Here is a 57,671-nt window from a genome sequence, read left to right on the forward strand (position 1 = left end):
AAACATGATCTCATTGAGGCCATCGAACTCTTGCAGAAAATAACTAAGGATAGTCTTAATAATACAGATAGTAAAAAGCTAGCAAGCTAACAAAAAACCTTTCAAGTGAAGGTTCCCTTGCTAGCACTTACCCACTTCAAACAAGGTCATTTGCGCACCCAAATTGCTAAATACCTTTAAGTCAGTCGAACTAGTGTAAACAAATCGGTCTCGGTATTTCTTGAATAAGGATTGGAAGGACTTCAAGATAAACCTCGCACAGGCAGACCAGCCTATCTCAATGATGAACAACGAAAACAACTCAGCTCGTTCATAAAGAAAGAAGCAGAGTCCCCTTCTGGCGGACGCCTTGTCGGGAGTGATATACATGACTACATCGTGAAACACTTCGATAAATACTACCACCCTAATTCTATCTATTATCTTCTCGACCACATGGGCTTCTCTTGGATAACTTCTCGCTCCAAACACCCTAAACAATCACAGCAAATCCAAGACGATTTTAAAAAAATTCAAAATAGAAACGATCCTTAAGATCCCCGGCCATATTGGGCTAGAGAGTGTTGATGTCTGGTTTCAAGACGAAGCTAGGTTTGGCCAACAGAACACAACGACACGTCTTTGGGCGACTCGTGGAACGAAGCCTCGCGTGGTTGCATATTTCGGAGCATTCCGATCAGTCATTTCGGGATTATCCGATCACCCATTTCGGTTTAAACCGATCACTGATTCCGCGATTATCCGATCACTTTTAGCCTAACTCCGAAATCGGTGATCGGAATAGCGAAAACCGCGATCGTAATGGCCGAAATCCTTCCTTTTTCTCTTTTAAATCAATAGCTCGCTATTCTTTACTTCTTAAACAAGAAAGAAAGGAAGCGACAATGGCCAAAAAGAGAACTCCAATGAACAAAATCAAAGAGGTATTACGCCTTAAATACGACTGCGGTCTCTCAAATCGTGGTATCGCTTCTTGCCTTAAACTCGGCCCGTCCACCGTATCAGAACTCCTTACTCGCTTTAAACAAAGCCAACTTGGTTGGCCTCTACCCGACAGTTGCAGCGATGCAGATCTCACACAGGCGCTGTATCACGGCAAGAAAGTCAGTCGAGATAAAGTTATGCCAGACTTCACTCAATACGCAGTCGAACTCAGGCGTAAAGGTATGACAAAGATACTGCTCTGGTAGGAGTATCATGAGCAATATCAAGAGCAAGCTTACGCTTACACTCAGTTCTGCGAGCACTTCACTCGTTGGTTCAAAACCCAAAAACGCAGCATGCGCCAGCTGCATGTTGCATGTTGCAGGTGATAAACTGTTTATCGATTACTGTGGGCCTCGGCTTCAGGTGGTCAACCCTGACACAGGCGAAGTGCGCGAAGCGGAGGTGTTCGTCGCGACTTTAGGCGCGTCCAATTACACTTATGTTGAAGCCTTCCCCAGCCAAGGGAAGCCCTACTGGTTAGAGGCGCATGCAAATGCGTTCGAGCACTTCGGTGGCGTACCACAACTCTTAGTTCCCGATAACCTACGCAGTGCGGTCACTAAAGCGAATCGTTATGAGCCGAGGCTGAACGACAGCTATCAAAAACTAGCTAATCACTATCAAACCGCTGTGATGCCAGCTCGCCCCTACAAACCGAAAGACAAAGCCAAAGCAGAGAATGCCGTGCTCCTAGTAGAGCGCTGGATCATGATGCGGCTGCGACACCAAACCTTCCATACCTTCAAAGAGTTGAATCTCGCCATCCGCGAACTTATGAATGAGTTAAATCAGCGTCAGATGAAACAGTATGGCGCCAGCCGCCAAGCGCTGTTCGATAAACTCGACAAACCTGCATTAAAGCCACTGCCTAGGCAGAGTTACCTGTATACCGAAACTAAACGAGCCAAAGTTGGCCCTGACTATCACATCGAATATCGCCGTCATTACTACTCGGTTCCCCATCAACTTGTTGGTCACCATATCGAGTTGGAAGCCTCTAATCGCCTGGTGCAGATCTACCATCAAGGTAACTTGGTGGCCCAGCATCCACGTAGCCAAAGAGAGCGAGGAAACAGCACCCAACCAGAGCACATGGCAAGCAACCATCAACATCAGAAGTGGTCGCCAGGGCGCTTGCTTAGCTGGGAAGCTAATATCGGCCCAGCCACACGAGAAGTCGTCAATAAGATGCTGAACTCCAAGCCTCATCCAGAGCAGTCTTATCGTTCCTGCCTTGGCTTGCTCAGCCTCAGTAAAACCTATGGCGAATCGCGCCTAGAGCAAGCCTGTAAAGATGCGCTGATGCTGACAAAATCCAATTACACCTTCATCAGCAATTTGTTGAAAAACAATCGTGAAGGACAACTGAGTAAAGACAACACGAGTACGCCAAACCTTGTTCATAGCAATGTTCGTGGCCCGAACAGTTATCACTAGGAGAAAGGATATGAATGCACTGAACGACCAACTCAAAACCCTACGCTTGAGCCATGCAGCGAAAGCATTAGAGCAGCAGCAAGAGCAACTGACCACCTGCGCAGAACTGGACTTCGAGGAAAGGCTAAGCCTACTTCTGGAAAGCGAGATCTTGAATCGCAATCAGAGCAAAATCCAACGCTTAAAACGACAAGCCAAGCTGAGAGTAGATGCGCAGCCGAGCCAACTCATCTATAAGGAGGGACGAAACCTCAATCGTAAACAGATGAGCGAACTTCTGACGGGCAGTTATCTATACAAACACCAGAACGTCTTGGTTACAGGCCCAACAGGCGCAGGCAAAACGTATCTTGCCTGCGCACTGGCAACCAGCGCCTGTGACCAACAACAAACGGTGAGATACTACCGATTAACTCGCTTGCTTGACGACCTGACCGCTGGTCGTCTGGATGGTAGCTATCAAAAGCAACTCCAATCGCTGACTAAGAAAGCCTTACTGATCCTCGACGACTGGGGGATGGAAAAACTCACTCAAGAGTATGCGGGTCACTTATTAGAAGTGCTGGAAGATCGTTATCACAACAGCAGCACAATCGTCATCAGCCAGTTACCTGTAAAGGAGTGGTACAACATGATCGGCAACGCCACCGTCGCGGACGCGCTAATGGATCGGCTAGTACACAATAGTCATCGAATAGAACTGGGAGGTGAGTCAATGAGAAAACTGGCGCAATCCGATCACTTAGAGTAAAAATAAGAAGAGAGAAAAACGGCAGGATCAGGTGATCGGAATAAACCGAAACAGCCGATCGCAATCACCGAAATACGCAGTGGTAAAACAACAGCAATTTGAATACGCTTATTTGTTTGGTTCGGTATGCCCTGAAAGAGGAATTGGCGAAGCCATAGTGGTTCCTTGGGTTAACAAGGACATAATGACAAATCACTTAGAGCAGATATCTAAGGCTACAGAAAAAGGACGTCATGCTGTCGTTATAATGGATGGTGCAGGCTGGCATACCGATGATATTGCGAGAGAATTTAATAACGTCAGTACTATTAAGCTTCCTCCCTACTCGCCAGAGCTTAACCCTATAGAGCAAGTTTGGAGTTGGTTGCGACAACATTATCTAGCGAATCAAAGTTTCACGGATTATAACGACATTGTTTCCAAGGTTTGTCGCGCTTGGAATGAATTTCTTGAGTGCAAAGATCGTGTCACAAAAATGAGCAGAAGGGATTGGATAAACCTGATCAGTTAATTTTCCGGATTGGTATAAGTCGGGGAATCTGCGGTTCTACCAATGGCATATATATTAGATTCAGAAAGTAAAAAGGCTCTAGCATTTCTGCTAGAGCCTTAAATATGGCAGGGGTGGAGAGATTCGAACTCCCAACACGCGGATTTGGAATCCGCTGCTCTGCCAATTGGAGCTACACCCCTATTTTCAGTTTTAAAGAGCTGAAACTCTGAATAAGTGGCGGAGTGGACGGGACTCGAACCCGCGACCCCCGGCGTGACAGGCCGGTATTCTAACCAACTGAACTACCACTCCGCAGTGGAATACTTGTCGTCGCTGACAAGTGTTCAAATTTAAAGCCTGGCGATGTCCTACTCTCACATGGGGAAACCCCACACTACCATCGGCGCTATTGTGTTTCACTTCTGAGTTCGGCATGGAATCAGGTGGGTCCACAATGCTATGGTCGCCAAGCAAATTTTGTTTAATTGACGCATTAGCGACAATTAATAATTCGGAAAACTGATTTAAAAGTATCTCTTCAAACTCATTCAAGGTCTGTCTTTCTATTGAGTCCACAAAACCCCTTGGGTGTTGTATGGTTAAGCCTCACGGGCAATTAGTACAGGTTAGCTCAATGCCTCGCAGCACTTACACACCCTGCCTATCAACGTCGTAGTCTACGACAACCCTTTAGGACACTTATAGTGCCAGGGAAAACTCATCTCAAGGCTCGCTTCCCGCTTAGATGCTTTCAGCGGTTATCGATTCCGAACTTAGCTACCGGGCAATGCCATTGGCATGACAACCCGAACACCAGAGGTTCGTCCACTCCGGTCCTCTCGTACTAGGAGCAGCCCCTTTCAATTTTCCAACGCCCACGGCAGATAGGGACCGAACTGTCTCACGACGTTCTAAACCCAGCTCGCGTACCACTTTAAATGGCGAACAGCCATACCCTTGGGACCGACTTCAGCCCCAGGATGTGATGAGCCGACATCGAGGTGCCAAACACCGCCGTCGATATGAACTCTTGGGCGGTATCAGCCTGTTATCCCCGGAGTACCTTTTATCCGTTGAGCGATGGCCCTTCCATTCAGAACCACCGGATCACTATGACCTGCTTTCGCACCTGCTCGAATTGTCATTCTCGCAGTCAAGCGGGCTTATGCCATTGCACTAACCACACGATGTCCAACCGTGTTTAGCCCACCTTCGTGCTCCTCCGTTACTCTTTGGGAGGAGACCGCCCCAGTCAAACTACCCACCAGGCACTGTCCGTAATCCCGATTCAGGGACCAACGTTAGAACATCAAAACTACAAGGGTGGTATTTCAAGGACGACTCCACCACATCTAGCGACGCGGCTTCATAGTCTCCCACCTATCCTACACATGTAGGTTCAATGTTCAGTGCCAAGCTGTAGTAAAGGTTCACGGGGTCTTTCCGTCTAGCCGCGGGTACACTGCATCTTCACAGCGATTTCAATTTCACTGAGTCTCGGGTGGAGACAGCGTGGCCATCATTACGCCATTCGTGCAGGTCGGAACTTACCCGACAAGGAATTTCGCTACCTTAGGACCGTTATAGTTACGGCCGCCGTTTACCGGGGCTTCGATCAAGAGCTTCGACCGAAGTCTAACCCCATCAATTAACCTTCCGGCACCGGGCAGGCGTCACACCGTATACGTCATCTTACGATTTTGCACAGTGCTGTGTTTTTAATAAACAGTTGCAGCCACCTGGTATCTGCGACTCTCGTCTGCTCCATCCGCAAGGGACTTCACTGATAAGAGCGTACCTTCTCCCGAAGTTACGGTACCATTTTGCCTAGTTCCTTCACCCGAGTTCTCTCAAGCGCCTTGGTATTCTCTACCCGACCACCTGTGTCGGTTTGGGGTACGATTCCTTACAATCTGAAGCTTAGAGGCTTTTCCTGGAAGCATGGCATCAATGACTTCACTACCGTAGTAGCTCGACATCGTATCTCAGCGTTAAGAAAGTCCGGATTTACCTAAACTTTCCGCCTACGTACTTGAACCTGGACAACCGTCGCCAGGCCCACCTAGCCTTCTCCGTCCCCCCATCGCAATTGTAAGAAGTACGGGAATATTAACCCGTTTCCCATCGACTACGCCTTTCGGCCTCGCCTTAGGAGTCGACTTACCCTGCCCCGATTAACGTTGGACAGGAACCCTTGGTCTTCCGGCGAGGGAGTTTTTCACTCCCTTTATCGTTACTCATGTCAGCATTCGCACTTCTGATACCTCCAGCATGCCTTACAGCACACCTTCAACGGCTTACAGAACGCTCCCCTACCCCACATACCCTAAGGTACGTAGCCGCAGCTTCGGTGTATAGCTTAGCCCCGTTACATCTTCCGCGCAGGCCGACTCGACCAGTGAGCTATTACGCTTTCTTTAAATGATGGCTGCTTCTAAGCCAACATCCTGGCTGTCTGAGCCTTCCCACATCGTTTCCCACTTAGCTATACTTTGGGACCTTAGCTGGCGGTCTGGGTTGTTTCCCTCTCCACGACGGACGTTAGCACCCGCCGTGTGTCTCCCGGATAGTACTTACTGGTATTCGGAGTTTGCAAAGGGTTGGTAAGTCGGGATGACCCCCTAGCCTTAACAGTGCTCTACCCCCAGTAGTATTCGTCCGAGGCGCTACCTAAATAGCTTTCGGGGAGAACCAGCTATCTCCAGGTTTGATTGGCCTTTCACCCCTAGCCACAAGTCATCCGCTAATTTTTCAACATTAGTCGGTTCGGTCCTCCAGTTGATGTTACTCAACCTTCAACCTGCCCATGGCTAGATCACCTGGTTTCGGGTCTAATCCTAGCAACTGTACGCCCAGTTAAGACTCGGTTTCCCTACGGCTCCCCTAAACGGTTAACCTTGCTACTAAAATTAAGTCGCTGACCCATTATACAAAAGGTACGCAGTCACACCACGAAGGTGCTCCTACTGCTTGTACGTACACGGTTTCAGGTTCTATTTCACTCCCCTCACAGGGGTTCTTTTCGCCTTTCCCTCACGGTACTGGTTCACTATCGGTCAGTCAGTAGTATTTAGCCTTGGAGGATGGTCCCCCCATATTCAGACAGGATATCACGTGTCCCGCCCTACTCGTTTTCACTGATTATGAGATGTCGATTACGGGGCTATCACCCTTTATTGCGGCACTTTCCAGAGCCTTCATCTGTCTCATTAAAAGCTTAAGGGCTAATCCAATTTCGCTCGCCGCTACTTTCGGAATCTCGGTTGATTTCTCTTCCTCGGGGTACTTAGATGTTTCAGTTCCCCCGGTTTGCCTCCTGTTGCTATGTATTCACAACAGGATACTTGCTTATGCAAGTGGGTTTCCCCATTCAGGAATCCCAGACTCAAAAGGTTATTACTACCTAATCTGGGCTTATCGCAAGTTATTACGCCTTTCATCGCCTCTGACTGCCAAGGCATCCACCGTGTACGCTTAGTCACTTAACCATACAACCCGAAAGGGTTTCTATTTGCTTTCACTTTAAAAAGTGAAGACAAATAAGTGTATGGCAACTAACCAAGGTTTTTGGTTGTCATCAAGAAGGGTTAATTCTTGATAACTGTTTGCCGGACTCAATTGTGAATCAAACTAACGTTTGATTCGAATACAAGACACTTGAATGTGTTTGTTGTGTTTATCTAATAAAAGATAAACATTGAGAACTTTTAAATTTGATTTGAATTACTCGTAAGTAATCAAATCAGTCAGCTTTCCAAATTGTTAAAGAGCTTGATTCAAACTAATGAACCATTTTTAAATATTTTCAAAGAAAAACACTTAAAGATGGTGGAGCTATGCGGGATCGAACCGCAGACCTCCTGCGTGCAAGGCAGGCGCTCTCCCAGCTGAGCTATAGCCCCATCTTTGTATCTAGTCGATATTGGTGGGTCTGAGTGGACTCGAACCACCGACCTCCCGCTTATCAGGCGAGCGCTCTAACCAGCTGAGCTACAGACCCAATATCGTCTCTTTTACTTTCTAAACCTAATCAATCTGTGTGGACACTCATCGTGGTATCTTCGTATAAGGAGGTGATCCAGCCCCAGGTTCCCCTAGGGCTACCTTGTTACGACTTCACCCCAGTCATGAACCACAAAGTGGTGAGCGTCCTCCTCGAAAGGTTAAACTACCCACTTCTTTTGCAGCCCACTCCCATGGTGTGACGGGCGGTGTGTACAAGGCCCGGGAACGTATTCACCGTGACATTCTGATTCACGATTACTAGCGATTCCGACTTCATGGAGTCGAGTTGCAGACTCCAATCCGGACTACGACGCACTTTTTGGGATTCGCTCACTATCGCTAGCTTGCTGCCCTCTGTATGCGCCATTGTAGCACGTGTGTAGCCCTACTCGTAAGGGCCATGATGACTTGACGTCGTCCCCACCTTCCTCCGGTTTATCACCGGCAGTCTCCCTGGAGTTCCCGACATTACTCGCTGGCAAACAAGGATAAGGGTTGCGCTCGTTGCGGGACTTAACCCAACATTTCACAACACGAGCTGACGACAGCCATGCAGCACCTGTCTCAGAGCTCCCGAAGGCACACCTGCGTCTCCGCTGGCTTCTCTGGATGTCAAGAGTAGGTAAGGTTCTTCGCGTTGCATCGAATTAAACCACATGCTCCACCGCTTGTGCGGGCCCCCGTCAATTCATTTGAGTTTTAATCTTGCGACCGTACTCCCCAGGCGGTCTACTTAACGCGTTAGCTCCGAAAGCCACGGCTCAAGGCCACAACCTCCAAGTAGACATCGTTTACGGCGTGGACTACCAGGGTATCTAATCCTGTTTGCTCCCCACGCTTTCGCATCTGAGTGTCAGTGTCTGTCCAGGGGGCCGCCTTCGCCACTGGTATTCCTTCAGATCTCTACGCATTTCACCGCTACACCTGAAATTCTACCCCCCTCTACAGCACTCTAGTTCACCAGTTTCAAATGCAGTTCCGAGGTTGAGCCCCGGGCTTTCACATCTGACTTAATGAACCACCTGCATGCGCTTTACGCCCAGTAATTCCGATTAACGCTCGCACCCTCCGTATTACCGCGGCTGCTGGCACGGAGTTAGCCGGTGCTTCTTCTGTTGCTAACGTCAAGATGTGCAGCTATTAACTACACACCCTTCCTCACAACTGAAAGTACTTTACAACCCGAAGGCCTTCTTCATACACGCGGCATGGCTGCATCAGGCTTGCGCCCATTGTGCAATATTCCCCACTGCTGCCTCCCGTAGGAGTCTGGACCGTGTCTCAGTTCCAGTGTGGCTGATCATCCTCTCAGACCAGCTAGGGATCGTCGCCTTGGTGAGCCATTACCTCACCAACTAGCTAATCCCACCTAGGCATATCTTGACGCGAGAGGTCCGAAGATCCCCCTCTTTGGCCCGTAGGCATTATGCGGTATTAGCCATCGTTTCCAATGGTTATCCCCCACATCAAGGCAATTTCCTAGGCATTACTCACCCGTCCGCCGCTCGACGCCCATTAACGCACCCGAAGGATTGTTAGTGTCGTTTCCGCTCGACTTGCATGTGTTAGGCCTGCCGCCAGCGTTCAATCTGAGCCATGATCAAACTCTTCAATTTAAGATTTTGTGACTCAACGAATACTGACTTCAAAACTAATATTCATGTAAACATGAACATGTAATTCTAAAGCTATTACCATTCCAACAGAATGGTAATGAATTGACTGTGCCAAATAACCGAAGTTATTCGTATTGGTCACTCAGTTCATTGAAATCAAGTTTGTTACCGAAGTAACTGTTATTACGTTCTTTCGAAAAAGAACCAATAACGCTTTGATATTCATCAACGAGTGCCCACACAGATTGATAGGTTTAAATTGTTAAAGAGCGTGTTCTCTAAAAAGAGAACGCTTTCAGTGCCTTAGCACTTAAGCAGGACGCGTATAATACGCTTTCCACTTTGAAAGTCAACATAAAACTCTAAGAAAACTTAGAATTCTATGGTGACTTGTCTATTTAATAGACAAAGTCGAACTTTTGTCTTCACTTTTAAAAAAGTGAAAATAAATTTGGAGCCTGGCGATGTCCTACTCTCACATGGGGAAACCCCACACTACCATCGGCGCTATTGTGTTTCACTTCTGAGTTCGGCATGGAATCAGGTGGGTCCACAATGCTATGGTCGCCAAGCAAATTTTGTTTAATTGACGCATTAGCGACAATTAATAATTCGGAAAACTGATTTAAAAGTCTCTTCAAACGCATTCAAGGTCTGTCTTTCTATTGAGTCCACAAAACCCCTTGGGTGTTGTATGGTTAAGCCTCACGGGCAATTAGTACAGGTTAGCTCAATGCCTCGCAGCACTTACACACCCTGCCTATCAACGTCGTAGTCTACGACAACCCTTTAGGACACTTATAGTGCCAGGGAAAACTCATCTCAAGGCTCGCTTCCCGCTTAGATGCTTTCAGCGGTTATCGATTCCGAACTTAGCTACCGGGCAATGCCATTGGCATGACAACCCGAACACCAGAGGTTCGTCCACTCCGGTCCTCTCGTACTAGGAGCAGCCCCTTTCAATTTTCCAACGCCCACGGCAGATAGGGACCGAACTGTCTCACGACGTTCTAAACCCAGCTCGCGTACCACTTTAAATGGCGAACAGCCATACCCTTGGGACCGACTTCAGCCCCAGGATGTGATGAGCCGACATCGAGGTGCCAAACACCGCCGTCGATATGAACTCTTGGGCGGTATCAGCCTGTTATCCCCGGAGTACCTTTTATCCGTTGAGCGATGGCCCTTCCATTCAGAACCACCGGATCACTATGACCTGCTTTCGCACCTGCTCGAATTGTCATTCTCGCAGTCAAGCGGGCTTATGCCATTGCACTAACCACACGATGTCCAACCGTGTTTAGCCCACCTTCGTGCTCCTCCGTTACTCTTTGGGAGGAGACCGCCCCAGTCAAACTACCCACCAGGCACTGTCCGTAATCCCGATTCAGGGACCAACGTTAGAACATCAAAACTACAAGGGTGGTATTTCAAGGACGACTCCATCACATCTAGCGACGCAATTTCATAGTCTCCCACCTATCCTACACATGTAGGTTCAATGTTCAGTGCCAAGCTGTAGTAAAGGTTCACGGGGTCTTTCCGTCTAGCCGCGGGTACACTGCATCTTCACAGCGATTTCAATTTCACTGAGTCTCGGGTGGAGACAGCGTGGCCATCATTACGCCATTCGTGCAGGTCGGAACTTACCCGACAAGGAATTTCGCTACCTTAGGACCGTTATAGTTACGGCCGCCGTTTACCGGGGCTTCGATCAAGAGCTTCGACCGAAGTCTAACCCCATCAATTAACCTTCCGGCACCGGGCAGGCGTCACACCGTATACGTCATCTTACGATTTTGCACAGTGCTGTGTTTTTAATAAACAGTTGCAGCCACCTGGTATCTGCGACTCTCGTCTGCTCCATCCGCAAGGGACTTCACTGATAAGAGCGTACCTTCTCCCGAAGTTACGGTACCATTTTGCCTAGTTCCTTCACCCGAGTTCTCTCAAGCGCCTTGGTATTCTCTACCCGACCACCTGTGTCGGTTTGGGGTACGATTCCTTACAATCTGAAGCTTAGAGGCTTTTCCTGGAAGCATGGCATCAATGACTTCACTACCGTAGTAGCTCGACATCGTATCTCAGCGTTAGTAGTGGTCCGGATTTACCTAAACCACCCGCCTACATACTTGAACCTGGACAACCGTCGCCAGGCCCACCTAGCCTTCTCCGTCCCCCCATCGCAATTGTAAGAAGTACGGGAATATTAACCCGTTTCCCATCGACTACGCCTTTCGGCCTCGCCTTAGGAGTCGACTTACCCTGCCCCGATTAACGTTGGACAGGAACCCTTGGTCTTCCGGCGAGGGAGTTTTTCACTCCCTTTATCGTTACTCATGTCAGCATTCGCACTTCTGATACCTCCAGCAGCCCTTACAGACCACCTTCAACGGCTTACAGAACGCTCCCCTACCCCACATATCCTAAGATACGTAGCCGCAGCTTCGGTGTATAGCTTAGCCCCGTTACATCTTCCGCGCAGGCCGACTCGACCAGTGAGCTATTACGCTTTCTTTAAATGATGGCTGCTTCTAAGCCAACATCCTGGCTGTCTGAGCCTTCCCACATCGTTTCCCACTTAGCTATACTTTGGGACCTTAGCTGGCGGTCTGGGTTGTTTCCCTCTCCACGACGGACGTTAGCACCCGCCGTGTGTCTCCCGGATAGTACTTACTGGTATTCGGAGTTTGCAAAGGGTTGGTAAGTCGGGATGACCCCCTAGCCTTAACAGTGCTCTACCCCCAGTAGTATTCGTCCGAGGCGCTACCTAAATAGCTTTCGGGGAGAACCAGCTATCTCCAGGTTTGATTGGCCTTTCACCCCTAGCCACAAGTCATCCGCTAATTTTTCAACATTAGTCGGTTCGGTCCTCCAGTTGATGTTACTCAACCTTCAACCTGCCCATGGCTAGATCACCTGGTTTCGGGTCTAATCCTAGCAACTGTACGCCCAGTTAAGACTCGGTTTCCCTACGGCTCCCCTAAACGGTTAACCTTGCTACTAAAATTAAGTCGCTGACCCATTATACAAAAGGTACGCAGTCACACCACGAAGGTGCTCCTACTGCTTGTACGTACACGGTTTCAGGTTCTATTTCACTCCCCTCACAGGGGTTCTTTTCGCCTTTCCCTCACGGTACTGGTTCACTATCGGTCAGTCAGTAGTATTTAGCCTTGGAGGATGGTCCCCCCATATTCAGACAGGATATCACGTGTCCCGCCCTACTCGTTTTCACTGATTATGATGTGTCGGTTACGGGGCTATCACCCTTTATTGCGGCACTTTCCAGAGCCTTCACCTGCATCATTAAAAGCTTAAGGGCTAATCCAATTTCGCTCGCCGCTACTTTCGGAATCTCGGTTGATTTCTCTTCCTCGGGGTACTTAGATGTTTCAGTTCCCCCGGTTTGCCTCCTGTTGCTATGTATTCACAACAGGATACTTACTTATGTAAGTGGGTTTCCCCATTCAGGAATCCCAGACTCAAAAGGTTATTACTACCTAATCTGGGCTTATCGCAAGTTATTACGCCTTTCATCGCCTCTGACTGCCAAGGCATCCACCGTGTACGCTTAGTCACTTAACCATACAACCCGAAAGGGTTTCTATTTGCTTTCACTTTAAAAAGTGAAGACAAATAAGTGTATGGCAACTAACCAAGGTTTTTGGTTGTCATCAAGAAGGGTTAATTCTTGATAACTGTTTGCCGGACTCAATTGTGAATCAAACTAACGTTTGATTCGAATACAAGACACTTGAATGTGTTTGTTGTGTCTATACCGTTCTTATTAACTAAGAGCAGATAAACATTGAGAACTTTTAAATTTGATTGAATTACTCGTAAGTAAATCAATCAGTCAGCTTTCCAAATTGTTAAAGAGCATGAGACTTTAAGAACCAGTGTTCTAAAATTCACATTTTCTAAAGACTCTCAGGGTCAAATACACCAACCAACGACAAAAGAAGTGGTTTGGATATGTATATAACCAAGAATTTTTAGAGAATGGTGGGCGATACCGGGCTCGAACCAGTGACCCCCTGCTTGTAAGGCAGGTGCTCTCCCAACTGAGCTAATCGCCCACGATAGTTTCTTTTGTCTTCACTTTTAATAAAAGTGAAAATAAAAGCCATCCTTTACGCGGAGAAAGAATGGTGGGTCGTGCAGGATTCGAACCTGCGACCAATTGATTAAAAGTCAACTGCTCTACCAACTGAGCTAACGACCCAATGGTATCCCGTAGGGGAGTCGAACCCCTGTTACCGCCGTGAAAGGGCGGTGTCCTAGGCCTCTAGACGAACGGGACACTGCAATTTATCTCCACTTTAAAAGTAGAAACAAACTTCGAAGAACTTGGGAGTTCTTCATCTCTTTGCTTTTCTAAACCTAATCAATCTGTGTGGACACTCATCGTGGTATCTTCGTATAAGGAGGTGATCCAGCCCCAGGTTCCCCTAGGGCTACCTTGTTACGACTTCACCCCAGTCATGAACCACAAAGTGGTGAGCGTCCTCCCCGAAAGGTTAAACTACCCACTTCTTTTGCAGCCCACTCCCATGGTGTGACGGGCGGTGTGTACAAGGCCCGGGAACGTATTCACCGTGACATTCTGATTCACGATTACTAGCGATTCCGACTTCATGGAGTCGAGTTGCAGACTCCAATCCGGACTACGACGCACTTTTTGGGATTCGCTCACTATCGCTAGCTTGCTGCCCTCTGTATGCGCCATTGTAGCACGTGTGTAGCCCTACTCGTAAGGGCCATGATGACTTGACGTCGTCCCCACCTTCCTCCGGTTTATCACCGGCAGTCTCCCTGGAGTTCCCGACATTACTCGCTGGCAAACAAGGATAAGGGTTGCGCTCGTTGCGGGACTTAACCCAACATTTCACAACACGAGCTGACGACAGCCATGCAGCACCTGTCTCAGAGCTCCCGAAGGCACACCTGCGTCTCCGCTGGCTTCTCTGGATGTCAAGAGTAGGTAAGGTTCTTCGCGTTGCATCGAATTAAACCACATGCTCCACCGCTTGTGCGGGCCCCCGTCAATTCATTTGAGTTTTAATCTTGCGACCGTACTCCCCAGGCGGTCTACTTAACGCGTTAGCTCCGAAAGCCACGGCTCAAGGCCACAACCTCCAAGTAGACATCGTTTACGGCGTGGACTACCAGGGTATCTAATCCTGTTTGCTCCCCACGCTTTCGCATCTGAGTGTCAGTGTCTGTCCAGGGGGCCGCCTTCGCCACTGGTATTCCTTCAGATCTCTACGCATTTCACCGCTACACCTGAAATTCTACCCCCCTCTACAGCACTCTAGTTCACCAGTTTCAAATGCAGTTCCGAGGTTGAGCCCCGGGCTTTCACATCTGACTTAATGAACCACCTGCATGCGCTTTACGCCCAGTAATTCCGATTAACGCTCGCACCCTCCGTATTACCGCGGCTGCTGGCACGGAGTTAGCCGGTGCTTCTTCTGTTGCTAACGTCAAGATGTGCAGCTATTAACTACACACCCTTCCTCACAACTGAAAGTACTTTACAACCCGAAGGCCTTCTTCATACACGCGGCATGGCTGCATCAGGCTTGCGCCCATTGTGCAATATTCCCCACTGCTGCCTCCCGTAGGAGTCTGGACCGTGTCTCAGTTCCAGTGTGGCTGATCATCCTCTCAGACCAGCTAGGGATCGTCGCCTTGGTGAGCCATTACCTCACCAACTAGCTAATCCCACCTAGGCATATCTTGACGCGAGAGGCCCGAAGGTCCCCCTCTTTGGCCCGTAGGCATTATGCGGTATTAGCCATCGTTTCCAATGGTTATCCCCCACATCAAGGCAATTTCCTAGGCATTACTCACCCGTCCGCCGCTCGACGCCCATTAACGCACCCGAAGGATTGTTAGTGTCGTTTCCGCTCGACTTGCATGTGTTAGGCCTGCCGCCAGCGTTCAATCTGAGCCATGATCAAACTCTTCAATTTAAGATTTTGTGACTCAACGAATACTGACTTCAAAACTATTCTTTATAAATAAAGAGTGTAATTTTAAAGCTATTACCATTCCAACAGAATGGTAATGAATTGACTGTGCCGAATAACTACAAGTAGTTAAACGTATTGGTCACTCAGTTCATTGAAATCAAGTTTGTTACCGAAGTAACTGCCATTCCTAAGAATGACGTTTTGATATTCATCAACGAGTGCCCACACAGATTGATAGGTTTAAATTGTTAAAGAGCTTGTTCTCTAAAAAGAGAACGCTTTCAGTGTCTTAGCACTTAAGCAGGACGCGTATAATACGCTTTCCACTTTGAAAGTCAACATAAAACTCTAAGAAAACTTAGAATCCTATGGTGACTTGTCTATTAAATAGACAAAGTCGAACTTTTGTCTTCACTTTTAAAAAAGTGAAAATAAATTTGGAGCCTGGCGATGTCCTACTCTCACATGGGGAAGCCCCACACTACCATCGGCGCTATTGTGTTTCACTTCTGAGTTCGGCATGGAATCAGGTGGGTCCACAATGCTATGGTCGCCAAGCAAATTTTGTTTAATTGACGCATTAGCGACAATTAATAATTCGGAAAACTGATTTAAAAGTATCTCTTCAAACTCATTCAAGGTCTGTCTTTCTATTGAGTCCACAAAACCCCTTGGGTGTTGTATGGTTAAGCCTCACGGGCAATTAGTACAGGTTAGCTCAATGCCTCGCAGCACTTACACACCCTGCCTATCAACGTCGTAGTCTACGACAACCCTTTAGGACACTTATAGTGCCAGGGAAAACTCATCTCAAGGCTCGCTTCCCGCTTAGATGCTTTCAGCGGTTATCGATTCCGAACTTAGCTACCGGGCAATGCCATTGGCATGACAACCCGAACACCAGAGGTTCGTCCACTCCGGTCCTCTCGTACTAGGAGCAGCCCCTTTCAATTTTCCAACGCCCACGGCAGATAGGGACCGAACTGTCTCACGACGTTCTAAACCCAGCTCGCGTACCACTTTAAATGGCGAACAGCCATACCCTTGGGACCGACTTCAGCCCCAGGATGTGATGAGCCGACATCGAGGTGCCAAACACCGCCGTCGATATGAACTCTTGGGCGGTATCAGCCTGTTATCCCCGGAGTACCTTTTATCCGTTGAGCGATGGCCCTTCCATTCAGAACCACCGGATCACTATGACCTGCTTTCGCACCTGCTCGAATTGTCATTCTCGCAGTCAAGCGGGCTTATGCCATTGCACTAACCACACGATGTCCAACCGTGTTTAGCCCACCTTCGTGCTCCTCCGTTACTCTTTGGGAGGAGACCGCCCCAGTCAAACTACCCACCAGGCACTGTCCGTAATCCCGATTCAGGGACCAACGTTAGAACATCAAAACTACAAGGGTGGTATTTCAAGGACGACTCCATCACATCTAGCGACGCAATTTCATAGTCTCCCACCTATCCTACACATGTAGGTTCAATGTTCAGTGCCAAGCTGTAGTAAAGGTTCACGGGGTCTTTCCGTCTAGCCGCGGGTACACTGCATCTTCACAGCGATTTCAATTTCACTGAGTCTCGGGTGGAGACAGCGTGGCCATCATTACGCCATTCGTGCAGGTCGGAACTTACCCGACAAGGAATTTCGCTACCTTAGGACCGTTATAGTTACGGCCGCCGTTTACCGGGGCTTCGATCAAGAGCTTCGACCGAAGTCTAACCCCATCAATTAACCTTCCGGCACCGGGCAGGCGTCACACCGTATACGTCATCTTACGATTTTGCACAGTGCTGTGTTTTTAATAAACAGTTGCAGCCACCTGGTATCTGCGACTCTCGTCTGCTCCATCCGCAAGGGACTTCACTGATAAGAGCGTACCTTCTCCCGAAGTTACGGTACCATTTTGCCTAGTTCCTTCACCCGAGTTCTCTCAAGCGCCTTGGTATTCTCTACCCGACCACCTGTGTCGGTTTGGGGTACGATTCCTTACAATCTGAAGCTTAGAGGCTTTTCCTGGAAGCATGGCATCAATGACTTCACTACCGTAGTAGCTCGACATCGTATCTCAGCGTTAGTAGTGGTCCGGATTTACCTAAACCACCCGCCTACATACTTGAACCTGGACAACCGTCGCCAGGCCCACCTAGCCTTCTCCGTCCCCCCATCGCAATTGTAAGAAGTACGGGAATATTAACCCGTTTCCCATCGACTACGCCTTTCGGCCTCGCCTTAGGAGTCGACTTACCCTGCCCCGATTAACGTTGGACAGGAACCCTTGGTCTTCCGGCGAGGGAGTTTTTCACTCCCTTTATCGTTACTCATGTCAGCATTCGCACTTCTGATACCTCCAGCAGCCCTTACAGACCACCTTCAACGGCTTACAGAACGCTCCCCTACCCCACATACCCTAAGGTACGTAGCCGCAGCTTCGGTGTATAGCTTAGCCCCGTTACATCTTCCGCGCAGGCCGACTCGACCAGTGAGCTATTACGCTTTCTTTAAATGATGGCTGCTTCTAAGCCAACATCCTGGCTGTCTGAGCCTTCCCACATCGTTTCCCACTTAGCTATACTTTGGGACCTTAGCTGGCGGTCTGGGTTGTTTCCCTCTCCACGACGGACGTTAGCACCCGCCGTGTGTCTCCCGGATAGTACTTACTGGTATTCGGAGTTTGCAAAGGGTTGGTAAGTCGGGATGACCCCCTAGCCTTAACAGTGCTCTACCCCCAGTAGTATTCGTCCGAGGCGCTACCTAAATAGCTTTCGGGGAGAACCAGCTATCTCCAGGTTTGATTGGCCTTTCACCCCTAGCCACAAGTCATCCGCTAATTTTTCAACATTAGTCGGTTCGGTCCTCCAGTTGATGTTACTCAACCTTCAACCTGCCCATGGCTAGATCACCTGGTTTCGGGTCTAATCCTAGCAACTGTACGCCCAGTTAAGACTCGGTTTCCCTACGGCTCCCCTAAACGGTTAACCTTGCTACTAAAATTAAGTCGCTGACCCATTATACAAAAGGTACGCAGTCACACCACGAAGGTGCTCCTACTGCTTGTACGTACACGGTTTCAGGTTCTATTTCACTCCCCTCACAGGGGTTCTTTTCGCCTTTCCCTCACGGTACTGGTTCACTATCGGTCAGTCAGTAGTATTTAGCCTTGGAGGATGGTCCCCCCATATTCAGACAGGATATCACGTGTCCCGCCCTACTCGTTTTCACTGATTATGATGTGTCGGTTACGGGGCTATCACCCTTTATTGCGGCACTTTCCAGAGCCTTCACCTGCATCATTAAAAGCTTAAGGGCTAATCCAATTTCGCTCGCCGCTACTTTCGGAATCTCGGTTGATTTCTCTTCCTCGGGGTACTTAGATGTTTCAGTTCCCCCGGTTTGCCTCCTGTTGCTATGTATTCACAACAGGATACTTGCTTATGCAAGTGGGTTTCCCCATTCAGGAATCCCAGACTCAAAAGGTTATTACTACCTAATCTGGGCTTATCGCAAGTTATTACGCCTTTCATCGCCTCTGACTGCCAAGGCATCCACCGTGTACGCTTAGTCACTTAACCATACAACCCGAAAGGGTTTCTATTTGCTTTCACTTTAAAAATTGAAGACAAATAAGCGTATGGCAACTAACCAAGGTTTTTGGTTGTCATCAAGAAGGGTTAATTCTCAATGACTGTTTGCCGGACTCAATTTACTTTTTGTTTCCACTTTTTAATAAAAAGTAGAATCAAAAAATGAACAATCATTTCTGATCATTCGAATACAAGACACTTGAATGTGTTTGTTGTGTTTACCTAATGAAAGATAAACATTGAGAACTTTTAAATTTGATTAACTTAATCACAGCCTTGGCCGTTTTGTTTTACTTGTTAAAAAGTAAAAATAATTAAGCTAATCAGTCAGCTTTCCAAATTGTTAAAGAGCTTGATTCAAACTAATGAACCATTTTTAAATATTTTCAAAGAAAAACACTTAAAGATGGTGGAGCTATGCGGGATCGAACCGCAGACCTCCTGCGTGCAAGGCAGGCGCTCTCCCAGCTGAGCTATAGCCCCATCTTTGTATCTAGTCGATATTGGTGGGTCTGAGTGGACTCGAACCACCGACCTCCCGCTTATCAGGCGAGCGCTCTAACCAGCTGAGCTACAGACCCAATATCGTCTCTTTTACTTTCTAAACCTAATCAATCTGTGTGGACACTCATCGTGGTATCTTCGTATAAGGAGGTGATCCAGCCCCAGGTTCCCCTAGGGCTACCTTGTTACGACTTCACCCCAGTCATGAACCACAAAGTGGTGAGCGTCCTCCCCGAAAGGTTAAACTACCCACTTCTTTTGCAGCCCACTCCCATGGTGTGACGGGCGGTGTGTACAAGGCCCGGGAACGTATTCACCGTGACATTCTGATTCACGATTACTAGCGATTCCGACTTCATGGAGTCGAGTTGCAGACTCCAATCCGGACTACGACGCACTTTTTGGGATTCGCTCACTATCGCTAGCTTGCTGCCCTCTGTATGCGCCATTGTAGCACGTGTGTAGCCCTACTCGTAAGGGCCATGATGACTTGACGTCGTCCCCACCTTCCTCCGGTTTATCACCGGCAGTCTCCCTGGAGTTCCCGACATTACTCGCTGGCAAACAAGGATAAGGGTTGCGCTCGTTGCGGGACTTAACCCAACATTTCACAACACGAGCTGACGACAGCCATGCAGCACCTGTCTCAGAGCTCCCGAAGGCACACCTGCGTCTCCGCTGGCTTCTCTGGATGTCAAGAGTAGGTAAGGTTCTTCGCGTTGCATCGAATTAAACCACATGCTCCACCGCTTGTGCGGGCCCCCGTCAATTCATTTGAGTTTTAATCTTGCGACCGTACTCCCCAGGCGGTCTACTTAACGCGTTAGCTCCGAAAGCCACGGCTCAAGGCCACAACCTCCAAGTAGACATCGTTTACGGCGTGGACTACCAGGGTATCTAATCCTGTTTGCTCCCCACGCTTTCGCATCTGAGTGTCAGTGTCTGTCCAGGGGGCCGCCTTCGCCACTGGTATTCCTTCAGATCTCTACGCATTTCACCGCTACACCTGAAATTCTACCCCCCTCTACAGCACTCTAGTTCACCAGTTTCAAATGCAGTTCCGAGGTTGAGCCCCGGGCTTTCACATCTGACTTAATGAACCACCTGCATGCGCTTTACGCCCAGTAATTCCGATTAACGCTCGCACCCTCCGTATTACCGCGGCTGCTGGCACGGAGTTAGCCGGTGCTTCTTCTGTTGCTAACGTCAAGATGTGCAGCTATTAACTACACACCCTTCCTCACAACTGAAAGTACTTTACAACCCGAAGGCCTTCTTCATACACGCGGCATGGCTGCATCAGGCTTGCGCCCATTGTGCAATATTCCCCACTGCTGCCTCCCGTAGGAGTCTGGACCGTGTCTCAGTTCCAGTGTGGCTGATCATCCTCTCAGACCAGCTAGGGATCGTCGCCTTGGTGAGCCATTACCTCACCAACTAGCTAATCCCACCTAGGCATATCTTGACGCGAGAGGTCCGAAGATCCCCCTCTTTGGCCCGTAGGCATTATGCGGTATTAGCCATCGTTTCCAATGGTTATCCCCCACATCAAGGCAATTTCCTAGGCATTACTCACCCGTCCGCCGCTCGACGCCCATTAACGCACCCGAAGGATTGTTAGTGTCGTTTCCGCTCGACTTGCATGTGTTAGGCCTGCCGCCAGCGTTCAATCTGAGCCATGATCAAACTCTTCAATTTAAGATTTTGTGACTCAACGAATACTGACTTCAAAACTACAAAAAGTAATTCTAAAGCTATTATCTTTCCAACAGAAAGATAATGAATTGACTGTGCCAAATACTTTCTTTCTACAAGAGAAAGTAGTTATTCGTATTGGTCACTCAGTTCATTGAAACCAAAGTTGATTCCGAGGAATCTGTTTTACTTCTCTTTATAAAAAGGGAAGATAAAACGTTTTGATATTCATCAACGAGTGCCCACACAGATTGATAGGTTTAAATTGTTAAAGAGCTTCTCTTCGTTGTGACTTACATCACTTCGGAAGAGGCGGCTATTCTAGCGTTTTAATTCTCAGTGTCAAACACTTTTGAAAATTAATTTCTACTTTCTAAAAGTAGAAGCGAATTATCGCTTAAAGCTAGTTGCCTTACTAACATTCTTCGCTGAAGCCTTGTGGCGTCTACCGTGTCAGTGAGGCGGCATTATAGAGATGTTCCTCACATTGGCAAGTGTTTATTGCCGAAAATTGCAAAAATAACGGTTAGATGATGGATAAACACCCAAAGCCTTATTTATGCAAGTTTAACTACAAAGTACCAACATAATAACCACAGACTTATCCACAATCGCTTTAATTTTATCCCCTAGAAACTAAAAAAGCTGCCTTAAGGCAGCTTTTTAAATGGCAATGAGTCTAAATCCCAGAACCATATTGCTCTCCATCGTCTTCATGGAGGCCACATTCTCGTTTCAGACCATTGAAACGGGTTTCTTCTTCAGTCATACCCGGTTCCCATTTCTTAGTCGTATGAGTATCTCCAACAGAAAGGTACCCCTGTTCGCGAAGTGGGTGGTAACTAAGGCCATGCTCTTCCAAGTAATAGTGAACATCTTTATTTGTCCAATCTATTACTGGCAAGAACTTAAACACACCATTTTGGATAGATAAGATCGGCAAGTTTGCGCGCGATTGAGATTGCTCTCTTCGCAACCCTGAAAACCAAGTGCCAGCCTCTAGTTCATCCAGCGCTCTTCTCATCGGTTCAACTTTATTGAGTTTGTTGTACTTCTCTATCCCTTCTATACCTTGATCCCAAAGTTTACCATATTGCGCTTCTTGCCAATTAGAGCTCTGTTGTGCGCGAAAGACTTGAAGGTTTAGAGTCAACTTCTGACTTAACTCATCTATAAAGCGATACGTTTCTGGGAATAGGTACCCGGTGTCTGTCAGAATAACTGGAATATCGGGTTTGGCTTGAGTCACTAAGTGCAGCATCAATGCTGCTTGAATTCCGAAACTAGAAGACACCACATGTGTTCCTTCTAAGTTTTCTAGAGCCCACTTCACTCTTTCTAATGCAGATAGCTGTTCTAACTCAGCATTAATTTGTCCAAGACGAAGTATCTGCTCCGTCTTAGTCAATGCGAGTAGCTCTGCTAACTTCAATTTTGAAGCGACAGAATTATGCATGCAGATCCCTCTTTGAAATGATCACCTCTTCGATGATTCCAGCTCGGATTGTAAAATCACCGAACCCTTCATTTTCCGAACGTTCCGTAGCCCAACGCCCCACCAGCGAATCAATCTCTTCTAAAATCTGAGCTGACGTGATGTTCTCTTTATACATCTTAGGAATACGAGTTCCGGCTTTGTTGCCACCTAAGTGCATGTTGTAACGCCCTGGCGCCTTACCGACTAAACCCAGTTCAGCCAACATTGCACGACCACAGCCGTTTGGACAGCCTGTAATACGAAGGATGATATTATCTTCTTCTGGTAAACCGTGTTTCTTCAGAATGTCTTCAACATCCGTTACAAACTCAGGAAGAAAACGTTCGGCTTCTGCCATTGCTAACGGACATGTTGGGAATGCCACACACGCCATTGAGTTCTTGCGCTGTTCTGAAACGGCATCATCCATCAGACCGTATTGACGTGCCAGCTTTTCAATTTGTGCCTTTTGGCTCTTAGGTACACCTGCAACAATGAGATTTTGGTTCGCTGTCATGCGGAAGTCACCTTTGTGGATCTTCGCTATTTCAGCAACACCTGTTTTCAGCGCTTTACCCGGAAAATCAAGTAAACGACCATTTTCGATGAATAACGCTAAGTGGTGCTTACCATCAATGCCTTCCGCCCAACCGATACGGTCGCCACGGCCAGTAAACTCATAAGGACGACTTTCAGCAAACTCAACGCCTGCACGTTTTTCTACTTCTGCTTTGAATACATCAATACCAACACGGTCTAGTGTGTATTTGGTTTTGGCATTCTTACGGTTCGAACGGTTGCCCCAGTCACGTTGTGTCGTCACAACAGCTGCCGCTACATCTAACGTTTTCTCTAATGGCACAAAACCGAAATCATCAGCTTTACGTGCATAAGTAGAAGTATCGCCGTGCGTCATTGCAAGGCCACCGCCCACTAATACGTTAAAGCCCATCAGCTTTCCGTCTTTAGCAATCGCGATAAAGTTAAGATCGTTAGCATGGACATCTACGTCATTTTGCGGAGGAATTACAACCGTCGTCTTGAACTTACGTGGTAAGTAGTTACTACCTAAGATAGGTTCTTCATCCGTTGTTGCTAGCTTTTCACCATCTAACCAGATCTCAGCATAAGCACGAGTCTTAGGTAATAGGTGTTCACTGATCTTTTTCGCCCACTCGTAAGCTTCTTGGTGAAGCTCAGACTCAACCGGGTTTGTCGTACACAAAACATTTCGGTTTACGTCACCCGCAGTAGCGATTGAATCTATACCAATACTGTTTAGCGTTTGGTGCATTAACTTAATGTTCGGCTTCAATACACCATGGAACTGGAAGGTTTGACGCGTTGTTAGACGGATAGAACCATAAGAGGTGCTTTCATCTGCGAATTTATCAATCGCTAACCATTGCTTAGGAGTGATGATGCCGCCAGGCATACGCGCACGAAGCATTACGTTATGTAAAGGTTCTAGCTTTTGCTTGGTACGTTCATTACGAATATCACGGTCGTCTTGTTGGTACATACCGTGGAAGCGGATCAACTGAAAGTTATCTGCGGTAAAACCACCAGTGATACGGTCTTGAAGATCTTGTTCAATCGTACCGCGAAGGTTTTTACTTTCACGCTTCAGACGTTCATTGTCAGCCAAAGGTCCCAGTACTTGACCTAGCACTTCTTGCTCTATTACTTGCTTGCTCATTAGTACACATCCCTTTGGTAACGTTTCGCTTTACGTAAATCATTAATATATTGTTCAGCTTGCTCGCGGCTCTGATTGCCATGTTTTTCCGCAATTGTAACTAGCGCTTCATGAACATCTTTCGCCATTCGAGTCGCATCGCCACATACATAGAGGTACGCGCCCTCTTGAAGCCATTGCCAAACCTGAGCTGCTTGTTCGATTAAGCGATCTTGAACATAAACCTTTTCTTTTTGGTCACGACTAAAGGCAACATCAAGCTTGGTTAGCGCACCAGATTTAAGATACTTCTGCCATTCAACTTGATATAAGAAATCTTGAGTGAAAGTTCGGTCACCAAAGAACAGCCAGCTTTTGCCTTCAGCGTCATTGTTTTCACGCTCTTGAACAAAACTGCGGAAAGGTGCGATACCGGTACCCGGCCCAACCATAATGATTGGTGTATTGTCGTCTTGTGGTAGTTTGAAGTTATTGTTGTTCTCAACAAACACCTTCACCTCACCACCTTCTTCCAAGCGCTGAGCTAAGAAACTTGAAGCACCACCCAGACGAGATTCATCGCCCTTTTGGTATTCAACCAGACCAACCGTTAAGTGAACTTCTTCATCTACTTCTGCTTGGCTTGACGCAATAGAGTAGAGACGTGGAGTTAACTTACGTAGTAGGCCAATCAATTCATCAGCCGATAGCTTGGTCTTCTTCTCAGCTAAAACATCAACAACTTGAGTATTACCCGCGTATTCACGAAGCTTGTCTTTATCTTCCACCAGCTTAATTAACTTCTTGCTGCCCGATAGCTCAGCAAACTTAGTCACAAGCTGAGGGTTTGAAGAGGTAATCTCGAATTTGCTGACGAGTGCGCTATGCACAGACAAGTTGTCACCATCGACATCGACACTCTCGATACCAGACAATCCAACTTTAGAAAGAATCTGATTTGCGAGTTCTGAACTGTTTTCAAACCATACGCCTAGCGCATCACCCGGTTGGTAAGTAATACCTGACTCATCAAGATCAATCTCGATATGACGAACATCTTTGCCCGAATCACGACCGGTGATCTTTTGGCTCGTTAATAGTGTCGCGGTGTATGGGTTTTGTTTGGTGTATTGCGAATGACCGGCAGCCGCTTGACCAACGGGCAACTGAACTACATCGGCTTCAGTGCCTGTCGATAGCGTCTCTTTTACTTGCTCTAATGCTTTAGCTCGCCATTCCGTTGCTGACTCTTCGTAATCAACATCACAATCAAGACGATCAACAAACGATTTAGCACCAAGCTTAGCGAGGAAGTTATCGAAGTCTTTAGCCGTTTGGCAGAAGAACTCATAGCTTGAGTCACCTAAACCGATCACACCGTATTGTAGGTTTGATAATTTTGGCGCTTTCTTCGATTGAAGGAATTCATGCAACTCAATAGCGTTATCAGGGGCTTCACCCTCACCATTGGTTGAAGCCACAAAAATGACGTGTGTCTCTTTGGCTAGGTTCTTACCTTTATAATCACTTGCATCGAAAAGCTCGACAGCAATCCCCAAGGCTTTCGCTTCTGCCTCAAGCGATTCGGCGACACCTTTCGCATTACCGGTTTGGGATGCGAAGATAATGCTGAGCTTACCCGCAGGTTTTGCGGCTACTGCAGCGGCTGCTTGAGCGATTGGCGCGGCGGCACCCACAGGCTGAGTTTGGCTCACACCCCAAAGGTAACCACTGACCCATGCCAGTTGCTGAGAAGATAATTCAGAAACAGTTTGCTGAAGATGACCCAATTGTTGGTCATTAAGTGGTGCTGCTAGCCCAGGTAACTCATTTGCCCCAGACTGTGCATTATTATTTTGTGAAGACTCTTTCTTATTTAAAGACATGGTCACGACATCCCTAATCATTGCGTGACGATAGATTAACCACTCCTTTTAATAACAAGAAAGAATAGAAAAGTATGTTTTATAACTTTTTGGAAGTAAAAACCGATTGAAACGTCAATTGAGTTACTGGTTTTCAATACGAACTTGTTGAAAGCCAACCGCCATTGCCGACTTAGATGCTAGGTCTAAATCCGCGTAATGACACTCTTCACCATGAACATCAGTAAGCAAAACAAAGCCACCGCCCATATGGCGAAACTCCACAACCCAAGACCCCTCTTGAATTGAGGGCTCTATGATCGCTTCAACCAACAGATTTTCTCGATATAAATTTCGTAATTCATTGAGTGTCATATTCCATCCCTTGCTTTGACCTCACAACATAGACCTTATAAGAATAGACGCTAATTAGATCTCTGTATTAAGGATGGTCGAAAGTGATGAATGTGCTAACTAATTCCAGAAAAGTATATACCCAAGTAACTTCAAGATGCTTGGGTATAACCAATAGATATAAAAAAACGCCACTTAATAAAGTGACGTTCTTAAATGTCGTTCTAGATTCGTTTTAATTGCCTAAAAGCGTACTTCTACGCCAGCAAACCAACCATCAACCATAACAAACGATTTAGGTGGCCCTGGCTTTGGGTCATCCAAAGGATCAGGTTCTTTGTCCGTCTCAAGAGGTTTATTCAGCTCTGAAGAGAAGAATTTGTCCGAATCAAGGTCAATCACACGATAGCCACCACGAAGTGCTATTTCAGTATCTGCCACTGGAATACGGTACTGAACACCCGCCATCAAATCGGTACTCTTAATACCGTTGCTATCACCAAATTCCATCGTACCAATGATATCAAGGTGAGTATTAGGGACATTGATTTCTGCGTTACCGTAGAAGCTCCAAGTAAACTCATCAAAACTTGTCGTTTTCGAACTGTACGGATCTTTGTAATGTGAGTTCGCATACTGAGTAAATGTCACACCCGCATCGAAGTTCATCAACTTGTGATCCAACATTGTGTAGTAGAACGTGTAGTCATACTTATCAAACGCTAACAATGTTGTATCAACAGTAGAGTAGCGGAAACTCGCATTTGGCAGCTTAGGGGCATTATGCTCAAATGCGAAATACAACGAAGGTGAGTTTGAGTCACTCGACCTAGCTTCATTCAGCTTTGTATTTCCCCACCACATATCAGCACCGATCTTAGTCGTGTAAGAAAACTCTTCTTCAGCGGACACTGCCGAGCTTAAAGATAGCATTCCCACTAAAGCAATTAATGGCATTTTATTCATTTGAGATAGCTCCAATTCCATATCGTTGTGCTAATTGTATGCACATTCATAGATTATTGGGGAAAATTCTACCACACATCTTAAATTCTAAAACGATAAACCGCTGACGAGTAAAGATTTGACGACACGATGGCCTTAATAACGTCTTTGGCTAGAGCTGTGTACATAGTTTTTGAAAAACCACACACCCACTGCAATCACGATCAGCCAAGGCAGCAGTTTAAACACAACGCCCATCATACCTAAGACCAGCATGACCGCTAACGCGATTCCGGTTGCCGCGAGTACCGTCATAAACGTAATACCAGTAACGAGTAAAGTTGCGACGAAAATAAGAACAAAGATTAATTCAAACATAATGGTCTCCCTAATGAGTTCATGACCTATCTTTCCTACTTTCTAACATTGCAGCTTCCATACCAAGTTAGCTACAACCATAAACTCCTTATTTATCAGGCAAATAAAAAGCCACGCATCTTCATGCGTGGCTTTTCGAAAACTCACAATGGTAAATTTAGCCTCTAATGGCGAATTTAACCTTGTTCTTTAAGCCTTAAGCTTCTAACTTCTAACTCTTAGCTTTGGCTTTTGCTTTAACCTTGAGGGTGTTTAGACGTTTAGCTCTTTAGGGATCTTAGCCAATGCTGCCTGTATCACCTCAATACCCGCGCCTTTCTTATGTGCGTTTTCACTGATGTAACGACGCCATTGTCTTGCACCCGGCATACTTTGGAACAAACCCAGCATATGACGAGAGATGTGTCCTAAGCTTGCACCATTTGAAAGCTCACGCTCAATGTACGGGTACATTTCTTCAACCACTTGTGAGCGCTTCTTAATTGGTGTGTCTAAACCAAAGATCTGCTGATCAACTTCAGCCAAGATAAACGGGCTATGGTAAGCCTCACGACCGATCATCACACCATCAAGGTGTTGCAAGTGCTCTTTAGTTTGCTCAAGAGTAGTAACGCCACCATTCACGGCAATCACAAGATCAGAGAAATCTTTCTTGATTTGGTATGCACGATCGTAATCTAGCGGTGGAATCTCTCGGTTCTCTTTCGGGCTAAGGCCACTCAACCACGCTTTACGTGCATGAATAGTAAATTGCTCACAACCGCCCTTTTCAGACACCGTTGAAACAAACTTAGTCAGAAACTCGTAAGAGTCTTGGTCGTCGATACCAATACGCGTTTTCACGGTAATTGGAATATCTGTGACTTCTCTCATCGCCGACACACAATCAGCCACCAGCTCAGGCTCAGCCATTAGGCAAGCACCAAAGCGCCCATTCTGAACTCGGTCTGAAGGGCAACCTACATTGAGGTTTACTTCATCGTAGCCACGCTCACCAGCAAGCTTGGCACAAGCCGCCAAGTCAACCGGGTTTGAACCACCAAGTTGAAGTGCTAATGGGTGTTCTTGCTCGTTATACTCTAGAAAGTCGCCCTTACCATGTAAGATCGCACCAGTTGTGACCATTTCCGTGTACAGAAGCGTCTGCTGAGAGAGCAAACGGTGAAAGTAACGACAGTGGCGGTCAGTCCAATCCAACATGGGTGCAACGGATAAGCGGTTAGCCGCGTATTTACTGGTATTGTCAGGTTTCATAAAGCGTTACTCAAAATCTATACACTGCATTTATATACAGAAACTCGCTAGTTCAGCCGCAAGCTCACCCACTCACTACGCCTATAGTACGTATTGATGGAGTGGAACGAAGGCACCTAGCATTAAAAAGAACACTTAAAAGCGGTGAAACACGCTTCACAGTGGACATTGTAGTCAAAAATAATTGGGCGATTATACACAGGGAATCGAAAACATTCAGGAACAAAGACGAACTTATTTTCCCGTACAACTCGCACAGTGTTAGTGCAGGCTTTCAGCGAGCGAGAAATGAATTAGGTATTGAGGACTTGAGGTATCACGACTTAAGAAGAAAGGGTGCAAGTCGGTTGTTTGAGAGCGGCTACTCTTTTGAAGAGGTAGCTCAAGTGACCGGGCATAGGAATTTAAATATCTTATGGCAGGTTTACACTCAGCTGTTTCCGCATAAATTACATACAAAACATCTAAAGTAAGGTTGATTTCACTTTGTTATCTTACGGTAAAATAACGTACAAATTAGTTGACTTTTTATCCTATGCAGACGAGAATCCATTTTGTACGGAGATTGACCGTACAAAATTTTATTCATAAAATAGTTAACCAAATAAATAATATTCCATTTAGGTATATACATATAGTTGGAGTTTCCGCTGCGTGTTAAGGCGCAAGGAGTAAAAGATGAGTGCATTAAAAAAAGAGAGAGTTGAATTTCGCCTATCTGAAAGTGAAAAAAGCGCTTTAGAAGAAGCAGCGCTACTTTCAAATACTACAGTTAGTAAATTTGTATCAGAAACAACAGTAGCTCGAGCTCAAGAAGTTATTAGCGAGAGAAAAAGGTTACAAATACAAGCAAAGCAATGGGATTCTGTCATGGAAGCGTTAGAAAACCCTGCAGACCCTACAGAGCTGATGCAAGAAATTATCGGAATGTCATTGGAGGAAACTTGGACGGTAAAGATCAAAAATTAGAAGTCGAACGCTTTGATCCTGAAACAACGTATGATTTTACGCAATTTGATTGTGGTGTGTGTTCGTTAAATGAATATTTAACGAAGAACTTAGCTAAAGAACACGAACGAAGGGTTTCAATCCCGCACCTATGTGTCACACAAGGCGAAGAAGGACAACCGAAAAGAGTTGTCGGTTATTTCACTTTAGCTAGCAGTTCGTTTGAAAAGAAACACATATCAAACAAAGAAAGACGTAAATTCCCCTATAGTTCAGTTCCTTGCATACTGCTAAGTAAAATAGCAGTATGTAAGTCTGTTCAAGGGCAGGGTCTAGGCAAGTGGCTTCTTGGTCGAGCAATCCGTCAAGCATTCCTTTCCTCAAGAGATGTAGGTGTATACGCATTATTTCTTCATGCCAGAGAAGGGCGAGAAGAGTTCTATATAAAAGCGGGGATGATCCGCTCAAAAGAACAACCTAATATGTTTATCTACTCTTTGAAGCAATATGAGAACAGTTTGAAGAAAAAACTTCTAAATTCATAAGCTTAATTAACTTCTCAGATAAGCGACCTATAATAAGGTCGCTTTTTCATGCTTGTAATCATGTTGAAGTTCAAACTTTATTTTGTTCTTTCAAGCCGAATTAATCTCTCATCCATCTTTTCCATCATCAAACGCAACCACTTAACATCAGTTTTAAGTGTAATACCTACACCCACCCCGCTAGACAAGGCACTAACAACGGCAACTATTATTGTTTGATACTCGCCATTACTTGAACTCACTGCGTAGGGTTTCCCATAGGCCAAATACTATTGGAGCACTTGCGCCAATAATGCCACCGAATTGAACACCATCTGCCGATACGCTAGCGGTGATAAGTTCTTGATGACCAGAGATCAAAACCGCTCCTGCGCCAAGTAACGCTAAACCCTTTTTAGCCGATGACAAGCCAATGTCGATTGAGAACTTCCGCCCAATAAGCACATTGTTGCACTTGATTTTTCAAACTCATTCACCAGATCTCTAATTCAGCTCGATTAATCAGTTATGCCTTGAGTCACACTGTCGTTTTGAGTTACCTTGTCTTATTCAAAGTCGTAGGTCACAATACGCTCTGTACCTGACTTTAATAAAATCAATGTCTCCTCAAACAAGGTTACCTAGCAATAGGGGCTGAATGGGGATGTTTGATTGAACGGTGAAAAATTTGGACCACACATTAATAGAGCAAGTTGAAGGGATATGCGTATCGCGAGGTGTTAGGCTAACACCCCAAAGAAAGCGAGTGTTTGAGCTTATCCTATCTAATAAAAAAGCCTCCAGTGCTTATGAATTATTAGAGCAATTGAAAGTCAGTGAACCGCAAGCCAAGCCTCCTACAGTTTATCGCGCTTTGGATTTTTTGTTAGAGCAAGGGTTCATTCACCGAGTTGAGTCAACGAATAGCTTTATATGCTGCTGCTCTTGCAATGCCAACACGCATTTTTCCCAATTACTGATCTGCGATAAATGTGGCACTGTGATAGAATTACAAAACGATGCGCTTGTCGCCCTACTCGCGAGTAACGCCGAGCAGCATGGATTCAAGTTGACCAACCATGTCATTGAATCACATGGCATTTGCCAAACTTGCTCCTCCGAAATGAAAGAATAATATTATAGAAGAACATTATGCGCGCTGAATTTGTAAACCCGTTTTTAGCTTCTTTGATGAACGTACTAAAAACGATGGCATCTCTAGAATTAAAGCCTCAGAAACCAAGAGTGAAGAAAGATGAAATCGCTCGTGGTGATGTGTCCGGCCTAATTGGTATGGTTGGTACACAGTCTCGTGGCTCAATGTCGATCACCTTTGATGAAGGGCTTGCTCTAGAAATCATGGAAAACATGCTAGGTGAGCGACCAAACGGTTTGAACGAAGAAGTGACCGACATGGTGGGTGAAATCACTAACATGGTAACCGGTGGCGCAAAGCGTATTCTTGCAGAAAGCGGCTTTGACTTCGATATGGCAACGCCAATCGTGGTTTCAGGTAAAGGCCATACTATTCGTCACAAGTGTGAAGGCGCAATCATCATCATGCCTTTCTCATCTCAGTGGGGTAATGCTTTCATCGAGATCTGTTTCGAATAGAGACAATCGAGTAAATAAAAAGCGAAAGGCTGACGTACATACGTCAGCCTTTTTTATTGCCGTAAAATCAACGGACATAAAAAACGCCAACCGAAAGGTTTAATGCCGATCGTTTAAGAAGACTTGAACGATCTTGCAGTTAGCAGATAATCCCCATCAACAACGTTGATGGGGATTTTTTATGCTTGAACAAGAATTAGCAATGGCACACGAGACCATTGAAGATGCCGACAATTATGAATCTGTCGTCGACGCCATTCAGATTGAGTGGATAGAACAAGCTCTTCTTGAAACCAATAAAGCGAGCATAAGACGACGCCGACTTCCCGCTCAGCAAGCTGTCTGGTTAGTTATTTGGATGGGGCTGCAACGCAACATGTCTATCAAAGAGGTATGCAGTTCATTAGACATTGCACTTCAGCCTAAACCTGAAGATAGCTGGTCTCGTGTTGCACCCAGTGTCCTAACTGATTCACGCCGACGTCTAGATGAGAGTCCGTTAGCGGCTCTGTTTCACACAACGGTAAAGGCTTGGAACGGAGATATCCTTCAACAAGACAAAGACTTAGAACTTAATGTTCTTGCTGTCGATGGAACAACATTTCGGTGCCAAGATTCCCCAGAGAACGCTGAAGAATTTGGGTTCATCTCCAAAAAATTGAAACCTTACCCTCAACTTCGTTTAGTCGCTTTGATGTCAACAGAAACTCGAATGATTATGGGGGCGGCTTTTGATGGTTGTCATGTCGGTGAAACGACCTTAGCTAAGCGCCTATTCAATGACATCCCCGCACACTCATTGACCTTATTTGATCGTTGTTATTTCTCGGCAGACCTTTTACTGTCCTGGCAAGAGAGTGCTGAAAATGCCCACTGGTTAATGCCTGCAAAACGTAAACTACGCTATGAAGTGTTGGAGAAATATGCGGAGAACGACATGCTTATCTCAATGCCTATCTCTCCTCAAGCTCAACGGCAGAATCCGAATCTACCCGCACGTTGGGAAGCCAGATTAGTCCTATATCAAGAGCCAAAAGGTGAGATAAAAGGTTTTATTACTTCACTTACAGACCCTAGCAAATACTCGCTAGAAAGCCGGCTGCGTATTTATTGGCAACGCTGGGAGATTGAAGAGGGTTATGGTGAAATTAAACAGACTCAACTTCAAAGTCACGTCACTTTACGAAGTCGTTTTTCTGCCGGTGTGAAGCAAGAGCTTTGGGGCGTATTACTTGCCTATAACTTAGTGCGATTAGAGATGGTTAAGATAGCTTCAGAAGCCGGGGTTCGAGCGACTAGGGTCAGTTTTACCGCCGCAATTAACCTTATTGATGCGCAATTACGTTGGTTAGCTTTAAGTCCAGACGGAACTTTACCTGTAAAACTGAAAAGGATGAGAGAAAGTTTGAGTCACTTCATTCTTCCAGATAAAAGAAAGGACCGAACGTTTCCACGTTCAGTCCTCTTTGTCCCAGCCAAATATCCGTTCAGATTCAAGCAGTAATGCTTATCCGAACGGCATTAAACCGAAAGGTTGGCGTTTACAGTTATTACTTGGTATTGCTTAAACAGTCTTAAGCTTTCAGCGCTTTAAATGCGTTGATTAGACCGTTAGTAGAGCTGTCGTGAGACGTTACTTGTGCATCGTCTGCAAGCTCTGGAAGAATTTGGTTTGCTAGTTGCTTACCAAGTTCTACGCCCCATTGGTCGAAGCTGAAGATGTTCCAGATAACGCCTTGAACGAAGATCTTGTGCTCGTACATCGCGATTAGGTTACCTAAAGAGCGAGGGTTAATTTGCTTAACAAGAATAGAGTTCGTTGGGCGGTTACCTTCAAATACTTTGAAAGGTACTAGCTCAGCAACTTCTTCAGCTGTTTTGCCAGCCGCTAGGAATTCAGCTTCTACTGTCTCTTTTGTCTTACCGAAAGCTAGCGCTTCAGTTTGAGCAAAGAAGTTAGACATTAGCTTCTGGTGGTGATCAGATGCTGGGTTGTGGCTGATAGCCGGAGCAATGAAGTCTGATGGGATCAGCTTAGTGCCTTGGTGAATCAGTTGGTAGAACGCGTGCTGACCGTTTGTACCAGGTTCACCCCAGATGATAGGGCCTGTTTGGTATTCTACTGGGTTACCTTCACGGTCAACGAATTTACCGTTAGATTCCATGTTACCTTGCTGGAAGTAAGCAGCAAAACGGTGCATGTATTGATCGTAAGGTAGAATTGCTTCTGACTCAGCGCCGTGGAAGTTGTTGTACCAAACACCAATTAACGCAAGGATCACTGGAATGTTGCTTTCAAACTCCGTTGAAGCAAAGTGGTTATCCATCTCGTGTGCGCCATCGAGTAGCTCAGCGAAGTTATCGAAGCCAATAGATAGTGAGATAGAAAGACCGATCGCTGACCATAGTGAGTAACGACCGCCTACCCAATCCCAGAATTCGAACATGTTGTCAGTATCAATACCAAACTCAGCAACTGAAGCCGCATTTGTTGATAGTGCTGCGAAGTGCTTAGCAACGTGTGCTGAGTCGCCCGCTTCAGCCAAGAACCAATCACGCGCAGAGTGTGCGTTCGTCATTGTTTCTTGAGTGGTAAATGTCTTAGATGCCACTAGGAACAGTGTTGTTTCTGGGTTAAGAGGCTTAAGTGTCTCAACGATGTGAGTGCCGTCTACGTTAGAAACAAAGTGCATGTTTAGGCGAGTTTTGTATGGCGTAAGTGCTTCAGTTACCATGTATGGACCAAGGTCTGAACCGCCGATACCGATGTTGACAACATCAGTGATCTCTTTACCTGTGTAACCTTTCCACTCACCAGAAACGATACGGTGTGTGAACAGTTCCATTTTTGCTAGTACTGCGTTCACTGCTGGCATTACGTCTTTGCCATCAACCATTACTGGCTTGTCGCTACGGTTACGTAACGCAGTGTGAAGAACTGAACGACCTTCAGTCTTGTTGATTGCATCACCGCCGAACATTGCTTCGATTGCAGACTTAACTTCAGTCTCGTTCGCAAGAGCAAATAGGTGCTGCATCGTTTCAGCGTCGATAAGGTTCTTAGAGTAATCCACTAAGATGTCTGAACCGAAACGAGTAGAAAAGCTCTCGAAACGCTTTGCATCTTGAGCAAATAGCTCTTTCATATCCATATCTTGAGCAGACTCAAAATGTGCAGTTAGAGCTTTCCACGCTTGTGTTTGCGTTGGGTTGATATTTTTCAACATGGTATCTATCCCGATGTTACTGTAGGTTTTATTCTAGACGTCACCAAAGTGATGAATAGAACCCCCGATTAGGCGAAAGTTTATATTTTTCTATGATGACCAAATCGCATCACCACTGAAAGATTCTTTGTAATTTTTTTTCACGACGTATTATGCCGCATATGAAGAGCGGTACCTTGAGATAAATCAGAATTAGATTTCCTGATAGAAGAATCGGTACTGACTCTAGCGCTCACATCATTAAATGTGAGCGAAAGCTGATAAATTCAAGTTCAAAAGATAGCGTTAAACCACTTTTTTTCCAAATACATTATAGAGGATGGCGTATGTGGATTCAGAAGACGATACACCTACACGCACAAAAACGTGGATTTCATCTCATCACTGATGAAATTGAACAACAGATATCCGATATCCATTCACTGTCTGTTGGTTTATTACATCTATTCATTCAGCATACTTCTGCTAGCCTTACGCTAAATGAGAACGCAGACCCTACTGTCCGCACCGATATGGAATCACACTTTAATAAGTTTGTGCCCGAACGAGCACCCTACTACAAGCACACCTACGAAGGTGATGATGATATGCCCGCTCACATTAAAGCATCGACACTTGGTACCAGTGTGACAATTCCGATTACCAATGGTCGTCTAGCTTTGGGGACATGGCAGGGCATTTACTTAGGTGAACACCGAGATTGTGGTGGAAGCCGTACCGTTATTGCGACCATTCAAGGTGAGTAACGTTACGTCATCAACAATGAAATACCGCTTAACAAACATAATGGTAGAAAACAAAAAGGGTGACACAGTTATGTGTCACCCTTTAAAAATATAAGAGAGTCGAGTTGGTAAAACCAGAATTAGAAAGGCTGGTTTATCATAACCCTAAAGGTCCCTTCATCACCGCCTCGCGCTAATTCAGCACGTACAACAATGCCTTCAACCTGGAAACGAACTGCGCCGCCTAGGCTCCATTTCATGTCTGTGTGCAGTGTTTTGATATCGTACTCATCAGCAACACGCCCGACTTCAGCAAAGGCCACCCACTGCCACCAAGGCAAATCGTAGTAGTTAATAAGTGGGATATCGCCCAGTGGTTGCCAATCAGGAAGCACTCGATATTCCGCAGAGTAGTGAATAGCAGAACGACCGTGGTAACGGCCTCCGGTATAACCTCTTAAGCGATATAAGCCACCGAGTCGAGCCTGCTCTGTTTCCGGTGGACGAGCACAATCTTGCCCTGAACATTTGCCCCACGTAGGTGTGTCAGCGGTATAGACATCAAATGCCACGACTTGTTGATCGAACAAGCTCCCCAAAGGACCCAATGCAAAATACTGACTGTTTTGGAATGTCCACTTCAGCCATAAGTCATCGTTAGACCAACTTTCAGCGCCGGTAGTAAACTCAAGATTGGTATGAGACCCCTTGGTTGGGTTGCGTGTGCTATCACGGTTATCCCAATCAAACGCCAAACTAAAACCTGTCGCTTGTTCGCTATTGTTTAAGCCTTCTAGCTCACGAGCCGTGTAGAAAGGCGTAAAGACAATCGAACTGACACCTGACTCTAATGGGGAAGCAAAGCTCACATCTTTGATGGGTTGAAACGCGCCGAGTAAGCCATGCTCTGCAACATTGCCCCAAGGCAGCAGATACTTAAATTCAACCTGATAGTTTTCTTCTAAGCCGTCGGCAATGGTTTTATCATCAATGGATGAATCGTTATCGCCTTGAGAGCCAATGTAATACGGGTTTTCGTTAAAGCGAGCTTGGTACATCTGAGTACTGAACAATACGTTCTCAGACAGTGCGAAGTTAAAGGCTGACAAGAAACCGACGTAGCTGTCTTTATCTGAATAAAGCGCCATTCCAAACAGAGCGGCTTGAGGTTGCCAAACACCCTTTGCGACACCAGCAACCCCAAAGGTATTACCCATGGTTTCAGTACTAAAATAGAAAGGAACAAAGGCTGAATCTTTTTCTTCGCTTAGAACAGAAGAAGAGAAGCTAACACCGAGTAATGCCATTGCAGACATTAACCAGTGTCGAGTCGTTCGTATGAACATCATTTACTTATAGGATCCATAGTTACTTCACATTTAGTTACTTCACATTAGCTACTTCACGTACTCCATCGCAACACGCGAAGTCAGCTTAGTGACCAGCTCGTAAGCGATAGTGCCGATATGTTCTGCGACTTCTTCTGAAGGTAAATCTTTACCCCATAATGTTGCTTCATCACCGACTTTATCAGCCGCATCAGGGCCAAGGTCAACCGTTAGCATGTCCATTGATACACGTCCTGCGATCGGTACTTTTCGGCCGTTAACGAACACTGGAGTGCCGTTAGGAGCAGTGCGAGGATAACCATCACCATAACCTATCGCGATCACACCAACCTTGGTATCTCGCTCACTGGTCCAGTTACCGCCATAGCCAACACTTTCACCCGCTTTAACATCACGAACGGCTATCAGGTGCGAGGTCAAAGTCATTACAGGATAAAAGCCGAGATCTTGCGCTGATTTATCAGCAAAAGGAGAAACACCGTAAGAGATAATTCCCGGGCGAACCCAGTCAAGGTGGCTGTCTGGCCAAGCCAGTAGACCTGCAGAAGCAGCAAGTGAACGCTCACCTTCACAACCGTCGGTGAGCGATAAGAAAAGCTCGGTCTGTTCAACGGTGGTTGCTCTATCAAGTTCATCAGCACAACCGAAGTGGCTCATGTAGCGCAGAGGTTTAGCGACATTCGCACATTGATGTAAGCGCTCAACAAAGTTTTGGTATTGCTCAGGACGAGCACCTAGGCGATGCATACCACTGTCGACTTTTAGCCAAACCACGACAGGTGTTTCTAATTCCGCATTCTCTAGCGCACTTAATTGCTCTTCACAGTGCACCACAGTTTGGATGTTATTGGTCACCAAGATTGGCAAATCGCCCGAAGAGTAAAACCCTTCTAGCAACAAAATAGGTTTAACAATGCCACCAGCACGAAGCTGTAATGCTTCTTCAATACGCGCCACACCAAAAGCATCAGAGCTTTTTGAATGCTTGGCTATATGCAGTAAGCCGTGTCCGTAGCCATTGGCTTTCACAACAGACATTACCTTGCAATGAGGAGCCTTTGACTTTATCTGGTTCAGGTTATGTTCAAGCGCGTTTAAGTCAATACTCGCCGTCGCTGCTTTCATGTAAGTCATTAGTGATTACTCATCATCAAATGCAGGACCTGCATAGTTATCAAATCGGGAGTGTTGACCTTGGAACGTAAGACGAACCGAACCGATCGGACCGTTACGTTGCTTACCAAGGATGATCTCAGCGATGCCTTTCAATGAACTATCTGGGTTATAAACCTCATCACGATAGATAAACATGATTAAGTCGGCATCTTGCTCGATCGAACCTGATTCACGCAAATCCGAGTTTACTGGGCGCTTATCTGCACGTTGCTCTAGGGAACGGTTAAGCTGAGAAAGTGCAACAACCGGCACATTCAGCTCTTTCGCAAGGGCTTTTAGGGAACGAGAAATTTCGGCAATCTCTAAGGTACGGTTTTCAGACAATGAAGGTACACGCATCAATTGAAGGTAATCTATCATGATCATAGAGATACCATCATGCTCACGCGCGATACGTCGAGCACGCGAACGAACCTCGGTTGGTGTTAGACCCGAGCTATCATCGATATACATATTCTTCTTATCCATAAGAATACCCATACTCGATGAAATACGAGCCCAATCTTCATCATCCAATTGACCCGTACGAATCTTGGTTTGGTCGACACGAGAAAGTGATGCAAGCATACGCATCATCAGCTGTTCAGCTGGCATCTCTAGCGAGAAGATTAACACTGGCTTGTCTTGCTTCATCGCTGCGTTTTCACATAGGTTCATCGCAAACGTGGTTTTACCCATCGATGGACGCGCAGCAACAATGATTAAGTCAGAACCCTGAAGGCCTGCCGTTTTCTTATTGAGGTCGTTGAAACCCGTATCGACACCTGTCACACCATCTTGTGGCGATTTATATAAGATTTCGATACGTTCTAGCGTCTTCTCTAGAATGCTATCAACGTTTTGTGGACCTTCATTTTCACTTGCTCGGCCTTCGGCAATCGCGAAAACTTTACTCTCAGCAAGATCAACAAGTTCTTCCGATGTACGACCTTGAGGGTCATAACCAGAATCGGCAATTTCATTTGCCACACCAATCAGGCTACGCACCAATGCACGTTGTGCCACGATATCAGCATAGGCATTGATGTTTGCCGCACTTGGGGTGTTTTTCGCTAGGTCAGCAAGGTAAGCAAAGCCACCCACTTCTTCAAGTTGCTCACGCAGCTCTAAATGTTCAGAGAGTGTAATAAGATCCAGAGGAGAGCTTTCTTCAAGGATATCCTTTACCGCTTCAAAGATCAGACGGTGAGGACGGCTATAAAAGTCTTTGGCCACAACCTTTTCGGCCACCGTATCCCAGCGTTCGTTATCCAATAACAAACCGCCAATAACAGATTGCTCAGCTTCTAATGAATGTGGCGGGACCTTGATGGCGTCCACCTGATCGTTGGCTGATTTCTGACTTTTGGTATCCACTATGACTACACTCAATAACTAATAATGATCGTTCATTATACCCAAGAACATCCGTTTGTAATCCGATCCTATGAGTTTGTTTTATTCTTCAGCAAGAATTTACCTATTGCTGACGGAATTAACCAAAGGTAGCATTACGATCCTTCCATTCATTCACTGTATAACTGAGGTATGCGTGTCCAAATTATTGGCTCTGAGTTCTGGTCTTCTAAGCTCTAGTCTTCTAAGCATCGGCCTCCTGAGCACTCCGTTGGCCTTAGCGGATGATGCTAAAGCCTCTGTTGATGCTAATACCTCTGTTGATTCTATTCTCGACTCTATAGTAGTACCAGAAACTACAGCTGAGCCGATCGTCGTTGCACCGACACTTGAAGAAAAAGAGTTGGATATCGTACCGAGTGATTCAGAGCTGCCGAACCCACTGAATACTGAAGTCGAATTTGGATATCAGTCGCATACTGGTAATTCTGATTCGCGCTCGCTTAATGCACGCCTGAACGGTGAGTACACGGCTGGTCGTCATAGAACCAGTGGCGAATGGAAATACTACAATCTCTACAAAGATGGTGAAGAAGATAAAAGGCAATCGACTTACTCAGCTCAGAGTGACTACAAGTTAAGTCCTAAAACCTACCTTTACGGCAGCTTCAAAGGTGTTGATTCACGATACAGTGCTTATTTTAAGGACTACACCGTTTCTAGCGGTCTAGGTTATCAGTTTTCGAATACAGAAGAGTTTGTGTTGGAAGTCGAAGTTGGGCCGGGTTTTCGTTACCAAGAGCCTAATCTCGATGAATTAGACGACGATGACATCATCTTCCCAGAAATCGTTGAAGAAGCGATTTTCCGTGGCAATGTAAATACATCATGGCAGGTATTGAAAAATTTGAAACTCAAAGCCGATGTGACGTTGGTGTCTGGCCACAGCAACCTAAAATTTGATACTGAATTAGAAGCCATCAACGATATTACCGACAATATCGCACTAAAAATTGCTCACTCTCGACAGTACCACGACAAGGTACCTGAAGGGTTGAACAAAGAAGATTCCGTACTGTCTGTAAATCTACTTTTTCAATTCTAAATTTGAAAGCTGGTATAACGGTGTATCGATAAAAAACACCCTCGTTTTTTACTATGTAAGTCCCCTCCTCTCTAGTGCTTTCTATTCCTGCAATCGTCACTGTTCCAAAGAGCTTAAAACTCATATTGCAGACATAAAAAAACACCAGCCGAAGCTGGTGTTTAAAACTTTCAAAAGAAAGAATTCGTCTTGGTACTGAAATTACTCAGCTGCAACGATAGCGATTTTCGCAGTAGCAAAAACTTCAGAGTGAAGTTGGATGCTTACTTCGAATTCGCCGATGTTACGTAGAGCGCCTTCAGGTAGGCGTACTTCGCTCTTAGCTACTGCAACACCTGCCGCTGTAATAGCGTCAGCGATGTCACGAGTACCGATAGAACCGAATAGTTTACCTTCGTCACCAGCTTTAGAAGCGATTGTAACGCCTTCTAGAGTGTTAACGCTCTCAGCGCGAGCTTCTGAAGCAGCTAGTTGCTCAGCAACTTTAGCTTCTAGTTCTGCACGACGAGTTTCGAACATAGCAACGTTGTCTTTAGTTGCCATAACTGCTTTACCCTGTGGGATAAGGAAGTTACGAGCGTAACCAGATTTAACGTTTACTTGGTCGCCAAGGCCACCTAGGTTACCGATCTTATCAAGTAGAATAACTTGCATTATCTTAGTCCTCTTAAACTATTATTAACTATTACCGATTACTGATGCTTGTCAGTGTACGGTAGTAGTGCTAGGTAACGAGAACGCTTGATAGCGCGAGCTAGCTGACGTTGGTATTTAGCACTTGTACCAGTGATACGGCTAGGTACAATTTTACCAGCTTCAGTGATGTAGTTTTTTAGAGTTGCTACGTCTTTGTAGTCAATCTCTTGTACGCCTTCTGCAGTAAAACGGCAGAATTTACGACGACGGAAGAAACGAGCCATGGGCTATCTCCTGATCTAAATTTAATAATGCGGTACTCACACGAACTTATAAATAAGTCTAAGCAAATGCTTGTAGTGAGAATACCTAAACGAGTTGAATAAAATTTAATGACCTAAAAGGCCAAAAAAGAATTACTCAGCAGCAGCTTCTGGCTTAGCTTCTTCTTCACGACGTGGTGCACGTTCTTCACGGTCATCACGACGAGGAGCACGCTCTGCACGCTCTTCTTTTTGCTTAAGCATGATAGATTGCTCAGTCACAGCGCCTTTAGTGCGCATGATCATGTTACGTAGAACTGCATCGTTAAAACGGAAAGCAGTTTCTAGCTCGTCCATCACTTCTTGGCCAGCTTCAACGTTCATAAGAACGTAGTGAGCTTTGTGAAGTTTGTTGATTGGGTAAGCCATTTGACGGCGGCCCCAGTCTTCTAGACGGTGGATAGTACCACCAGCTTCAGTGATTGAACCAGTGTAACGCTCGATCATGCCAGCAACTTGCTCGCTTTGATCAGGGTGAACCATGAATACGATTTCATAATGACGCATTTGGTTGCTCCTTACGGATTATTAGCTTCCACGAAAGGCTCGGTCGTCCAAGGGAAGCAAGGAACTAAAGAAAAATGACCGAGTTTTAAGGACGGCAAATATTATAGAAAGAACCCGGTATTGGCAAGCGGTATTTGGCTAATAATGAAACAGTTTTTCTGTCGCCATCTAGCCATCCGACAAACCGATGGGTTTTGCTATAACAGCCTAAAAAGAAACGCCCACCAGCAAGTGGTGAGCGTTAATAAATTCATAGACTTAAAGTTACTTTGTCTTTTTACTCAGCTTAACGCTATTGAGCTAAACGCTGACGTACCGCTTCGAACAGACAGATGCCCGATGCTACTGAAACGTTTAGGCTCGACACACTACCTGCCATTGGGATCTTAATCAGGTCGTCACAGGTTTCACGCGTTAGACGTCGCATACCGTCACCTTCTGCGCCCATAACTACTGCAAGAGGGCCTGTTAGCTTAGCTTGGTAGATATCATGCGTTGCTTCACCTGCGGTACCCACAAACCATACACCCTGTTCTTGCAGTGCACGCATTGTACGAGCGAGGTTGGTTACACGTACTAGAGGAACCGTTTCTGCTGCGCCACAAGCAACCTTACTTACCGTTGCAGTTAGCGGCGAAGAACGGTCTTTCGGTACGATAACAGCAGCAACACCTGCGGCATCTGCATTACGTAAGCAAGCACCTAGGTTGTGAGGGTCTGTTACGCCGTCTAGAACCAACAGCAGAGGCTGTTCGTGCTGCGCTAGGATATCGTCTAGGTGAGTTTCATTAAGCTGCTTAGCAGGCTTCACCTTAGCAATAAGACCTTGGTGATTCGCACCTTGTGCTTTTTCATCAAGCGGCTTACGACCCATTTGTTGAATCGACACGCCAAATTGCTGCAATTGATTCAGCAACGGAAGAAGGCGATCGTCTTGACGCCCTTTCAGTACATACGCTTCGATAAAACGTGCTGGATCTTTTTCTAGTACGGCTTTCACCGCGTGAATACCGTAAATAAATTCGTTACTCATTGTCTCTGGTTACTCTTATTGCTCAAAGATGAAGGCATCAAACCCGATGACCCCATCTCTGTGTTGTTTATTTCGAGAGCATGCATCTTCCGCCTGATACTCTCGCATTTAAATTCGTTAGACGTTTAAGCCCTACTCGTCACTGTAATGACGATAGCTTAAGACTTATCAGCCTTTGGCTTACGGCTTGCGGCGCGCTTTTTCTTCGCACGAGCTTTAGCAGCACCCGTTTTATTCGCTGGCTTTTTCTTCTTAGCTGAACCTTCGCTACTTCCATCAGGTCGTTTAGTTGGTTCAACTAAAGGCGTTGCAGGTACGCCTGGCTTATTGCTCTTCACCGCTGAACGCTTCTTGCTTTTCGCCTTTTTCATCGCTTCTGCTGCACGCTTCTTGGCTGTTTTACCTTTACCACGCGGCTGACGATCTGTGTCTTCTAAATCAAAGTCGATTTGACGAGTTTCTAAGTTAACTGCCGAAACCTTCACTTTAACCGAATCACCCAAGCGGTAGATATTACCTGAGCTTTCACCCACTAGACGCTGACCAACAGCATCAAATTGGTAGTAGTCATTCGCTAGCGCGGAAATATGTACCAGACCATCGATGTGCAGTTCCGTTAGACGCACGAAGAAACCGAAGCCAGTCACGTTGGCAATCACGCCATCCATCACTTCGCCAACATGGTCTTGCATGTATTCACATTTCAGCCAGTCGTTCACTTCACGCGTAGCATCATCAGCACGACGCTCAGTCATTGAACACTGTTCGCCGTAGAAGTCCATATCATCGAAAGTGTAGTGGTAACCACCGGTTGGCGTCCAACGCTCGCTGTTACGGCCTTCTTCTTTCGCAATAAGGTACTTAATCGCACGGTGCAATAGCAAATCTGGGTAACGACGAATTGGCGAGGTAAAGTGAGCATAGCGCTTAAGAGCTAGACCAAAGTGACCCGCGTTATCCGCATTGTATACCGCTTGCTTCATTGAGCGCAGCAGCATAGTTTGGATTAACTCACGGTCTTCACGTTCGTTAATCTGTTGCATCAGTTGTGCGTAGTCTACCGGAGATGGCGACAGACCACCCTCCAGCGTTAAACCTAATTCACTTAAGAAGCTCTTGAAGCCCATTAAGCGCTCTTCACCCGGAGTATCGTGAACACGGTACAACGCAGGCTCTTTCGCTTTTTCTACGTAAGATGCAGAAGCGATATTCGCAAGAATCATACATTCTTCGATGATCTTGTGTGCATCGTTACGAATTACCGGCTCAATACGGTCAATCTTACGATCCGCATTGAAGATAAACTTAGTTTCTACCGTTTCAAATTCAATCGCACCACGTTCGTCACGCGTTTTCTTAAGCACCTTGTACATCTTATGAAGCTCTTCAAGATGTGGTACTTCTGGTTCGTAACGCTCACGTAATTCTTCATTGCCATCTAAGATCGCGCCTACTTTGTTGTAAGTAAGACGAGCATGAGAATTCATGACTGCTTCGTAGTGCTTGTAGCCTGACAGTTTACCTTTGTCTGAGATAGTCATCTCACACACCATACACAAACGGTCGACTTGAGGGTTCAATGAACACAAACCATTTGAAAGTACTTCTGGCAGCATTGGGACAACTTGTGACGGGAAGTATACCGAGTTACCACGGTTAATCGCTTCTTTGTCTAGAGCTGTCTCTGGGCGAACGTAGTAACTTACGTCAGCAATCGCTACCCATAGACGCCAGCCGCCGCCTTTCTTCGCTTCACAGTAAACCGCATCATCGAAGTCTCGCGCATCTTCACCATCGATAGTAACCAATGGGAGTTTGCGTAGATCAACACGTCCTTCTTTTGCTTCTTCAGGAACATGTTCACCTAGGTTTACGATTTGCTTATCTACCGCTTCAGGCCACTCTTGTGGGATCTGGTGAGTACGGATCGCGATCTGCGTTTCCATACCCGGAGCCATATTTTCACCAAGAACTTCGGTCACTTTACCCATCATGTTACGAGAACGACCACCACGGTCCGTAATTTCAATCACAACCACATTACCCATTCGAGCACCGCCTTTATGCTCAGTTGGGATCTGGATGTCGTGACTAATACGCGAATCATCAGCAACCACATAAGAATGGCCGTACTCTAGGAAGAAGCGACCAACAAGTGGCGTTTTACGCTCTTCAAGAACACGAACCAAACGGCCTTCACGACGACCACGCTTACTGTTGTCAGTAGGCTGAACCAATACGTAATCACCGTGCATGATGGTTTTCATCTGATGATGCGGCAGCACGATATCGTTATCTTTACCAACACTGCCGTCTGGGCGTACCCAACCATGACCATCTTTATGACCAATCACAAAGCCTTTAATCAATTCCATCTTCTCAGGCAATGCGTAACACTGACGACGAGTAAAGATAAGCTGTCCATCACGTTCCATTGCACGTAAACGACGACGCAGCCCTTCATATTGTTCCTCTCCAGCCAAACCCAAAGCTTCGAATAGATCATTGCGGTTCATAGGAATATTCGCGTCTGTTAGAAACGAAATAATGAACTCACGGCTTGGTACTGGGTTTTCGTAATTTTTCGACTCTCGGTCGGCAAAAGGATCAACAGTGGTTGTCGCTGTCGTGTTTTCTGACATTGGTGTGTTTTTTGACATAGGCGGGCCTGCTTAAGCAAGGAAGGTATATTACCCCTAGTATATCTGATGCTAGAGGTAAGCTACAGATATGCTTTGGAAAAGCCTAAAATAACCTAAGATTGATACATATCTTCACTTTGTGAAACATCACTTCATAGACACGGACCATCATCAAAATTTCAAGCAAACGATAAAACAAACGTTTGCGCCATGAATGAAATACACTATTATCCACACACTTTAACAACACCTGTTCTGAGTATTGATATGAAACTAAAACGCACCCTATTGGCTTCAGCAATGGCAAGCCTAGCTCTATTTCCATTTGCGAGTTCAGCAATGGAAAAAGCTGACCTGATGATAACCGATGCTATGGTTCTAACCATGGACCAAGAAAAAACGGTTTACGAGAGCGGCACTGTTGTCGTCAAAGACAACAAAATCATTGCGGTTGGCGATGCTTCGCTAGAGAAGCAGTACCAAGCTAAACAAGTGCTAGACGTTAATGGCGATATCGTCATGCCGGGTCTCATCAATACTCATACTCACGTATCGATGACGGTTTTCCGTTCGTTGGCCGATGATGTGCCTGATCGCTTGCACCGCTACATCTTCCCACTTGAAGCTAAGTTAGTATCTCGCGATATGGTTCGTATAGGCGCTAACCTTGGTAACGTTGAAATGGTAAAAGGTGGCGTAACCACTTACGCTGATATGTACTATTTTGAAGACGAAGTCGCTAAAACTGTTGATAAAATTGGTATGCGTGCTGTGTTAGGCGAAACAGTAATCAAATTCCCAGTAGCTGATGCAGCAAACGCGGAAGAAGGTATTAAATACGCTTTAAACTTCATTGAAGAATATAAAGATCACCCGCGTATTACGCCTGCATTTGCTCCTCACGCCCCTTACACCAACACAACAGAAGTCCTTCAAAAAGTAGCAAAGCTTTCTCTAGAACTTGATGTTCCAGTAATGATTCACTTAGCTGAATCTCATCGTGAAGAAGAAAAAATTGCAAAACGAGCTGAAGGTTTATCTCCGGTTCAATACATGGACAGCATTGGTGCACTAAACAAAAACTTAGTTGGCGCACACATGATCCTAGTAGACGATCATGATATCGAGCTAGTGAAAAAATCAGATATGGGCGTGGCTCATAACATGAGTGCCAACATCAAGTCGGCAAAAGGCGTATCACCTGCGCTTAAGATGTATGACGAAAATGTACGTATCGGTTTAGGTACTGATGGCCCAATGTCTGGTAACACATTGAGCACCATTGATGAGTTCAACCAAGTCGCTAAGGTTCACAAGCTAGTTAATAAAGATCGTGCTGCAATGCCGCCGATCAAAGTGATCGACATGGCGACAATGGGCGCAGCAAAAGCACTACACATGGAAGATAAGATCGGTTCTCTTGAATCAGGCAAGCTAGCCGACATCATAGTGATCGACACCAAGGCGCCAAACATGGTTCCGGTATACAACCCATACTCAGCATTAGTTTACTCAGCTAACTCGGGGAACGTTCGCCACACCATCGTTGACGGCAAGATCATCATGCAAGATCGCGACATGCTAACGGTCGATGAAGATCAAATTCGCCAAGAAGCACTCGATTTCACCAAAGTCGTTCGTAAGACGGTAATTGAATCTGGTGAAGTTGTTCAGTAACGTCATCGAATGAAATAAACGGCTTTCCGTTCAGATCAAAAAAGGCCTCATGGGTATTTACCTATGAGGCCTTTTTATATCGATCTTTCTATATCAAGACAGATGATTAACGAGTGCAGTTGTTAATCATTAACTCTAATCTACTATTGGATCTTACCAGAAGACATCTCGACGTTTTGCTCGAGCGATAATGTTGTCAGGCATTCTCCGCTCTAAACCGCTTCGAAGCACAGTAATACGCTTATGTTGCCTTTGATCCGCTGTCACCGAGTTATATAACCAACGGTAAGCATCTTCATAATCCAACGGGCTGCCATAGTCACGTAACAAGAGTTCTGCTAAGTGGATGCTTGCACTTAAGTTACCCATCGAGGCGGCTTCACGTAAATACGGGATCGCACGCTCTTTGTCTTGTTGCACCAAAGTGCCAAGAGAATAATAACGTCCTAACTGCTCGAGTGCCGCTGGTAAACCTTGATGTGCTGCGTTTTCCATATAGTAAAGACCAAGCTCTACATCTTGCGGAACACACACACCCCAAGCCAACATATCACCGTATAAAAACTCATAAGAAGGCAAGCTAATACGCGTTGCACGAGCAACGATATCTTCAACTAACTGGCACTTATCAGCTTTCACTCGCTCTAGGTGTTGATTATTCTCGATTAAATTAATCAGTTCAGCTTCAGTATATATTGGAACGGGCTCTCCCACATCAGCCAAATCTGCATGACTCAAGGGTGAGCTCAGCGCCACTATCAATGAAGCTGCTACAATTCGTAACTTCATACCTGCACTCTATTATCTGTCGTTAAAGTTATCTATTGAGGGCAGCAGACGATTTCTGCACGCACCAAAATAGGGTGAACTTCACTTTCCATGATATCTGTATCGGCAATAACCTTGACGGCTTTAGACAAAACTTGCCGCTAATGGGCAATATTTTGCCATATGGCGTTCAAAAGATCATCACGAACGGCTTCGTTTTCAAATTGCAGGTATTAAAAAGCCGACTTAATAAAGTCGGCTTTTAGAAAACTATTTCATTATCAGAGCACTTTAATTACCCATAATAGGGTTAGTGCTGTGGTAATCACTCAGCGGGCATTATGCGCCGTATGGGTGAACCTTGATGATAGTTTCGTTACGATCTGGGCCAGTTGATACGATATCAATTGGAACGCCAGTTAGGTCTTCGATACGCTTGATGTAATCTAGAGCAGCTTGTGGAAGCGCGTCGATAGATTTAGCACCAAATGTGTTTTCAGACCAACCAGGCATTGTTTCGTAGATTGGCGTCGCTTCTTCGAATGACTCAGCAGCCATTGGAGAAACTTCTAGGATAGAACCATCTTTCATCTTGTAACCAGTACAGATTTTTAGTTCTTCTAGGCCATCTAGAACGTCTAGTTTAGTTAGACAGATACCAGATAGAGAGTTGATTTGGATTGCACGACGCATAGCAACAGCATCGAACCAACCAGTACGACGTAGACGACCAGTCGTTGCACCAAACTCGTGACCAACATCGCCTAGGTGCTTACCAACTGGGTCTTGCTTATCAAGGCCATCGTATAGCTCAGTTGGGAATGGACCTGAACCAACACGAGTACAGTAAGCCTTGGTAATACCAAGGATGTAACCGATGTGACGAGGACCGAAACCAGAACCTGCAGCAACACCACCAGCAGTCGTGTTAGAAGACGTTACGTATGGGTAAGTACCGTGGTCGATATCTAGTAGCGTACCTTGAGCACCTTCAAACATGATCTTGTCGCCGCGCTTACGTGCTGCGTCTAGTTCGTCAGTTACGTCGATAACCATCGCAGTTAACATATCTGCGTAGCTCATCGCTTGCTCAAGAACTTCTTCATAGCTTACTGTTTCAGCTTTGTAGAAGTGCTCTAGTTGGAAGTTGTGGAATTCCATAACTTCTTTTAGCTTCTCAGCGAATGCTTCTTTATCGAAAAGGTCGCCAACGCGTAGACCGCGACGAGCAACTTTATCTTCGTAAGCAGGACCGATACCACGACCCGTTGTACCGATAGCTTTAGCGCCACGAGCGATTTCACGCGCGTTGTCGATAGCAATGTGGTACGGAAGAATTAGAGGACAAGCTTCAGAGATGAAAAGACGCTCACGTACTGGAATACCGCGATCTTCAAGAGGCTTCATTTCTTTTAGAAGTGCGTCAGGCGATAATACTACACCGTTACCAATAACACATTTAACGTTATTGCGTAGGATACCTGATGGAATTAAGTGAAGAACGGTTTTTTCACCGTCAATTACAAGTGTGTGACCTGCATTGTGACCGCCTTGGTAGCGAACCACGTATTTTGCATCTTCAGTTAAAAGGTCAACGATTTTACCTTTACCTTCATCACCCCATTGGGTGCCTAGAACGACTACGTTATTTCCCATCTTTCCAATTTCTGTTGCTAATTAAAAATGGATTCTAGCACTGAATCACACTTCTTGCAGTCACTTTTTGTTCATAAACGTTAATGCTGTACAAAAATAAACCAGCAATCACTGAGGGCAGATGTACAAAGATACTGATATCATAGTGTTTTCACAGACAAAAGGCAGAACCATGTCTAATTCTATCTGGCTCGCAATCGGGCTTGTTCTTATCGTCGAAGGGCTTGGACCCTTGATTGCACCCAACGGCTGGAGAAACATGGTTGCTCAATTAAGCCAACAGCCAGACTCTCAACTGCGCCGTATTGGCGGCTGCCTTGTGGTTGCTGGTGCTGTTATCGCTTTCATGACCTACCGTTAGGTTTTCTCAAAGTACGGAGCTGTCACTACGACTTCCCTCGAAGATTCAATGGTCAACCTGCAGTCTTCAACGAATAGAAAACAAAAAGGCTCCCATCATGGGGAGCCTTTTGATTTTTAGGTACTTAGCTAATTTGATGAATTAACGCATCAGCTTATTTTGCTGGAGCACCGCTTGCTTGATTCATGTATTGGAAGAAGTCAGTCTTCGGATCCAGTACTAGAATGTCGCTCTTATCGCTAAATGATGTCTCATAAGCTTGCAGTGAACGCATGAAGCCATAGAACTCAGGATCTTTACTGTACACATCAGAATAGATCTTCGCTGCTTCTGCATCAGCATCACCACGAGTGATTCGAGCTGTACGGTCAGCTTCAGCAAGAACTGTTGCCACTTCTAGCTCAGCTTGAGCACGGATAACTTCCGCTTTCTCACGACCCTGTGAACGGTGTCTACGAGCAACCGACTCACGCTCTGCACGCATACGGCGGTAGATAGATTCACTGATTTCGTCAGGAAGGTTAATCTTCTTCATTCGGAAATCAACAACTTCAACACCTAAATCAGCCATCGCACTTTCTGCCGTTCCAGACAAAACGTTTTCCATGATCTTATCGCGTTCGCCATCAACTTCTAGTGCTTCTGCAGCCGCTACCGTTGTGACGACTTCGCTATCAGCAGAGTCTGGCAGGATGTCCTTATTACGAGGGCCTGATACGATCTGCTTAATTTCACGAGAACCAATTTCAGAACGAAGAACATCTGTCACTTTACGCTCAAGAAGTGCTTCTGCCGTCATGATATTACCGCCGCCAGTACTCAGGTAAAAACGTCCAAAATCAGCAATACGCCATTTTGCGTAGGTATCAATTAGAACGTCTTTTTTCTCTGATGTTACGAAACGGTCAGAACGACCATCCATCGTTTGAATACGAGCATCAAGTACTTTTACGCGATCAAACATAGGCAGTTTAAAGTGCAGGCCTGGTTCATAGATTCGTGATACGCCGTTGTCATCGAGAACTCGACCAAAACGAATTACCATGCCACGTTCGCCTTCTTGAATCACAAATAGTGACATCAATAGAAGGGCAATCGTCACAACTAATACAGGGATCATTAATTTACGCATTATTAGTATCTCCCTTGGCGTGAACTGTCTGAACGAGTTTGAGTGCTAGACTTTGGATCCGCTTGAGTTTCTAACTCAATTTGATCGTAAGTTGATGATGCTTTTGCAGGGCGAGTGCCCGACTGAGAACCACCTTGTGCGCCTAGCTTATCAATTGGTAGGTATAGCAAGTTACCGCTTGATTCAGAATCAATCAGGACCTTCGATGTGCTTGAGTACACTTTTTCCATTGTATCAAGATACATACGGTTACGTGTTACTTCAGGAGCTGCTTGGTATTCAGGTAGCAGTTTCTCGAACTGAGCCACTTGACCTAGAGCACCATTAACTGTGCGCTCTGAGTAACCCACCGCTTCTTTCTTCAAACGCTCAGCACGACCTGTGGCTTTTGGAAGAATGTCATTTCGGTAAGCTTCAGCTTCACGTTCGAAACGCTCTTCATCCTCACGAGCCGCGATAGCATCATCAAATGCATCTTTCACTTGCTCAGGTGGACGTGCTGACTGGAAGTTCACATCAACAATCAGAATACCCATGTCGTAGCTATCAATAATACGGTTCAACGTTTCTTGAGTGCTTTGACGAATCTGTTGACGACCACTTGTCAGGATACTATCCATTAGTGAGTCACCAATTACCGCACGAAGCGCAGAATCGGTTGCTTGGCGTAAACTGTCGTCGGCATTCGTTACACGATACAAGTACTTGTATGGGTCAGAAACACGGTATTGAACACCCATTTCAACGGTCACAACGTTTTCATCTTTCGTTAGCATCGTGCCAGCAGCACGTAGAGAACGAATCGCTTGAACGTTTACTAGTTGCTCATCTTTGATTTCATCGATGAAGCGTGGGTGCCAGTTAAGACCAGGCTCTTCGATACGGTCGAACTGACCCAATCGAAGTACTACTGCTCTTTCTGCTTCGCCAACGGTGTAGAAACCAGCGAAGAACCAGATAGCAATCGCAATAACGGCAATGACACCAAAGCCAATTGCACCGCCACCACCAATAGATGGTCCGTTACCGCTACCACCCTTTTTACCAAACTTGCCACCTAACTTTTGACTTAGTTTACTAAACACTTCGTCTAGATCTGGCGGTCCTTGATCTCGGCCGCCGCGATTATTGTTCTTACCCCAAGGGTCGTTATCGCGGCCGTTATTATCGCCGTTGTTGTTATTTCCAGGCTCATTCCACGCCATTAGAAAACTCCATCATTGATATGACGTTATACTGTAGCAGTCTCTTTGGTAACGATAAAGTCACCTAAGAGCGCCCCTTCTCTTTTTTCGAGTTTAGACCAATCTATTTGTTGCATTCTAATATCTATCAACAAGTTACCATTGTCATCATATTCTTCCTGTTGAATACATTTCATCTCAAAGAATAAGCTACGAATACGGCCCTGATGTTGATGTGGAATACACAACCGGAATTGAACCATCTGACTCGCTAAACGCTCAGTTAAAGCTTCAAACAGCAGTTCAATACCTTCTCCTTCCATTGCAGAAACCCAAACAGCGCGTGGTGCGCCCTCTTCGTCTCTTTCAATTCGAGGTTTTTGGTCTTCCATGCAGTCAATTTTGTTCATAACTACAAGGGTTGGCACTTCATGAGCATCGATTTCTTCTAATACTTCATGAACAGCCTGAATGTTCTCACGAAAACGGTCATCACTGGCATCAACAACATGTAACAAAATGTCAGCTTCCTGCGTCTCTTGTAACGTAGCCTTGAACGCAGCGACCAAGTCGTGTGGTAGATGACGGATAAAACCTACGGTATCTGCGAGAATTGCAGGCCCGACATCTGCCAATTCAATCTTACGTAGTGTTGGGTCTAAGGTTGCAAACAGTTGGTCTGCCGCATAAACACCAGCACTTGTGATGCGATTGAAAAGTGTTGATTTCCCCGCGTTGGTATAACCAACCAAAGAAATTGTTGGGATTTCAGCTCGATTACGAGCACGTCGTCCTTGTTCACGCTGCTTAGCCACTTTCGCTAAACGACGTAATATTGCCTTTATACGGTCACGCAACAAACGTCGATCGGTTTCCAGTTGAGTTTCACCTGGACCACGAAGACCAATACCACCTTTCTGCCTTTCAAGGTGAGTCCAACCACGAATCAATCGAGTAGAGATATGACGAAGCTGAGCGAGCTCAACTTGTAGCTTACCTTCATGAGTTCGCGCACGTTGTGCAAAGATATCTAAGATCAAACCCGTGCGATCTATCACACGACATTTACACAATTGCTCGAGGTTTCGCTCTTGGGCAGGAGAGAGGGAGTGGTTAAAAATCACAATTTCAGCACCGGTTAGCTGAACAGCTTGTGCGATTTCTAGGGCTTTACCTTCTCCAACGTAGTATTTAGGGAGTGGGGATTGTCGGCTACCAGTAATCACTTGTAGCGTTTCTACCCCCGCTGAGGAGACCAGCATTTCACATTCGCTCAGGTCTTCCCATTCTCCCTCTTGCGTGAAGTTGATATGAACAAGTACGGCTCGCTCGCCGGATTCATAACGGTCAAACAAGCAACCAACTCCTTATTACAGCGCAAGCTGTATCAATTGAACGATTAATCTTCAGTCTTCTCAGGACGATCAGATGGCGCGCGTTGTTGCTCGCCGCTGTGGTGACTAACTGCACGAGCAGGAACCACAGTAGAAATAGCATGCTTGTAAACCATTTGGTTTACTGTGTTCTTCAATAAGATCACGAATTGATCGAAAGACTCGATCTGACCTTGCAGCTTGATGCCGTTAACAAGATAGATAGAGACTGGAATGCGCTCACGACGGAGTGCATTTAGGAATGGGTCTTGTAGCGATTGCCCCTTAGCCATTTTATTTTCCTTATTTATATTTTGTTGTAATTATTTAGCTAGTGGTGCACAAAAAGGTGCGGCCTTTGCATCTGAGCTAAACGAATAAAAAAACTCCGTTGTTATTGAAAGGCTGTGATTTTTTAAAAGCCTCAATAACGGATCCTTCCGGAGTATATTCACGCAAAAGCGATCACATTATACACAGCAATACTAATCAGATGCTATTGCATCTGAAAGAGTTTCTAACGCCTGTTCAATGTTCTCGCTATCCAACCAAGTTAAATCATCCCAACTGCGTAACCAGGTGATTTGTCGCTTGGCCAATTGACGGGTTGCGCAGACACCACGGAAAACCGCTTCGTCTAAATCGCAATTCCCATCTAAATAATCCCACATCTGCCTATAACCAACGCATCGGATCGATGGCAGTTCAGGGTGAAGATCTTCTCTGGCGTACAACGCTTTCATTTCATCTTCAAATCCCGCTTCTATCATCTTCTCGAAACGCAGCTCAATGCGGCGATGGAGTTCTTTCCTTTCCTTGGGAGCTATTGCAAATTGTTTTACACGAAATGGCAGGCTATCGCCTTTCGTTTGAGTTAGCTCTGTTAATGTTTTACCCGAAATTCGGTAAACTTCCAATGCCCTTGAAAGCCTTTGTGGATCATTTGGGTGTATTCTTTCAGCGGATACGGGATCTATCTCTCTTAATTGATCATGCAAAGCTTGCCAACCTTGCTCGATAGATTCCGCTTCAATCTGCTTGCGTATCTCTTGATCCGCAGCGGGCAATGGCGATAAACCTTCCAACAATGCTTTGTAGTACAGCATTGTGCCACCAACAAGTAGCGGGATTTTACCTTCCGCTACAATCTTATTCATTTCACTGATCGCATCACGACGAAAATCAGCCGCAGAATACGCTTCGCTTGGATCGAGAATATCAATCAAGCGATGAGGCGCGAGCGCGAGCTCTTCTGCATCCGGCTTAGCAGTACCAATATCCATATCTTTGTAGATTAGCGCCGAATCGACACTGATGATCTCTACCGGGTATTTCTGACGCAAGCGAATAGCTAAATCTGTTTTACCTGATGCCGTAGGCCCCATTAAAAACAACGCTAAAGGTAATTTTTCAGTCATGATATTTTGTATTTATTTCTCTGTTAGAGCACTTAATTAAAAGGCTTCATGTCGCGATACACTTGTCTACTAAGAAAAGCCTCATCGCAACAGTTAAATCGTAAACAGCCGAAGCCGTAAATAAGCTTAATTTATCTAAAACTCAGCTGTGCAAATTCACCTACAAACTAAGCCATAAAAACAGCGATGGTTGCAGAAAAGTCGATAGGATTAACAAATTCGGGATCATCTAATGGAAGTAGACCATGCCAAAGTTGCTCAAGTTCCCCAACTAGTTGAACCGCTTCAGATAAAGTGTAGTCGTTTTTTACTTGTGCTGTCTGAATCCCGATCCAGTTAACCAGTAATGGTAACGTATCGCTAGAAAAGCTATGACCTTGAGTTTCCGAAGCCTGAGCGTTTATTGAAGCCGCGTACGATAACAGATCTGGGATCAAAATTTGTAAGTTTTGCTGCCTCAAAGGAGAAGGCACTCCCATCACCATTATCGCTTCGTTATTCCTAGCTTTAAGCTCAATACCAAGTAATGCCAGTGTTTGGCTCAACGCCTTAGCGACCTCAACCAGTTCACTACCTAACTTGATGGATAAAGGCACCAGTAATGGTTGGCTCTTTAACGCGCCATCACGCGTATCAAGCTGACCAACAACACGTAATAACTCAGCCTTAGCCAAAGAAACCAACACGCAGCCGTTCTTATTGCCCATCACTAGGTACTGACGTTCCACAATCGAGACCGCTTTGCCCAAGTCCGTCACAGGAGCTCTTGGTTTTGAATGAACTAGATTCTGTTGAGCCGGCTTAGCTTCTTTATTTGCTATGTTGTCTATATTTTCTAAGTTGTCTCTGGTTTCTACTGATGCCACATGCTCTTGAGGCGATGATGGAGCTACAACTTGTTCATCAAAATCTGGCGTTTTCAGAAGCTCTTTGTAGGCTTTCACTTCACGCTTAGAGGGCGCTGGTTCACCATGATGTTGGTTTGGCTCTTTCTCTTTTTTAGGTTCAGGTCGGGACTCGATCCACTCTTGGCGAGGCGAACCGGTAAAACTGGTTTCATGAGCCGACGAACCTATGTTAGATGACGAACCTCGGCTAGACGATGAGCCATAATGTTGTCCACCATCACTAACGCTGTGTTGAGATTGATCATAAGCACGCTCAGACTCTGCTTTTCTTGGATAGGCTGGCGTTTGCTCAATAGCATGTCGCGCCCTTTCAGATGGAGGGCTTTGATCAGATTCTGAGGTTTGATCCGAATAAGCAGGGACAGCGCTTTCTTGCGTTGGGTAACTCGTCGCATCACTAGATTTAGGAATTGCATTACCTTGCTGATAATTCGTTGCTTCTGATTGATGAAACGCAGACTGCTTGATCGGTGCTGCATCGATTTGTTTGCTTTGGGCTAAGCCATCACTCAACGCTTGGTAGATAAAGTCGTGTACAAGGCGGGCTTGATGAAAACGCACTTCATGTTTGGCTGGATGAACATTCACGTCCACCTGATGTGGGTCTAGCTCAATGAACAACACATACGTCGCGAATTGGTCAGGGCGCAGGCTAGTCTCATAGCTTTGGCGAATCGCATGATTGATCAGCTTATCTCGCATCATACGACCATTCACATAACAGTATTGAAGATCGCTTTGCTGCCTTGCTCCTTCAGGCGTGGTGATCCAGCCATGAAGTTTTAAGCCTTGATGCTCAAGTTCGATCTTAAGCATATGGCGAACAAAAGGATTGCCACATACCGCTGCGATGCGCTTTTCGGCTTGAACTTGTGTTTTTGCAGCGCGGTACTGACGAATCATTTTACCGTTATGACGAAGGTTAATCGTCACATCAAAACGACTCAATGCAATGCGTTTAAGCAACTCATCGATATGCGTGAATTCGGTTTTCTCTGTGCGTAAGAATTTACGTCGTGCCGGAGTATTGAAAAACAGATCC

38 protein-coding genes, 9 tRNA genes, 9 rRNA genes and 1 pseudogene (1 of these 57 cut by a window edge) are annotated in these 57,671 nt (G+C 45.8%); 14 read left to right on the plus strand and 43 right to left on the minus strand.

Translation table 11 applies throughout. The features are described from left to right. Window positions 1-231: 231 nt before the first annotated feature. From K08M4_RS13245 to K08M4_RS13265, 4 genes and pseudogenes are all read left to right on the plus strand, one after another. The gene (locus K08M4_RS13245) at window positions 232-534 is read left to right on the plus strand and encodes a helix-turn-helix domain-containing protein (RefSeq protein ID WP_086050166.1); all 303 of its coding nucleotides are present in this window, start codon (window positions 232-234) and stop codon (window positions 532-534) included. A gap of 350 nt (window positions 535-884) precedes the next feature. After that, window positions 885-2,424 (plus strand): annotated as a pseudogene (gene istA, locus K08M4_RS13255) (IS21 family transposase). A gap of 10 nt (window positions 2,425-2,434) precedes the next feature. Next, a complete protein-coding gene (gene istB / locus K08M4_RS13260; protein ID WP_086050168.1) occupies window positions 2,435-3,175 on the plus strand; it encodes an IS21-like element ISVch3 family helper ATPase IstB in 741 nt (246 codons plus the stop codon). A gap of 79 nt (window positions 3,176-3,254) precedes the next feature. Beyond that, window positions 3,255-3,686, plus strand: coding sequence for an IS630 family transposase (locus tag K08M4_RS13265; protein WP_157665747.1), 432 nt, complete (start codon window positions 3,255-3,257; stop codon window positions 3,684-3,686). Window positions 3,687-3,791: 105 nt separating this feature from the next. Here K08M4_RS13265 and K08M4_RS13270 read toward each other — a convergent pair. The 25 genes from K08M4_RS13270 to dusA all read right to left on the minus strand — a co-directional run bounded on the left by K08M4_RS13270 (window position 3,792) and on the right by dusA (window position 29,008). After that, a tRNA-Trp gene (locus K08M4_RS13270) sits at window positions 3,792-3,868 on the minus strand. Window positions 3,869-3,903: 35 nt separating this feature from the next. Continuing rightward, window positions 3,904-3,980: transfer RNA gene (locus K08M4_RS13275), tRNA-Asp, on the minus strand. 43 nt (window positions 3,981-4,023) lie between these two features. Continuing rightward, a 5S ribosomal RNA gene (gene rrf, locus K08M4_RS13280) occupies window positions 4,024-4,139 on the minus strand. A 124-nt stretch (window positions 4,140-4,263) separates the two neighbouring features. After that, a 23S ribosomal RNA gene (locus K08M4_RS13285) occupies window positions 4,264-7,156 on the minus strand. Window positions 7,157-7,494: 338 nt separating this feature from the next. Beyond that, window positions 7,495-7,570, minus strand: a tRNA-Ala gene (locus K08M4_RS13290). A gap of 21 nt (window positions 7,571-7,591) precedes the next feature. Next, window positions 7,592-7,668 (minus strand) — tRNA-Ile (locus tag K08M4_RS13295). Window positions 7,669-7,734: 66 nt separating this feature from the next. Next, window positions 7,735-9,289: ribosomal RNA gene (locus tag K08M4_RS13300) — 16S ribosomal RNA — on the minus strand. Window positions 9,290-9,745: 456 nt separating this feature from the next. After that, window positions 9,746-9,861, minus strand: a 5S ribosomal RNA gene (rrf, locus tag K08M4_RS13305). Between the two features lie 122 nt (window positions 9,862-9,983). Next, window positions 9,984-12,877, minus strand: a 23S ribosomal RNA gene (locus K08M4_RS13310). Window positions 12,878-13,295: 418 nt separating this feature from the next. After that, window positions 13,296-13,371: transfer RNA gene (locus K08M4_RS13315), tRNA-Val, on the minus strand. A gap of 70 nt (window positions 13,372-13,441) precedes the next feature. Further along, window positions 13,442-13,517 (minus strand) — tRNA-Lys (locus tag K08M4_RS13320). A gap of 2 nt (window positions 13,518-13,519) precedes the next feature. Continuing rightward, window positions 13,520-13,595 (minus strand) — tRNA-Glu (locus tag K08M4_RS13325). A gap of 120 nt (window positions 13,596-13,715) precedes the next feature. After that, window positions 13,716-15,270: ribosomal RNA gene (locus K08M4_RS13330) — 16S ribosomal RNA — on the minus strand. Window positions 15,271-15,712: 442 nt separating this feature from the next. Beyond that, a 5S ribosomal RNA gene (gene rrf, locus K08M4_RS13335) occupies window positions 15,713-15,828 on the minus strand. Between the two features lie 124 nt (window positions 15,829-15,952). Next, a 23S ribosomal RNA gene (locus K08M4_RS13340) occupies window positions 15,953-18,846 on the minus strand. Window positions 18,847-19,265: 419 nt separating this feature from the next. Continuing rightward, window positions 19,266-19,341, minus strand: a tRNA-Ala gene (locus K08M4_RS13345). A gap of 21 nt (window positions 19,342-19,362) precedes the next feature. Further along, window positions 19,363-19,439 (minus strand) — tRNA-Ile (locus K08M4_RS13350). Window positions 19,440-19,505: 66 nt separating this feature from the next. Continuing rightward, window positions 19,506-21,060: ribosomal RNA gene (locus tag K08M4_RS13355) — 16S ribosomal RNA — on the minus strand. The 16S, 23S and 5S rRNA genes sit together here with 9 tRNA genes alongside, the layout of an rRNA operon. A gap of 676 nt (window positions 21,061-21,736) precedes the next feature. Beyond that, window positions 21,737-22,513: a phosphoadenylyl-sulfate reductase gene (locus K08M4_RS13360; RefSeq protein WP_086050170.1), complete on the minus strand. Its 777-nt coding sequence runs from the start codon at window positions 22,511-22,513 to the stop codon at window positions 21,737-21,739. Further along, complete coding sequence (cysI, locus tag K08M4_RS13365; RefSeq protein WP_086050171.1) at window positions 22,506-24,233, minus strand: assimilatory sulfite reductase (NADPH) hemoprotein subunit; 1,728 nt, start codon at window positions 24,231-24,233, stop codon at window positions 22,506-22,508. Before cysI ends, K08M4_RS13360 begins: the two co-directional genes overlap by 8 nt. Next, window positions 24,233-26,098, minus strand: a complete 1,866-nt coding sequence (locus tag K08M4_RS13370) for an assimilatory sulfite reductase (NADPH) flavoprotein subunit (RefSeq protein ID WP_086050439.1) — start codon at window positions 26,096-26,098, stop codon at window positions 24,233-24,235. Before K08M4_RS13370 ends, cysI begins: the two co-directional genes overlap by 1 nt. Before the next feature lie 123 nt (window positions 26,099-26,221). Further along, on the minus strand, window positions 26,222-26,452 hold the full coding sequence (locus K08M4_RS13375; protein ID WP_004735813.1) for a hypothetical protein: 231 nt from the start codon (window positions 26,450-26,452) through the stop codon (window positions 26,222-26,224). A gap of 222 nt (window positions 26,453-26,674) precedes the next feature. Next, the gene (locus K08M4_RS13380; RefSeq protein ID WP_086050172.1) at window positions 26,675-27,397 is read right to left on the minus strand and encodes a TIGR04219 family outer membrane beta-barrel protein; all 723 of its coding nucleotides are present in this window, start codon (window positions 27,395-27,397) and stop codon (window positions 26,675-26,677) included. A gap of 135 nt (window positions 27,398-27,532) precedes the next feature. After that, window positions 27,533-27,754, minus strand: a complete 222-nt coding sequence (gene pspG / locus K08M4_RS13385) for an envelope stress response protein PspG (protein ID WP_086050173.1) — start codon at window positions 27,752-27,754, stop codon at window positions 27,533-27,535. Window positions 27,755-28,006: 252 nt separating this feature from the next. After that, window positions 28,007-29,008, minus strand: coding sequence for a tRNA dihydrouridine(20/20a) synthase DusA (dusA, locus tag K08M4_RS13390; protein WP_086050174.1), 1,002 nt, complete (start codon window positions 29,006-29,008; stop codon window positions 28,007-28,009). Between the two features lie 161 nt (window positions 29,009-29,169). Between dusA and K08M4_RS13395 the strand changes: the two genes are divergently transcribed. The 3 genes from K08M4_RS13395 (at window position 29,170) to K08M4_RS13405 (ending at window position 30,501) form a co-directional block, all read left to right on the plus strand. Next, on the plus strand, window positions 29,170-29,481 hold the full coding sequence (locus tag K08M4_RS13395) for a tyrosine-type recombinase/integrase (RefSeq protein ID WP_086050175.1): 312 nt from the start codon (window positions 29,170-29,172) through the stop codon (window positions 29,479-29,481). A 205-nt stretch (window positions 29,482-29,686) separates the two neighbouring features. Next, window positions 29,687-29,977, plus strand: coding sequence for a type II toxin-antitoxin system TacA family antitoxin (locus tag K08M4_RS13400; protein WP_086050176.1), 291 nt, complete (start codon window positions 29,687-29,689; stop codon window positions 29,975-29,977). Next, on the plus strand, window positions 29,953-30,501 hold the full coding sequence (locus K08M4_RS13405; RefSeq protein WP_086050177.1) for a GNAT family N-acetyltransferase: 549 nt from the start codon (window positions 29,953-29,955) through the stop codon (window positions 30,499-30,501). Before K08M4_RS13400 ends, K08M4_RS13405 begins: the two co-directional genes overlap by 25 nt. A 228-nt stretch (window positions 30,502-30,729) precedes the next feature. On the opposite strand, the gene K08M4_RS13410 is transcribed toward K08M4_RS13405, so the two are convergent. Beyond that, window positions 30,730-30,909: a hypothetical protein gene (locus K08M4_RS13410; protein ID WP_086050440.1), complete on the minus strand. Its 180-nt coding sequence runs from the start codon at window positions 30,907-30,909 to the stop codon at window positions 30,730-30,732. Window positions 30,910-31,159: 250 nt separating this feature from the next. On the opposite strand from K08M4_RS13410, the gene zur reads away from it, so the two are divergent. The 3 genes from zur (at window position 31,160) to K08M4_RS13425 (ending at window position 33,598) form a co-directional block, all read left to right on the plus strand. After that, on the plus strand, window positions 31,160-31,615 hold the full coding sequence (gene zur, locus K08M4_RS13415; RefSeq protein WP_086050178.1) for a zinc uptake transcriptional repressor Zur: 456 nt from the start codon (window positions 31,160-31,162) through the stop codon (window positions 31,613-31,615). Window positions 31,616-31,632: 17 nt separating this feature from the next. Then, window positions 31,633-32,094: a chemotaxis protein CheX gene (locus K08M4_RS13420; protein WP_009847897.1), complete on the plus strand. Its 462-nt coding sequence runs from the start codon at window positions 31,633-31,635 to the stop codon at window positions 32,092-32,094. Window positions 32,095-32,275: 181 nt separating this feature from the next. Further along, window positions 32,276-33,598, plus strand: coding sequence for an IS4-like element ISVbsp1 family transposase (locus K08M4_RS13425; RefSeq protein ID WP_086050179.1), 1,323 nt, complete (start codon window positions 32,276-32,278; stop codon window positions 33,596-33,598). A 70-nt stretch (window positions 33,599-33,668) separates the two neighbouring features. On the opposite strand, the gene pgi is transcribed toward K08M4_RS13425, so the two are convergent. Then, window positions 33,669-35,321: a glucose-6-phosphate isomerase gene (gene pgi / locus K08M4_RS13430; protein ID WP_009847896.1), complete on the minus strand. Its 1,653-nt coding sequence runs from the start codon at window positions 35,319-35,321 to the stop codon at window positions 33,669-33,671. A 326-nt stretch (window positions 35,322-35,647) separates the two neighbouring features. Here pgi and K08M4_RS13435 point away from each other — a divergent pair, with 326 nt between their 5' ends. Continuing rightward, window positions 35,648-36,067 carry a secondary thiamine-phosphate synthase enzyme YjbQ gene (locus K08M4_RS13435; RefSeq protein ID WP_009847895.1) on the plus strand — a complete coding sequence of 140 codons (420 nt, stop codon included), beginning with the start codon at window positions 35,648-35,650 and terminating at the stop codon, window positions 36,065-36,067. Between the two features lie 119 nt (window positions 36,068-36,186). On the opposite strand, the gene K08M4_RS13440 is transcribed toward K08M4_RS13435, so the two are convergent. The 3 genes from K08M4_RS13440 to K08M4_RS13450 are packed head-to-tail and all read right to left on the minus strand — an operon-like array spanning window position 36,187 to window position 39,927. Beyond that, window positions 36,187-37,392: a BamA/TamA family outer membrane protein gene (locus tag K08M4_RS13440; RefSeq protein ID WP_086050441.1), complete on the minus strand. Its 1,206-nt coding sequence runs from the start codon at window positions 37,390-37,392 to the stop codon at window positions 36,187-36,189. Window positions 37,393-37,443: 51 nt separating this feature from the next. Continuing rightward, window positions 37,444-38,529: an alanine racemase gene (alr, locus tag K08M4_RS13445; RefSeq protein WP_017097257.1), complete on the minus strand. Its 1,086-nt coding sequence runs from the start codon at window positions 38,527-38,529 to the stop codon at window positions 37,444-37,446. Window positions 38,530-38,535: 6 nt separating this feature from the next. Next, a complete protein-coding gene (locus K08M4_RS13450; protein WP_198299295.1) occupies window positions 38,536-39,927 on the minus strand; it encodes a replicative DNA helicase in 1,392 nt (463 codons plus the stop codon). A gap of 175 nt (window positions 39,928-40,102) precedes the next feature. Here K08M4_RS13450 and K08M4_RS13455 point away from each other — a divergent pair, with 175 nt between their 5' ends. Beyond that, window positions 40,103-41,011 carry a DUF481 domain-containing protein gene (locus K08M4_RS13455; protein ID WP_086050180.1) on the plus strand — a complete coding sequence of 303 codons (909 nt, stop codon included), beginning with the start codon at window positions 40,103-40,105 and terminating at the stop codon, window positions 41,009-41,011. A gap of 201 nt (window positions 41,012-41,212) precedes the next feature. Here K08M4_RS13455 and rplI read toward each other — a convergent pair whose 3' ends face one another. The 5 genes from rplI to rnr form a co-directional block, all read right to left on the minus strand. After that, entirely contained in the window at window positions 41,213-41,665 is a 453-nt protein-coding gene (gene rplI / locus K08M4_RS13460) for a 50S ribosomal protein L9 (protein ID WP_009847890.1), read from the minus strand. 38 nt (window positions 41,666-41,703) lie between these two features. Further along, window positions 41,704-41,931, minus strand: coding sequence for a 30S ribosomal protein S18 (gene rpsR, locus K08M4_RS13465; RefSeq protein WP_000090472.1), 228 nt, complete (start codon window positions 41,929-41,931; stop codon window positions 41,704-41,706). Window positions 41,932-42,063: 132 nt separating this feature from the next. After that, a complete protein-coding gene (rpsF, locus tag K08M4_RS13470; protein ID WP_004735855.1) occupies window positions 42,064-42,477 on the minus strand; it encodes a 30S ribosomal protein S6 in 414 nt (137 codons plus the stop codon). A gap of 292 nt (window positions 42,478-42,769) precedes the next feature. Next, the gene (gene rlmB, locus K08M4_RS13475) at window positions 42,770-43,510 is read right to left on the minus strand and encodes a 23S rRNA (guanosine(2251)-2'-O)-methyltransferase RlmB (RefSeq protein WP_009847889.1); all 741 of its coding nucleotides are present in this window, start codon (window positions 43,508-43,510) and stop codon (window positions 42,770-42,772) included. 158 nt (window positions 43,511-43,668) lie between these two features. Continuing rightward, a complete protein-coding gene (gene rnr / locus K08M4_RS13480) occupies window positions 43,669-46,170 on the minus strand; it encodes a ribonuclease R (protein ID WP_086050181.1) in 2,502 nt (833 codons plus the stop codon). Between the two features lie 249 nt (window positions 46,171-46,419). On the opposite strand from rnr, the gene K08M4_RS13485 reads away from it, so the two are divergent. Next, window positions 46,420-47,829, plus strand: coding sequence for an amidohydrolase (locus K08M4_RS13485; protein WP_086050182.1), 1,410 nt, complete (start codon window positions 46,420-46,422; stop codon window positions 47,827-47,829). 153 nt (window positions 47,830-47,982) lie between these two features. On the opposite strand, the gene motX is transcribed toward K08M4_RS13485, so the two are convergent. Both motX and K08M4_RS13500 read right to left on the minus strand, forming a co-directional pair. Further along, a complete protein-coding gene (gene motX, locus K08M4_RS13490; RefSeq protein WP_009847886.1) occupies window positions 47,983-48,618 on the minus strand; it encodes a flagellar protein MotX in 636 nt (211 codons plus the stop codon). A gap of 318 nt (window positions 48,619-48,936) precedes the next feature. Then, window positions 48,937-50,253: an adenylosuccinate synthase gene (locus tag K08M4_RS13500; protein WP_086050183.1), complete on the minus strand. Its 1,317-nt coding sequence runs from the start codon at window positions 50,251-50,253 to the stop codon at window positions 48,937-48,939. A gap of 172 nt (window positions 50,254-50,425) precedes the next feature. Here K08M4_RS13500 and K08M4_RS13505 point away from each other — a divergent pair, with 172 nt between their 5' ends. Next, window positions 50,426-50,614 (plus strand): DUF2065 domain-containing protein, encoded by a 189-nt coding sequence (locus tag K08M4_RS13505; protein WP_086050443.1) that lies wholly within the window; start codon window positions 50,426-50,428, stop codon window positions 50,612-50,614. A gap of 154 nt (window positions 50,615-50,768) precedes the next feature. Here K08M4_RS13505 and hflC read toward each other — a convergent pair whose 3' ends face one another. From hflC to mutL, 6 genes are all read right to left on the minus strand, one after another. Next, window positions 50,769-51,746, minus strand: a complete 978-nt coding sequence (gene hflC / locus K08M4_RS13510; RefSeq protein ID WP_086050184.1) for a protease modulator HflC — start codon at window positions 51,744-51,746, stop codon at window positions 50,769-50,771. Between the two features lie 2 nt (window positions 51,747-51,748). Continuing rightward, complete coding sequence (gene hflK, locus K08M4_RS13515) at window positions 51,749-52,951, minus strand: FtsH protease activity modulator HflK (RefSeq protein WP_016799331.1); 1,203 nt, start codon at window positions 52,949-52,951, stop codon at window positions 51,749-51,751. Window positions 52,952-52,977: 26 nt separating this feature from the next. Continuing rightward, window positions 52,978-54,285 carry a ribosome rescue GTPase HflX gene (gene hflX, locus K08M4_RS13520; RefSeq protein ID WP_086050185.1) on the minus strand — a complete coding sequence of 436 codons (1,308 nt, stop codon included), beginning with the start codon at window positions 54,283-54,285 and terminating at the stop codon, window positions 52,978-52,980. 44 nt (window positions 54,286-54,329) lie between these two features. After that, window positions 54,330-54,596, minus strand: a complete 267-nt coding sequence (gene hfq, locus K08M4_RS13525) for an RNA chaperone Hfq (RefSeq protein WP_004735866.1) — start codon at window positions 54,594-54,596, stop codon at window positions 54,330-54,332. A gap of 192 nt (window positions 54,597-54,788) precedes the next feature. Beyond that, entirely contained in the window at window positions 54,789-55,721 is a 933-nt protein-coding gene (gene miaA, locus K08M4_RS13530) for a tRNA (adenosine(37)-N6)-dimethylallyltransferase MiaA (RefSeq protein WP_086050186.1), read from the minus strand. Between the two features lie 167 nt (window positions 55,722-55,888). After that, window positions 55,889-57,671: the 3' portion of a DNA mismatch repair endonuclease MutL gene (gene mutL / locus K08M4_RS13535; RefSeq protein WP_086050187.1), read on the minus strand. Its footprint extends 443 nt past the window's final position; 1,783 of the gene's 2,226 nt are visible here — the last part of the coding sequence; the start codon falls outside the window, past its right edge; its stop codon occupies window positions 55,889-55,891.

Source organism: Vibrio syngnathi, from assembly GCF_002119525.1.
Classification (GTDB): Bacteria; Pseudomonadota; Gammaproteobacteria; order Enterobacterales; family Vibrionaceae; genus Vibrio; species Vibrio syngnathi.

What these genes read in the sequence shown, in the direction of transcription:
- rpsF (WP_004735855.1), bottom strand. Translation starts at nt 42,477, where the DNA reads ATGCGTCATTATGAAATCGTATTCATGGTTCACCCTGATCAAAGCGAG.
- rnr (WP_086050181.1), bottom strand. Translation starts at nt 46,170, where the DNA reads ATGTCAAAAAACACACCAATGTCAGAAAACACGACAGCGACAACCACT.
- K08M4_RS13435 (WP_009847895.1), top strand. Translation starts at nt 35,648, where the DNA reads ATGTGGATTCAGAAGACGATACACCTACACGCACAAAAACGTGGATTT.
- hfq (WP_004735866.1), bottom strand. Translation starts at nt 54,596, where the DNA reads ATGGCTAAGGGGCAATCGCTACAAGACCCATTCCTAAATGCACTCCGT.
- rlmB (WP_009847889.1), bottom strand. Translation starts at nt 43,510, where the DNA reads ATGAGTAACGAATTTATTTACGGTATTCACGCGGTGAAAGCCGTACTA.
- rplI (WP_009847890.1), bottom strand. Translation starts at nt 41,665, where the DNA reads ATGCAAGTTATTCTACTTGATAAGATCGGTAACCTAGGTGGCCTTGGC.
- K08M4_RS13370 (WP_086050439.1), bottom strand. Translation starts at nt 26,098, where the DNA reads ATGTCTTTAAATAAGAAAGAGTCTTCACAAAATAATAATGCACAGTCT.
- K08M4_RS13420 (WP_009847897.1), top strand. Translation starts at nt 31,633, where the DNA reads ATGCGCGCTGAATTTGTAAACCCGTTTTTAGCTTCTTTGATGAACGTA.
- K08M4_RS13425 (WP_086050179.1), top strand. Translation starts at nt 32,276, where the DNA reads ATGCTTGAACAAGAATTAGCAATGGCACACGAGACCATTGAAGATGCC.
- K08M4_RS13380 (WP_086050172.1), bottom strand. Translation starts at nt 27,397, where the DNA reads ATGAATAAAATGCCATTAATTGCTTTAGTGGGAATGCTATCTTTAAGC.
- rpsR (WP_000090472.1), bottom strand. Translation starts at nt 41,931, where the DNA reads ATGGCTCGTTTCTTCCGTCGTCGTAAATTCTGCCGTTTTACTGCAGAA.
- K08M4_RS13440 (WP_086050441.1), bottom strand. Translation starts at nt 37,392, where the DNA reads ATGTTCATACGAACGACTCGACACTGGTTAATGTCTGCAATGGCATTA.
- cysI (WP_086050171.1), bottom strand. Translation starts at nt 24,233, where the DNA reads ATGAGCAAGCAAGTAATAGAGCAAGAAGTGCTAGGTCAAGTACTGGGA.
- K08M4_RS13375 (WP_004735813.1), bottom strand. Translation starts at nt 26,452, where the DNA reads ATGACACTCAATGAATTACGAAATTTATATCGAGAAAATCTGTTGGTT.
- K08M4_RS13505 (WP_086050443.1), top strand. Translation starts at nt 50,426, where the DNA reads ATGTCTAATTCTATCTGGCTCGCAATCGGGCTTGTTCTTATCGTCGAA.
- motX (WP_009847886.1), bottom strand. Translation starts at nt 48,618, where the DNA reads ATGAAGTTACGAATTGTAGCAGCTTCATTGATAGTGGCGCTGAGCTCA.
- dusA (WP_086050174.1), bottom strand. Translation starts at nt 29,008, where the DNA reads ATGAAACCTGACAATACCAGTAAATACGCGGCTAACCGCTTATCCGTT.
- miaA (WP_086050186.1), bottom strand. Translation starts at nt 55,721, where the DNA reads ATGACTGAAAAATTACCTTTAGCGTTGTTTTTAATGGGGCCTACGGCA.
- pgi (WP_009847896.1), bottom strand. Translation starts at nt 35,321, where the DNA reads ATGTTGAAAAATATCAACCCAACGCAAACACAAGCGTGGAAAGCTCTA.
- istB (WP_086050168.1), top strand. Translation starts at nt 2,435, where the DNA reads ATGAATGCACTGAACGACCAACTCAAAACCCTACGCTTGAGCCATGCA.
- K08M4_RS13360 (WP_086050170.1), bottom strand. Translation starts at nt 22,513, where the DNA reads ATGCATAATTCTGTCGCTTCAAAATTGAAGTTAGCAGAGCTACTCGCA.
- pspG (WP_086050173.1), bottom strand. Translation starts at nt 27,754, where the DNA reads ATGTTTGAATTAATCTTTGTTCTTATTTTCGTCGCAACTTTACTCGTT.
- K08M4_RS13485 (WP_086050182.1), top strand. Translation starts at nt 46,420, where the DNA reads ATGAAACTAAAACGCACCCTATTGGCTTCAGCAATGGCAAGCCTAGCT.
- hflK (WP_016799331.1), bottom strand. Translation starts at nt 52,951, where the DNA reads ATGGCGTGGAATGAGCCTGGAAATAACAACAACGGCGATAATAACGGC.
- hflC (WP_086050184.1), bottom strand. Translation starts at nt 51,746, where the DNA reads ATGCGTAAATTAATGATCCCTGTATTAGTTGTGACGATTGCCCTTCTA.
- K08M4_RS13500 (WP_086050183.1), bottom strand. Translation starts at nt 50,253, where the DNA reads ATGGGAAATAACGTAGTCGTTCTAGGCACCCAATGGGGTGATGAAGGT.
- alr (WP_017097257.1), bottom strand. Translation starts at nt 38,529, where the DNA reads ATGACTTACATGAAAGCAGCGACGGCGAGTATTGACTTAAACGCGCTT.
- K08M4_RS13400 (WP_086050176.1), top strand. Translation starts at nt 29,687, where the DNA reads ATGAGTGCATTAAAAAAAGAGAGAGTTGAATTTCGCCTATCTGAAAGT.